Consider the following 40744-nt stretch of genomic DNA (forward strand, 5'->3'; position numbering starts at 1 on the left):
ATATCTAGACAATGTTGTGTTCGATTGGTTTGCATAACTCACTCCTGTTATTAAAAAGAAATGAGCTTAGCGAATATAAAATAAATGTTTAGGTGTGGTTTAGCCGACGGTTACTGATATTTAGTTATTCATATATTTTCATGAGAATCCAAGTACAGTTTTGTAGTAAACTTACTCCCATAAACGGAAAGTACAAAAGCATAGTTTTACTTTTAGTACCCACATTAGTACCCATAGGCTGCGGCCTTTAATTAAAGGTCATATAAATCAAATGAGTAGAGCAGGAATACAGTGGTTCCCTGGGCACATGAATAAAGCCCGAAATGAAATTAAAGAAATAATGCCACAAATGGATGTGATCATTGAAGTGCTTGACGCACGCATTCCTTATAGTAGCGAAAATCCAATGGTGACAACGCTTCGTGAAGGCAAACCGGTCATCAAAATTTTAAATAAGGCTGATTTAGCCGATCCTAAAATGACTCAAGTATGGAGAGACTACTTTGAGCAAGAAAGTGGTGTTAAAGCCATTGCGTTTGGTCATGATAAAGCAGCTGAAGTGCACCGTATTAATGAGCTTTGTAAAAAGTTAGTGCCGCATAAAGTGGGTGCCGATAAGCAAATTAAAGCCATGATCATGGGTATTCCAAACGTGGGTAAATCTACATTAATTAATGTATTAGCTGGTCGTATAGTGGCAAAAACGGGTAATGAACCTGCGGTTACCAAGGCGCAGCAGCGCATTAAGCTTGAAGACGGCATTATGCTATACGATACGCCTGGCATGCTTTGGCCAAAAGTAGAGAACGAGAATTCAGGTTATCGTTTAGGTGCAACGGGTGCAATACGCGACACTGCACTTGAGTACGAAGAAGTTGCTAGTTACACCGCTGAATATCTATTGCATGCTTATCCTGAACTACTAAAAGCGCGCTATAAGTTAAACGAATTGCCAGAAAGCGATTGGGAATTTGTGGAAATGGCGGGTAAAAAGCGTGGTTGTATTCGTGGTGGTAATCAAATAGACACGTATAAAATGTCTGAAATACTCATTAACGAACTTCGAGATGGCATTATTGGTCGCATTACCATGGAAACACCAGCCATGCGTGAAGAAGAAGAAATAATGGTTGCCGGATTACGCGCCGCTGCAGAAGCTAAAAAAGCTGCTAAAGAAGAAGAGAAAAAACAGCGCCGTGCACGCGCACGAAAAAACCGCCGTTAAATTGTGAGCTTATGTGAGTATGTTGCTCACTAAATTTCAGACATAAAAAAAGCCCGTAAGGGCTTTTTTAGTTTCATATCTACCGTCACCGATATGAGCAATGTAGCAAGTAAAATAGTAGGGCGGTTACTTACCATCAACATCAAGGGGCGTTGCGGTTAATAACAAGTAACCATAGCTGTTAACGTGCGCCACACGTTGTTTCAGGGTCGAGAAACAAGTTATTCATTCCGTTACAAAGCTGTATGTTCTGCCTTGTTGATAGTGATTATCAATTAGATCTAAGTATCTGTCAACACTCAAATGCAAATAATTATCATTATCTTGGAGCGCATTTTTTATTCTCTTTTAAATCGGTATGTTAGCGTTAAATAACTACTCTTTTTTATTTTCACTTAAGCGTAAATTTATTTTATCAACTAGCACTTCATCGAGCTTATTAAACCTGCTAACAATAAGTAAAAAATCACTTCCATCTGTTTTTATTACTTTAATAGTGGTGTTATCTAGTTCAGTTTTACCGTATGAGGTTTCTATTTTATCAATGTCATTAAAGTGACTAAGGTCTGACTCAAGCTTTCCAGCATCGTTTTTATAGTAGCTAAAAATATAATTATCAGTTATTCCGTTTCCATCGTCTCGATAGTCAAACATGGCATCACTATAAAAATAGAGAACGTCTTCATTTTCTGGTGTTAGGCGGTTACGTTTTAAAAAGTGAGTTTGATAAGCCCATAACTTTTCGCCTTTTATTATAGCGCTACCAGGTAAAATATTAGCTTCTTGAAGTACACCGAAGAGTAATATTGGCGAAAGCGCCAGAGACATAAAGCACTGTCTGACTCGCCAGTAAGAATTGTAATGCAAAGCTTTTTGGTTGGTGTTTGCGTGCTCTATGTAACTCACTAATGGAAGCCATAGAAAAGGCATAACCAGCAATGCGATAGTGGCGTATTCTTCCATGCGGTAAACCAATGTGGTTGCAAGTACTAATAAAAATAAAACAGCAGCCCCCCAGCTTGGGATTATTTTACTTTTACTTGATTGCAATTCACTGTGTTGCTTCAGTGCTTGATAAAGGGGGTAATACCATAAAATGGCGAAAATACCGCGAGCAATAGGCATTATATTGGCATTGCTGTGCTGATTTATAGCTTTAAAGTTACGGTAGCACCAATAGTTAATATAAATACCTAAGCTTAAAATGCTGTAAATAATAAACTTGCTGACCGATACAGCGTAAAATGGGGTATTTTCAAAAGTAGGTCGCTTTGCCGACTCGAGTCGCCAGTCTGCAATAAAGAAAATGAATAATAAAAGGTAACCGGCAAGTGCGTATTTAAGCCAGTTACCTCCAAGGTTATCGAGTATGTCGGCCGTTGTTTGAGGCGCCTCAGTTGTGTTTGCGTACTTTAAAATTGAGTAGTGCGTGGCTGAAATAAGTTTGTTTCGTTGCGCTAGGTAGTCGCTGATTTTATCAGCGGGAATATGGTCTTTCTTTGCGTAAAAGTGATAGCTTAGCGTTAAAATATTATCATTAAAGCTAACGGATGTTTTTAAATAAAAGTAGTCGTTATCAATCTCGTCTTGGCTATTGTCAAACGCCCAGTTTTTTTCAGTAAAATGAAGTTTTATGCTGGTGTCGATTATATTGGGGTATTCAAAATAAAGTGGGTCTTTGCGATTAGTTTGCTTTGGCTCGTAAACACTGTTTTGTATTTCAGAGGCGTAAAAATCAGCTTCATATCCGTCACTGGTTTTTTCCCAAAATTGGCTAATAAGGTACGACTCGCTAGTGATAAACTGACCTGTTTGTTGGTCCTCACTTACCGCCATGGGTTTATCGATTTTGAGCTCGTCAAAAAAACCTTGGTAGTATTCAAGGTATGATTTTGCAACGCTGTCTAGCCCGTTGCGCGCTAAATTACTTCTGCGATTAATAGCCTGAAACTCGGCATAAGAATATTCGGTAGTAAATAGGACCGGTTCTTTTACTGTTTTAGGAATATAAAATTGATCGTTTACTATTACCGTTTTATGCACAGGAGTTTGTGCCATAGGCGTTAATGTATTTTCGCCATTTTTTATAATAAGCGCATATCCGTAATCGGGCTGCGCTAAATAGGGAAGTGTCCCTCGTTGATAACTAATGGTTGGATCCAGCCAATAGCGTTTGCCTTTGTACTCAAGAGTTACAATTACGTGGTTAAAAACGCTTGCTGTGGCCGGTAGTTCTATTAAGCGCTTAGTTTCTTCTGTATCTACAAGAGCAGGGTATGCTTCTATTTTCATCGCTTCTAATAATGAAATGAGTAGAGTTGTTTTATCTTTACAGTCACCATACCGTAGTGATAGCGTTTCTGAGGCAGGCGTTGGCTGATGAGAATTGGTGCCCATTTCTAAACCTAAATAGCGTATTTCGTCTTGGCTAAAGCGTAATGCTGCGGCAATCCTATCGGATGTATTGGTATGCTGTGCCTGTATAGATTGCGCTATGGCGTTAATACTACTAGGTGTTTCGATTGCTGACTCATAAAGTGGTAATGCCCAATTAACAACTTCGTCCCAACTATTATATTCAGAGAGATAAACTTGCATGTATGGGTTGTACCAGGTGGGTGTTTCAGAGTCTTGCGTGAGTAAAGGGGCTTCGAACTCTGATATAGAGTAGTCCGTACCGTATTGGTTTTCAGTCTGTTTTGTTTCGGCAGTGCCATTTATGGTTTTTATATTAAGAGGTGTTTTTTTACCCCATAAAACACGCATATACTGTTGCACTACGGGCACTGACCACCTTAGTGTGCGCCGAGTACTAAATTTATTGGCATAGATAGGATTACTGCCGGTAACACTGTAGCTATAATCGAGCATATCTCCGCTTCGCATATCGTCAACAATGATATTTAAAGAAAGCCTTCCGTTATAAATTTTATCAGCTAAATCAGGCTCGCTCTGGATAACAGATAACCTTGCAGTTGAAAGCTTATCTATGTGCTTACCATCTCTAATTATGGAGAGTGTGTGCAATGTTAGGGTCTGATAGCTTGGGTCAAAATTGAGGCTTAACTGGCTTATATAGTCAACGCCACTTTGATTAAGTGCTTGCATTACTAGGCGTGTGTATCGTTGTTGTTTTTGACGTTCAGGAACATAAGTCTGGTTGTCGAGTAATAGGTAAAGTGTGCCATCGCGCACTTTTGCCATATCACTTTTTTGGGGCTGTTTTACGTCATGTAGGGTGACCCAATTACCAGGTGCATCTATTTTATATTGCGTAGCATAAGCTGGTGCATTACATAGAAATAAAACACATGTTAGTAGCCAATAAAGAGGGTAAAGAAATGTCCGTTTCATTTTTAATTCTTATTATTTGTTATTAATGCATACCACTTATAGGTTTATATAGTGGCCTATTTTTAATCGATATTATCATACAGATTGAATCGTGAAGAGCTTTAGTAATGCGTTATTTTTAAATACTCGCCTGCTTTAACTGTAATTAAATAAACCTTTCTTCAATGTGTTTATGGGAGAATTTATGACTATTTATTTATACCTTAAAGGGCGCAGCTGCAGTAAAAATTATTAAACATAACAATATGCTCGATATCAATAAGGCCTTTTAAGTTACCGATACAAAATTAAAAAGCATTATTTAAAATGCAGTGTTTATGAAATAAAGCCTAACGTTTTTATTGGTTTATATAATAAACAGCGTGTTGTACCGTTAATATATTCTCTTTGTAAAAAAAATATAGTGAATTGATTGCATTTTAAGCGACTTCTATGGTGATGTTCGCTTTAAGTAATGCTATACTCCCGCCGAATAATTTATCGACTTTATTAAGAGTAAAATAATGGCAGATTTATCGAAGTACAGAAACATTGGTATTTTCGCGCACGTTGATGCGGGTAAAACCACTACTACTGAGCGTATCCTGAAGCTTACAGGTACTATCCACAAAACAGGTGAGGTTCATGATGGTGAATCTACTACCGATTTCATGGATCAAGAAGCTGAGCGCGGTATTACTATCCAGTCTGCGGCAGTAAGCTGTTTCTGGAAAGATCACCGTTTCAACGTTATCGATACTCCTGGACACGTTGACTTCACAGTTGAAGTTTACCGTTCACTTAAAGTATTAGATGGCGGTGTTGGTGTATTCTGTGGTTCTGGTGGTGTTGAGCCACAATCAGAAACTAACTGGCGTTACGCGAACGAATCAGAAGTTGCACGTATTATTTTCGTAAACAAATTAGACCGTATGGGTGCTGATTTTTACCGTGTAACTGAGCAAGTACGTAAAGTACTTGGTGCTGTACCATTAATCATGACTTTACCAATCGGTATTGAAGATGATTTTGTTGGTGTTGTAGACGTTCTTACTAAAAAAGCATACGTTTGGGATGACACTGGTCTTCCTGAAAACTACGAAATCACAGATGTTCCTGCAGACATGGTAGAAAAAACTGAAGAATACCATGAAATGCTTATCGAAACTGCTGTAGAGCAAGACGATGATCTAATGGAAGCGTACATGGAAGGTGAAGTACCTTCTGTTGAAGATATTAAGCGTTGTATCCGTAAAGGTACTCGTGACCTTGCGTTCTTCCCAACGTTCTGTGGCTCTGCATTTAAAAACAAAGGTGTTCAACTAGTACTTGATGCTGTTGTTGATTACTTACCGGCTCCTACAGAAGTTGATCCTCAACCTCTTATGGATGAAGAAGGTAATGAAAACGGCGAGTTTGCAATTGTTTCTGCAGACGAACCTTTCAAAGCGCTTGCATTCAAAATCATGGATGACCGCTTTGGTGCATTAACATTCGTACGTATCTACTCTGGTAAGCTTAACAAGGGTGACACTATCCTTAATGCGTTTACTGGTAAAACAGAACGTGTTGGCCGCATGGTAGAAATGCAAGCTGACGAGCGTAAAGAGCTTACTTCAGCGCAAGCGGGCGATATCATCGCTATCGTTGGTATGAAGAACGTGCAAACTGGTCACACTCTTTGTGATCCTAAGCACCCAGTAACACTTGAACCAATGGTATTCCCAACTCCAGTAATCTCGATTGCTGTACAGCCTAAAGATAAAGGCGGTAATGAGAAAATGGGTGTTGCTATCGGTAAAATGGTTGCAGAAGATCCATCTTTCCAAGTTGAGACTGATGAAGATTCAGGCGAAACTATCCTTAAAGGTATGGGTGAGCTTCACTTAGATATCAAAGTAGATATCCTTAAGCGTACTTACGGTGTAGACCTTATTGTTGGTCAACCACAGGTTGCTTACCGTGAAACTATCACTCGTGAAATCGAAGATAGCTACACGCATAAGAAACAATCTGGTGGTTCTGGTCAGTTCGGTAAAATTGATTACCGCATCAAGCCAGGCGAAGTGGGTTCAGGCTTCACGTTCACATCATCAGTTGTTGGTGGTAACGTACCTAAAGAATTCTGGCCTGCAGTTGAGAAAGGCTTTAAATCAATGATGCAAGAGGGTGTGCTAGCTGGCTTCCCTGTACTTGACGTTGAAGTAGAACTTTTCGACGGTGGCTTCCACGCCGTGGATTCATCTGCAATCGCATTCGAAATCGCTGCTAAAGGCGCTTTCCGTCAATCGATCCCTAAAGCGGGCGCACAACTTCTTGAGCCAATCATGAAAGTTGACGTGTTCACGCCAGAAGATCACGTTGGTGACGTAATCGGTGACCTTAACCGTCGTCGTGGTATGCTAAGCGACCAAGAAGCTGGTTTAACTGGCGTTCGCATTAAAGCTGACGTTCCGTTATCAGAAATGTTTGGTTACATCGGTTCACTACGTACAATGACATCAGGTCGTGGTCAGTTCTCTATGGAGTTCTCACACTACGCACCTTGTCCAGCTAACGTATCTGAAACGGTAATCGCTGCAGAAAAAGAGAAAAAAGCTGCTAAGTAATTAGCCTTTTAAACTCTAAAAAAACCCGCACATGTTGCGGGTTTTTTATTGGTTAAAATTTTTTCTAGCTTCTGTGAAATCTATAGTTAGCATATATTTTAAGCATAAAAAAAGGAGCGCTAAGCGCTCCTTTTTAGTGTGATGCACGGTTAATTAAACTTTCTAATTAACTTTGCTTTGAGGTTTTTGATTTTTAGCTTACGAACACGATGAAAACGTTGTACTGGCATTGTTGTTAATTGCTCTGCTGGTAGTGCTGGCAAAGCTTCAGGGTATTGTCCTTTGCTTGGTACTGATACTGTTTGTAAATGTACTTTAAGTGCAGCGAGTGTTTTGCTGTTATCGACTTCACTAGGGCATATAAATATACCTAGTTTTCTGAGCGCTACACCAAACTTAATACTACTCGAGTAACGAACAATGGGAGCTGCAAGTATCAGCCCTAATAAAATAGGTGATAACCACCAGAAAAATACAGGGGTAAAGTAATAAGCAACCCCGCCCCAAACAACTGCAACTACGGTTGAAAATAGTGTATAGCCAAAGGCTTCTTTCCACGACACCATGCGGCCTTCTCGCGGTTGAGCATCCCACGTTACTTTTTTACCTAAAAATACACATACTACAAAGTAAGCATGAAAAACCATCATCAGCGGTGCCACAATAACGGCAAACAAAGTTTCAATAATTGAACCAGCTATGAGTTTAATTGACCCACCAAAACGCTTATTTCTGTGGACTAGGGTAACAATGACCCCCATTAACTTAGGCATTAATAAAATAATAATGGTTAAATAAAGTAATGAGTCAATTAAATCTGTTTTAGCTATTTGCCATGTAGGAAATAACTGATAAGCACGATTAAAATAGACATCACTGTTTAATGCGCGGGTAACGGCATCAATAGTACTTAATGCGAGCATTGATAGCCAAATAAGCGACGATATATATGCTGTTGCACCCAGTAAAAAATGAAACTTACTCATAAGCTTTAATTTATTTGATGACAATAAACCAAGGTGTTGAATATTGCCTTGTACCCAGCGCCTATCACGAATTGCGTAGTCTAATATATTGCTTGGAACTTCTTCATAGCTACCTTCAATTTCAGATAACAACAATACATCCCAATCTGCTGAGTGAAGTAAAGAAGCTTCAACAAAGTCGTGGCTGAGAATTTCACCACCAAAGGGGGCATTCCCTTTTAACGTAGGTAAGCCACAACATTTAATGAAGGCATCGACCCTTATAATTGCGTTATGTCCCCAGTAGTTAGCTTGATCGGTTTGCCAAAAAGCAGAGCCAGTAGCTAGCATGGGGCTGTAGAGTACCGATGCGAATTGTAAAAAGCGACCAAAAAAAGTATCTTGGCGAACCGGAATAGGGATTGTCTGAATAAGACCTGCTTGTGGGTTATTTAGCATGCTAGTTGTTAGCTCAAGCATACACTTGCCAGTCATTATACTGTCTGCATCGAGTACAATCATATGATCGTATTTACTACCCCAGCGTTCACAAAAATCCGTTAGGTTGCCTACTTTGCGGTGTTTATTGTCTTCACGGCGGCGATAAAAAATATGTTTGGCAGTATCTCCTAAGCGCTCGCACATTGCGTGCCATGCATTGAGTTCATTCTCGGCTATCTGCGGGTCTTGTGTATCGCTTAGTAAGTAAAAATCAAAGTGTTCGAGCTGTCCTGTCTCTTTAAGCGACGCTAGACTTACTTCAAAACCAGCAATTACACGGTGGGTGTCTTCGTTGTAAATAGGCATTACAACCGCTGTTTTTTGCTTAGCAATAGCTTGGGCGTGGATCGCGATTGGTTTTATGCGCTTTAAGGTAAGTGGATCGATACGAAATAGCTGTAATACAAACCCTATTGTGCCACTACAAAATGCCGTCACTATCCATGCAAATGTAATAGAAAATAAGACAAGCAGTGCATACTCAAGCAACGTCATGCCGTTTGAGTTAAGTATGTCGAACATGATTGATATGCCATAGCCTGATATGAATATAGCGGCAATTGCAAAAAGCCATACACGAGCTGTTTTAAATGGCATTGTCGTTCCCTTTTTTTGCTTACTTGATGTCATTTGGATACCAAACATAGCTCCATACCTCACTAATGTCTTTGTCACGTAGTTTTAACGATAAGCGCATATCGACGGGGTTGTCGTCTTGTGGTGCAATTTTAAAAGCAACACGCCAGCCGTACCCTTCAGGCAGCTTTTGAACGGATACATCACTTACTTCACCCGTAGTAAGCTGAATATCTGCATTTAACTTAAGTTGTTCAGAGAGAGCATTTAGAGCAGGGCCTGAAAAATCAACAGTGAATTGACGATGACTTTGTGGTGGCGGGTTATCTTCACCGGGCAATGCCGCGCTGCCGATACGAGTACGAACTACATGTGCTTTTTCATGTTTGTTTAAACTGCTATTAAACGTACTCATTTTGTAGCTAAGTTTTAATGAATCACCTGCTTTGAAGGGGGTTTCTGGTACCCAGTAGCTAACAATGTTGTCGTTTGTTTCGGTATCTGTTGGAATTTCTACTAGCTCAACACGGCCATTGCCCCATTCACCCTGAGGTTCAATCCACAGGCTTGGGCGATCATGGTAATGTGCTTCTATATCAAAATAGTTATTAAAGTCACGGTCGCGCTGCGCAAGCCCAAAACCTTTCGGGTTTTCGTACGCAAATGACGTAACGCTTAGTTGCGATGGATTATTCAGTGGGCGCCATACCCACTTGTCATCCTGTGATTGAGTTAACAAACCATCAGAGTCATGCACCTCGGGACGATAATCATCAAAAAATTTTGTGCTATTTTCACCATGATAAAACATGCTTGTTAGTGGTGCGATGCCTAACTTTTTCACGTCTTTACGGGCAAATATTTGCATGTCTATTTTAACGGTTGTGTTGGTAGTAGGGTCAATATTAAATTTATAAGCGCCAGATACTGATGGGCTATCAAGTAATGCAAACAGTACAATGTTAGTTTGTTCTGCTGTCGGTTTTACTAGCCAAAACTCTTTAAACATAGGGAACTCTTCGCCAGATGCAAGCGCTGTATCAATTGCTAATCCGCGAGCTGAAAGGCCATAAACTTGATTTGGACCTACAACACGAAAATAAGAAGCACCTTGAAACACCATAATCTCATCTTTATAAGTATTAGTATTTAAAGGGTAGTGAAGCCTAAAACCTGCATGGCCAAGCTGTGTATTGGTTGTGCTTTTAGTTAACTCATCTTTTAGCGGTGCAGCCGTTCCATCGTAATTATAAAAGTCAGTATTAAAGGGAAGTCTGCTGTGTTTTGAGTCGCTATCAACAGTATTTATTGTCACCGGTGTTTTGTATAAAAAACCAGGATGAAATAGCTGTAATTCATACAAACCATCATCTTTCCAAACAGCTTGATCTTGCTTAAAACGAATGGAGCGGTAATCCTGATAATTAATGTTATTTAGTGCATCAAGTTCAATATTGTTTGGCGCCTTATAGTCTTCACTGGCTAATTTTTTTGCACGTGCGCTGATAACATCAAATAAACTACTTTGTGAAATAGAGGCTTTGGTGGTACTTGCTAATGCTTGGTTACTAACTGCAAATGTTGAAAGTGCAATAAATAAACCCAAAATCGATTTAGTATGAGACTGCCATCGTGTTGTTAATTTGATAAGTTGCTTCATTTTTTCTTCCTTTATGAAAACGGCTAGGTCACATTTAAAAGTGATTTTTTTACTTAATGGGTAAGCCTAAATTAATCTATGAATTTGATGTTAAGTACTGAAGTTACGAGGTTTGTAAAGTTACATTTAATAAAAAATGAACTACCTAACGCAAAAGATATTAAGGGGGGATAGCTGAAGCTTGTCTGAATTATTTTTACAGAGGAATAAAAAAAGCCGCGAATGCGGCTTTTTATTTTTTACTTTAAGCTAATTATTTCTTTTTAAAGCGACGCACTATAGAAAGTGGTGCTAAAAGAAGAGATAACCAAAGCAATGAGCCAGCATCGTTATCATCATCTGAACGCAAGTTATTTACCTTCACAGCAACTTTTTCAGCTTTTGATACATTACCAACGCTATCTTCAACTTGTACAGTAAACGTAATGCGGTTTTCAAATTCATAATCAATTTCACCAGCAACAATTAGCTGACCTTGATCATTAATTGACACACTATCGTTTTCAGACACGATAAATTTAACAACAGGTGAATCTTCAGGGTTAGGATCTGAGTAATCAAGCATGCCAATAACAGTACCTACAGCGCTGTTTTCATCAATAGAGAATACTTGATCTGGGGCAACCACAGGAGTCTGTTCTTCTGGTGTAAGCACAACTTCAGATTTGATATCAACAATCACAGGGTCATGATCAGACGCGCGGTATGCACTTTCTGAGTAAAGAGTAGACTGATGCCCTTCGCTCTTAAACTCTACATTGTAATCAAGTACGATAGGCTCATCGGCATTAATGTGCCAATCTTTAGCAGCCACTACTTTACTAAGTAAAGACTCAGTCGCCACTGCATGGTCAAGGCTACCAGCGCGGCCTGAGAAGCTGTAAGAGTAAGCTAATGTATTACCATCAAGCTCAGCAACAACATTTTTGTAGCCTTTTTCGTCAAATTTGCGAATTGGATCTTCCATCGCGTAGGCGTTCATATCACCCACTAAGATAATATCTTCGTCGTCTACACCTGTTGGTTTGCTGTCTAACCAATCAGCAAATGCGCTTGCACCTTCTGTACGGATTTCATTCCAACATGCTTGACCATCGTTTTGATCTTCATTAGCGCCACTTGCACTACCACAACCGCCTTTTGATTTTAAGTGCGCTACAGCAACAGTAAATACTTCTTGCGACTCTAACGATTTAAAGCTTTGTGCGATAGGTGTACGGTTGCTGAAATCAAATGGTGCTGCGGTAGTAATAGCAGCAGACCCTACTTCTTCAACTTTGTTTGCGCGGTAAATAAGTGCTGTTGTAATTGCGTCAGTACCTACTTGGTTAACATTAAAGTCTACAAAAGCATATTCGTTAGCACTGTCAGCATCATTTAGTGCGTTTACTAAACTTGCAATTGCACTAAACTCACCAAAGCCATCGTTTTCAATTTCCATTAAACCAACAACGTCAGCTTGCATTGCGCTAATTGCACTTACTAACTTAGCTTCTTGGCGAACCAACTCTTCAAGTGAGTCAGCACCGCGGCTGGTTGGGAAACCAGCGCCTTGGCCGTCACCGTTGAAGTAGTTTAGAGCGTTAAAGCTTGCAACACGTAAGTCTGCTTCAGGATTTAGTTCCGGTGCGTCTTCACGTGGATTAGTTGCAATAAACTGCGGTGCAACTGTTGGGTGAATACGGTATGTGCTAAAGCTATACGCTAATGCGCCTGTTACGCTGTTCACACTATCGCCTGTACGTAATGTGTTTTCTGCTGATAAACCTGGGGTCGGGTAAGCAGTAGGATCTGAGTTTTGAACAGTTGAACCGTCATCAACTAAGATTTTTTTAGTTAAGTTTTCTACTTCAACTGCGTTAGCTGCATCGCCAGGCATAGCAACTTGTGTGCCTTGGTATAAACGTTCTGTTGCAAGCTCAACTTCACCGTAACGGCCTAAACCAAAGTTATTTGTTACAACTAACTCTTGGTCTAAAGTAACCAGCATTCCTTCAAAGGCTTCTAAATCATCTTGGCTTGCTAAAGGTAAAGAAATTTTAGTGGCACTTACTGATTGACCCGTTGCACATACCGCAACTTGAACAACATCAGATATTTGCGTTGAATCGAAGTATTCATCAACTGTACCTTGAACACGTACGTGATCGCCAACGTTTACATCTGTATCTGCAAAGTAAACAAATACACCTTCAGAAGTTAGTGGGTTTGTATCTTCATCAGCGGCAAGAGAGGTTACAAAGAAACCTTTAAGTTCATCATCGCCTTGGAAGTCGGCAGTAACAATACCTTCTAGTTCTACTAGTGTGTCAACGAGTGGGCTTTCGTTTCCTTCGCCTTGAATAGCACTAATTAGCGTTTTGTCTGCAGCACATACAATTGGGTCAATTGGATCTGGTTCAGGTTCTGTTCCGCCACCATTACCCGCGTGAGAACCGAGACCGTCAAAGGTATCAATATCAAACTGTTCCCACTCTTCACTTGGTAAAAACTCAGCAGTTGAATCGGTGCGACCTGACGTTATGCTTAGCTTACGGCGTAACGTTTTGTTTTGTGTTTGTGCCGTAGCATCGGACCAAAATGACCCAGGATCAACCCCCACTTGGCCAAAGCTATCAACAATCACGCCGTCTTTAGTTAAAACAAGGGCATCATCACCGTTGTAGTAAGTCACAGTGCTAGTTGTATCTGCAATGTCCAGTATGTCGGCTGTTGCACCCGGATTTGAAATTATGTAGGTAGTATTAGCGGCTAATGTACCTGTTAAATCAATCGAGTTACCAACTGAACTGCTACCATTTGAATAAAGTCCTAAAACATAGCCTTCAAGAGAAATCTCGGTATCAGCATTATTATAAAGTTCAATGGCTTTATTATTACTGCTACCTTCAATATATTCAGAAATGATTAGATCAGCGGACGCTGGTGCACTTATGCTTGCAATAACAAGCGCCAGTGGCGTTATTTTTGTTTTTAACATTTTTTATTATTCCCGTGTATTTAAATCCCAAAATGGGACACCAGTTTAGAGAATCTAAATGACAAAAATAATACAATTATGTTAATGAATGTAAACGAAAAGGCGGTTTTACCGCCTTTTTATCAATTACTTACTTTTTAGTGAGGTATTGCGCGGCTTGCTTAGCGAAATAGGTTAATATGCCATCAGCCCCTGCGCGCTTAAAAGCGAGTAAAGACTCCATAATTGTGGATTCTTCGCTCAGCCAACCGTTATCAATCGCTGCTTTGTGCATTGCGTATTCTCCGCTAACCTGATATGCGAAAGTAGGTACACCAAATTCGTCTTTAACGCGGCGTACAATATCAAGGTAGGGCATACCGGGTTTAACCATCACCATGTCGGCACCTTCTTGTAAATCAAGCGCGACTTCTCTAATTGCTTCATCTGAGTTGGCAGGATCCATTTGATAGGTTTTCTTATCGGCCCCTTTTAAGTTACCTGCAGAGCCTACAGCATCTCTAAAAGGCCCGTAGTAGCTAGACGCATATTTAGCTGAGTAAGCCATAATACGTGTATGAATATGGCCATCTGCTTCCAGTGCTTCGCGAATAGCGCCAATACGACCATCCATCATGTCAGATGGCGCAACTACATCTGCGCCTGCCTCGGCGTGCGAAAGCGCCTGCTTAACAAGAATTTCAGTGGTTATATCATTAATTACATAACCTTTATCATCAATAATGCCGTCTTGACCGTGAGTAGTAAATGGGTCAAGGGCTACATCGGTAATAACCCCAAGCTCAGGAAAAGCTTCTTTTAAAGCGCGCACAGTACGTTGTGCTAAGCCATCTTCATTGAAGGCTTCTTCAGCCATCAGTGATTTTTTGTCACCAGGAGTTACCGGAAAAATAGCCACGGCAGGTACACCTATATCTACAAGCTCTTTTGCTTCTTCAAGCAAAAAATCAATCGATAAACGTTCAATTCCAGGCATTGATTCGATGACTTCTCGGCGATTCTTACCTTCTAGTACAAAAACAGGGTAAATAAGGTCATTTACACTAAGTTGGTTTTCGGCCATTAGACGACGAGAAAAGTCATCGCGGCGCATTCTGCGCATACGAGTATATGGGAAAAGGTCTAGTCCAGATTGGGCCATATTACTATGCTCCTATTGTATAGTTTCAAAATTAACAACTTGGTTACGACCTTGTTGCTTAGCGCTATAAAGTGCTTTATCTGCGCATTCAGTGAATAACTCAGGGGTATTTATATCATCAGCGATAAATGTATATACACCGGCACTAATCGTAAATTTAATCTCAGCACCTGCAACAATGACTGGGTTTTGGTATATATCTAGTCGTATTTGCTCTGCTATATCAAAGGCGCCTTGGTTTGCAGTGTTAGGGAGTAAAATTACAAACTCCTCACCGCCATAGCGAGCGACCTCATCCAGCGGTCGTTTCAAAAAGCGTTTAATAATATCAGCAGTTGCTTTTATCACGTTATCACCGCTTAAGTGTCCGTAGGTATCGTTAATTGTTTTAAAGTGATCGATATCAATCATAATAATACTTAGCGGTGTTTGCTCTCTTCGAGAACGACGAAGTTCCATTACCAGCTTCTTATCAAAAAAGCGGCGATTTTTAGCGCCTGTTAGTGCATCTTCTGTATTGAGCTGTTCAAGCTCTCTGTTTTTTTCTTCAAGTTCTCTAAGTGTTACTTGTAGTTCAAACGTTCGCTCGTCCACTTGTGATTCAAGCTCGTACTGAGCTTCTTCTTGAAGTGCGAGTCGCTCTTTTAACAGTGTATCTTGAGCCGTACTTTCTGCAATCACAGTTTGTTGTTCGATTATCTGCTCATCTCGTTCAGTTATAAATTGCTTCATAACTGCATAACATAAGCAAAATGTACAACTAAAAAAGAACACCGATACAATGACCAACCCCATAGGTTCAAAGGTGTACCATCCCATCACGGTTATAATAAAATAAACCGTTACTGCATTAAAAAAGCCTAAAGCTAGTAATAATGCATTTATAGATTTTGAAGGGTGGGAGCGAGAAGATAAGTAGGTTGTTAAAAAGTATAGGCTTAAAACAAGAGGGGTCGCTATTAGGCAATATGCAGTGACCAACCAGTTAGGAAGTAGCCAAATAAATAATAGAGAGGCAGCCAGCAATTTTGTTATTAATTTTTGCACACGTATAATTTTTTGAGCGTGAGGCTTGCACATTTGTTGTTGAAGAGGGAAAAACAACAGCGCAATTAAAATAAGTAATATTGGCATTATTACTTGTTGGATTGTGGGAATATTTGGGTGCAAGTAACGAAATCCAAAGCCGCCAAGGTACGCTAAAAAAAGCCCTAGCGTGAAAGTGATCGCTCCCGCTAGTGCAAAATAGCGCTTTCGAGTAAATCCATACAAAAGTATACAGCTTAATGCCAATGCTGCTAAAAAGCCGACCATTAATCCATAAACTAAGTTAAAACCCTCTTTTTGAGTTAAATAAACATCTTGTTGCCATAAACTGATAGGGATACGTAAACCTGATGGGTTACTAACTTTGAGAATAACCCGAGTGGAGGAGCTTGCTGGAAGCGTTAATTTAGTTAACAAAAACTCACTCTTTATAGTACGTTCGTCAAGTGAGAATGAATCACCTAGCCGCATTTCTGACAGTATTTGTGCATTTCTCAAGTGAAACAGCTGAACTTCATTTAAAAATGGATTGTCTATTAAAATTAATGGACTAAAGCGACTATTTAACGTGTTATTTATTTCAAACGTAACCCAAACAGGGCGGCTTTCTAGGCCAAAATTTAACAATTTGGTGTTAACCGAATGCCATTTATTAGGCTCAAGTTGTAAAGCTGTTTCTATCGATGAAGGCTCAAAAGAATAAGTAAGATTTGTAACGATATGGGATGAAAAATCTGAATTTATTACTACGGTAGACGCAAAGCTTTTAAAAGTGAAAAGCACTATAAGTAGGCAAATAGCAGCCTTTAAACTGTTCATTAACGGGCTTCTAAACCAAAAACAGCATAAAAGTTATCTGTTGTTTGCTTAGCCACACTCTTGGCATCTATTTGATATAGCTCAGCAAGTGTTTGGCAGACATGCGTTAATAGTGCTGGCTCATTTCTTCGCGACTTAGGCTTTGGTTTAACTGTGCGTGGAATTAAAAAAGGCGCATCAGTTTCTATAAGTAAGCGGTTTAAGGGAATGCTTGGGGCTAAAGCTTGCAATGCTTGTCCGCGTCTTTCATCACAAACCCACCCTGTGATACCAATGTATAGGCCTAATGCTAAATAACTTTTGAGTGCGTTTTCGTCTCCTGTAAAGCAGTGAAGCACACCGCGAACATTGAACTCCGTAAGAATATTGATCATGTCATCACTCGCATCACGCTCATGCAAATAAACCGGTAAATTTAACTTTTCGGCTAGTGCAAGTTGGCGTCTCAATACGCTACGTTGAACATTTCGAGGCGAAAAATCACGGTTATAATCAAGCCCGCATTCACCAATAGCAACAACCTGAGGTTGAGTGGCAAGCAATGTTAATTGGTCTTCTAATGAATCAGTTGCTGTTTTGGCATCATGTGGATGAATACCGGCGGTTGAAAACAAGTGATAGCTTTTAGCAAGTGCTAAAGATTGCTCACTTGATGAGATGTCGCAACCAATAAGCAGCATTTTTTCAACACCCGCGCTTTGAGCGCGGGAGATGACATCTGAATGCTCATCATCAAACTGGTGGTTTGTTAAGTTAACGCCAGCATCAACCAGTGTGTAAGGCATTACTTAGTTCGTTTAACGCGAATAGAACGGTTTTGACCATCTTTACGTAATAAAAATGAGTTAAATACACCGCGGGTAATGGTTACAGTATCAGACTCCTTCAAACGCATGCTATCAGAACCAATTTGGCGCCATTTTTGGTTGTTATCTAAAGTGATGATCAGCTCGCCATAGGGGGCTTTGTCAACAGATGTGACCGCTGCTTTTATTTCACTGTCTTTTTCTGTGTGATTTTCTTTGTGCTCTAGACCGAAGTCTTCTTTTGGCGCTTCAACTGCAACAACAGGGACATTGGTGGCTGTTGTTGGCGCTGTCACTTTTTGGGTTACTGTAGATTGTGTAAGTGGTTTACCCGCCATTGTATTGTCGTAACACAACAGACGGTTAAAGTCATTTTCGATAAAGCTACACGCTTTTAGCGTTTGAGTATTAATGTCTGACTGCGCAGAAAATGCAGGTGCGCTCAATATAACCAGTAGTGAGAGTATTTGTTTTTTCATTTTATTCCTCAACTTCTTCTCGTGGTTTAGCGGTGTAAAATTTCGCTAAAATTAAACCTAATTCAAACAAAAGCAACATCGGAAATGCTAATAATGTCTGCGATAAAACATCGGGCGGCGTTAAAAACATCGCCACAACAAAAACACCCACCACAATATAAGGGCGCTTTTCTTTTAAGCTCGTTGTTGTCGTTGCACCACTCCAGCACAAAAGCATAATAGCAACTGGAATTTCAAATGCGACGCCAAACGCGAAAAACAGCTTTAATACAAACCCTAAATAACTACTTATATCTGGCGCTAGGGTCATCATTTCAGGCCCCGTATTGGTGAAAAAACCTAAAATAATGGGTAGCACTACAAAATAGCAAAATGCGATACCGCCATAAAATAGTAAAATACTGGAAGCAAGAATAGGCATCAGCATTTTCTTTTCATGCTGATATAATCCCGGCGCTATGAACCCCCAAATTTGATGCAATATCCAAGGTATAGACGCAAATAATGCAACAAATAAAGTCAGCTTAAATGGGGCAAAGAAGGGGGCAGTGACATCGGTTGCAATCATGGTTGCAGTGCTTGGCAAATGAGAGACTAACGGCTGTGCAACAAACGCGTATATATCGTTTGCAAAATACACTATTGCAATAAAAATAACTAAAATACTCAACAGTGATTTTATAAGCCTGTCACGCAGCTCTATTAAATGAGCTACAAACCCCGATTTTACTTCCTCAACCATTTTTATTTATACCATTTAGTAAGTTGACCATAGAAAGGTAAATTAAATTCACTTTTTTTCATCAATTTGTTGGTTAGGTTCTGATTCTTGTGGCTGTTTTTTATAGCTGTGAGTCACTGATTCTGCAGCCTGTTTTAGCTCACTTAATGAGCTTTGTAATTCAGGGCTTAAGTCTTGTAGGTTTTGTTGCTCAGCTTTTTTTAGGTTTTCGTGGAGCTCGTGTACGCGCAATTCTTCACTCACTTCAGCTTTAACTGAGTTAGCAAGAGATTTAACAGTTTTGATCCAGCGACTAACCGTTCTTATTGCAACGGGTAAACGTTCAGGCCCTAATACAACAAGCCCTACAATAAAAACAACAACTAGCTCCCACATGCCCATGTTAATTAAGCCTTATCGGTGTCTTTTGTTTTTTCAGTATCAGTCGTCGTTTTTTGTGACGTTTGAATTTGTTCAGGGGAGTCTGTTTCAGTTGGTTTTTCATCCGACATTGCTTTTTTAAACCCCTTAACAGCACCGCCTAAGTCACCCCCCATGCCGCGTAATTTTTTAGTACCAAAAAGAAGTACAATGATTGCCAAAACAATCAATAATTGCCAAATACTAATGCCGCCCAATCCCATGGTTCTCTCCAAATAATAAAATAATAAAATGATTAAATGTATATTTTAAATACTAATTATACGCCCTAAACCGTAAATAGCACTTTGTTTATGTGTGTCGCCATGCCGCAATAAAACACGCGGCGGAACAGGTTGCTGTAACGCCCGCAGCAATTAAATCATGTTGCAAATAACACAGTGCAGACACTACCAAAGTAGCACTCCCCAACAAGCTAAGCACTAACGCTTTATGAGAAGCTGGCTTTACAACTGCGTGGGTGCGCACTGGGCGCTTTAAGTTTTGATAAATCAAGTCAGGTAACTCAGGCATTTTTTCTGCCCAGAATGGTAGGTTTGCATACATTTGTTTTAAGACAGATAACGGCCCTACTTGTTCTTTAACCCACTGCTCTAAGAAGGGTTTAGCCGTTTTCCATAAATCTAGTTGAGGATAAAGCTGTCTTCCCAGCCCTTCAACATAGAGTAATGTTTTTTGAAGTAGTACTAATTGTGGTTGCACCTGCATATTAAATCGACGCGCGGTGTTAAATAAATTTACCAGTACATGCCCAAATGATATTTCAGCAAGTGGCTTATTAAAAATAGGTTCGCAAACAGTGCGAATAGCAAATTCAAACTCTTCGATACTGGTATCTTCAGGAACCCAGCCAGAGTCAACATGCAGTTGGGCTACTTGGCGATAGTCGCGATTAAAAAAGGCGATAAAGTTTTCTGCTAAATAGCGCTTATCTTCTTTGCTTAAGGTACCAACAATACCGCAATCAATACCAATATATTTAGGGTTTTCGGGATGCTCGCGAGATACAAAAATATTACCGGGATGCATGTCTGCATGAAAAAAACTATCTCTGAATACTTGTGTAAAAAACACTTCTACTCCACGTTCTGCAAGCAATTTCATATTTGTATTTTGCGCTATTAACGACTCGGTATCTGACACGGGTATACCGTAAATACGCTCCATCACTAACACGTTGCTTCGGCTGTAATCACTGTAAACAGTAGGGATATAGAGTGCATCTGAATCATCAAAATTACGTTTTAATTGAATGCCATTGGCACCTTCACGCATTAGGTCTAATTCATCAAGCAGTGTTTTTTTATACTCTTTTACTACTTCAACAGGGCGCAAGCGTTTTGATTCGTTATGAACATTAGCAAGCACCTGAGCAAGCTTTTCCATTAATGCTAAGTCTGCATTTATTTGTTCATGGATGTTTGGGCGAATTACTTTAATAACAACATCTTGCTCAATATTATCGTTGTCAACTAGTGTTGCAGTATGCACTTGTGCTATTGATGCAGATGCCAATGGCGTTTGTGAAAATTCACTAAACAGCTCGCTAATGTCATTAATATCGAGTGCATTTTCTATAATTTGTTGCGCCAATTCACCTTCAAAAGGCTGAACTTGGTCTTGCAAAAAGGCAAGCTCTTGCGCGATATCGTGAGGAAGTAGATCGCGACGTGTTGACAGCATTTGGCCAAATTTAATCCATACAGGTCCTAGCTCTTGTAATGCTAAACGTAAGCGCAGTCCTGCAGGTTTTTCTTTATGCTGATTTCGTAGCCAAAATAAACACCCCCTGGCAATTTTTGCAAACCAAGGTGTTTTACTTTTAGGCACTAATTCGTCTAAACCATAGCTAAGTAATGTTTTAGTGATGTAATACAATCGTGAAGAAGACACAAAAAGTCCTTAGCGTGTTTTGGCGCTTAATAAAGTGTTTATACGCTGCTCTATGGCGGCAACTTGGCCTTTTAGCTCTCGGTTTTGTTGTTTAAATTGTGCAAGCTCTAAAGGGTGAATCGTAATAGCTAGCTCGTCTTGAAATAAGCTTGTCAACGTGGTGCTTAGTTGCGCGTTAATTTTGCTACCATGGCGCTTTAGCGACATAAAATGCAAATAAAGTTGTTGAGCTGGCGCATCGCCAATATAGCTTGATAGCTGTTCGGGCCAATCTATGTCTAACCCCGAAAATGCACCGCTATATGCTTGCGCTATATTCAAGTCGCCTTGTAAATCGAGTTTATCTTGACGAATTAGCTGTGTAAGCATGGCTGGGTTTTTAAGAGCAACAAGCGTGTCTATATCGGCGCTGATCATGCAATCGCTATAATCGCTGTTGTCAGCGGCATAAAGGTGTAATTTTTCGTCAGCAAAAACAACGTGTATGGTTTGTTGCCAGTCTCTAACTTCAACAAGTAAACGCTGTTGTTTTACCGTGTTTAGCTTTTGGGCAACGTTAGGGTCGAGTTTAAGTGCTTGATTTAAAATGCGCTCAACAAGCGAAAGTACAAAGTTAGGTAGCATCAAAAAGGTCGATGTATCTGTATTATCACTGTTTTTTTCAGATGCTTGATCAAGCGCCATGACTCTGTGCCTTAATATTTAAAACCACGGTGAAGGGCAACAATTCCGCCTGTTAGGTTTTGATACGTTGTTTGTTCAAACCCAGCTTCATCCATCATAGCTTTAAGCGTATCTTGGTCTGGGTGCATACGAATTGACTCTGCTAAATATTGATAAGATTCACTGTCGTTAGCAACTAGCTTGCCCATTGTTGGCAATAAATTGAACGAGTAAAAATCATACGCTTTGCTAAGTGCTTCGTGTTTTGGCTTAGAAAACTCTAATACTAACAAACGACCACCTGGCTTTAGTATGCGATACATTGAGCGCAGCGCCTTGTCTTTGTCGGTTACATTACGTAAACCGAAGGCGATGGTGATCACATCAAAGCTGTTATCTGGAAATGGCAGCATTTCAGCATTCATTTGTACGTAGTCAATATTGCCTACAAGGCCTAAATTATGAAGCTTTTCACGACCTACTTTGAGCATAGATGAGTTAATATCGCCCAAAACCACTTGGCCAGTTTCACCGACCAGTTGACTAAATTTTGCAGTTAAATCGCCTGTACCACCGGCTAAGTCAAGAACATGATGGCCTTTACGCACGCCTGAACTGGCTATAGTTTGACGTTTCCATAAACGGTGGACACCAAAAGACATTAAATCATTCATTACATCGTACTTAGCCGCAACAGAGTGAAATACATCTGCAACCATTGATGCTTTTTCGTTTTCAGCAACGGTTTTGTAGCCAAAGTGCGTGGTCTTTTCTGGGGTCTCGTTCATGATTAATCTCTATCGTGGCAATAAGCACTAGTGTACTTTATTGTGCACCGAAGGTGCAATTTGAATATGATTTATCAGGTGTTTTATTGGCCGGCGGTAAAACTACTTTGGCCAAGAGAGCGGGCTTTAAATGCCGCATGGGACGCTTTTTTAGCCAGTTGGTTAAAGTCTTCTTTTTGCTGATGCTGAGCGATTCCAAGCGATAAGTTAATGCTGGGCAGTTTTGCGCCACTTTTTGAGCTTACAAAACGCAGTTTTTCTACACCTTTACGAACTTTTTCAGCAATGAGAATCGCTGTTTCAGGGTCAATGCCAGCTAATAAAACAGTGAACTGATCTTTAGCGGTACGCCCCGGTAAACCACTTTGCATTACATACTTTTGAACTTGTTTAGCCACTTTATTTAAAATCACTTCACCAATAATATCGCCAAAGTTATCAACAAAATGCGCTAAATTATCTATTTGAATGGCAATGGCACAAATAGACTTGTCTTGAGTCGCCCATAATTCAGTTTGTTGGGTTAAGTAATGGCGTTTAAATAAGCCAGTTTGACTATCTATAATGTGTTGCTTACGAAGTTGAGAAAGTTGTTTTTGTGTTCTTTCGTGTAGTTTTTTTGCTCTCGTTAGCTCTTGCTTAAACTTTTTATGTTGAGCGAGTAACTCAGCAGTTTGCTTATCAAGTTTGTTAAGTGCTTGGCGGCTTTGTTCTATATTGTTTTCGTCAAGCGAATGAACACATTCACTCACTTGATCTGCAAAGCGACTGATTTGTTTTTCTGTATTTTGCGCATTGTTAGACAATGAAGTAATAACGCCGTCTACGTTTTGAATCATCGACACTTGCGTATTGTGTCCGACATTTAAAAATTCAAAGTAAAGTTGCTCTATTAATACGCCATCAATGTTTTCATCGGTGGAAATAGCGCGATCTAATGCTTTATTTAATTTTAAATTTGCTTGGCTAACGTAGGTGTAAACAACTTGAAAGTTCAGGGGCGTTGGCGGCAATGCATAGCGTTCTAAGAACATACACACTTGAGTCATTTTCTCTTGAGCAATAGCCATGGAATCATGGAACATCATTATTTAATACCAACTAAGTACGCATCAATGCTTAATTTATAATTTCATTCCATGAGTCGATTGTGCGTCCAAGCTTTTTTATTATTTTTTACTACTGTATTCGTTATAACTGCTATTAAAAAGCAAAAATAGGGCCAAGGGAACTTAAATTTTACTTTAGTCGCTTAATAGCTGCTTTTCTCATCAATTAGGCTTGTTTTTAACTCATTTAATAGGATTGATCGTTTAATAAATACTTTTTAAAACTGTACTTTTAGAGTCGATTTTCATTTAAAACTTCATCTTACAGTGGTTGTTTTAGTATTAAGGTAAAGGCACGTTATAAAGTGAGGCTATTGCAAATGCGCCTGATAGCGCAGTGTAATAGCTATATGCTATATCATAGCTTGCCCTTTTATTGAATAAGCTTTAAGCCTGGTAGGGCGTTATGATCAACGATACTTGTCTCATTTACTTGCTATTTACTGAGTCTGCGATAGCTTTGTGAAATTCATTATCTGACTAAATTTTATTATGACGAATAATTTATTACTTAAGCCAATCCGCAATACACTTATCAGCATGACGCTTTTATGTACTTTAAGTGCCTGTCAAACCACAAACTATAACGCCGATAGTCAGTTTACAGCGGTTGCAGATAGCATTGTTGATTACCGACAAAGTTCCAGCCCTTACGGCAACATTGAGGGTGTTAATGGTTATTTGTTAGCGAATCTATCGCCTGAGTTTTTAGAGCAGCAATACAATAAAAAAACTCAGTTCTTGGCTGAGCTAGACGCCTTAGATGCAGCGTCCCTGAGTGATGAAAACCAAATAAACTTCAGTATTATTCGCGCTCAAGTACAAAACAGCGTTGACGAATATGTATTTAATGCTCATTACATGCCGCTAACTTCTGAGTACGGTTTTCATTCTGGCTTATCGTATATTGTAAACAGCAGCCAATATAAAACACTGCAAAATTATCAAACCTATTTAGCACGTTTGGCTCAGGTCCCTCGCTTTTTTGAACAAAATATTTATTGGATGAAAAAAGGTCTTGAAACAGGTTTAACGCAGCCTAAAGCCGTGCTTGAAGGGTACGAAGAATCAATATCAGCCTATATAGTTGAGGATGTTACAACGTCTGAATATTATAAACCTTTTTTAAAAAATAACGCAGGCTTGCCAGAGAGTGAGTTTAAATCACTTCAGCAGCAGGCGCAGTCTGTAATAAAAGATAAAGTAATTGAATCATATAAAAATTATTTAGCTTTTTTTACACAGGAGTATCGCCCCGGTGCGCGCACTTCGATAGGTATTTCAAATACGCCAAACGGCGAATCGTTTTATAAAAATAGAGCTAAATATTACACCACTACCGAGATGACCCCTAAAGAGATACACGAGCTGGGGTTAAAAGAAGTTGCACGCATTCGCGGCGAAATGGAAGCCATTATAAAAGAAGTTGAGTTTGAGGGAACATTTGCAGAGTTCATTCACTTTTTACGAACCGATCCGCAATTTTATGCAACCACACCGGAGGAGCTACTTAAAGAGGCAGCATATATAGCAAAAAAAATGGACGCACAACTGCCTAAGCTGTTTCATACCTTGCCTCGTAAACCGTATGGTGTTGCGCCGGTACCCGCGAGCATAGCGCCCAAATACACAACGGGTCGCTACTCAGGGTCAAATAGAGATGATGAGGCGGGCTATTATTGGGTGAATACGTACGCACTTGATAAACGCCCACTGTATGTATTAGAAGCGCTCACTTTGCACGAAGCGGTACCGGGTCATCATTTACAAATATCATTAAATGCAGAATTAGAAACCTTGCCACGTTATCGTCGAGATGCGTATTTATCGGCATTCGGTGAAGGTTGGGGGCTTTATTCTGAGTACTTAGGCATTGAAGCGGGCTTTTATCAAAGTCCATATAGCCGATTTGGTCGTTTAACTTACGAAATGTGGCGAGCTGCTCGTTTAGTGGTAGACACCGGTATGCACATGTATGGTTGGAGCAGAGAGCGCGCTATGCAGTTTATGAGCGAAAATACAGCGTTGTCGTTACACAATGTGAAAACCGAAACCGATCGCTATATAACTTGGCCTGGCCAAGCACTGTCATACAAAATTGGCGAGCTTACGATTAAACGTTTACGTAAAGAGGCTGAGCAAGCACTTGGGCAAAGCTTCGATATTAGGGAGTTCCACCATCAGGTATTACGCCATGGCTCTGTCCCTTTATCAGTTTTAGAGGCGCAAGTACGTTTATATATTAATGAAGAGTTAGCCAAACAGAAGAGTTAACTTACAGATGGTTAATTCTTGAATGCATAAAAGTGTTATGTCATTTTGGATATAGCACTTTTTTATTTTTACAGCAGCGGATCACCAATGAACAACTTTATAATGTTTAGTATTGACGTATTTGCGAGTCTATTTATTGTTTTTTTAGGCTTATTAGTTTTAATTGTGGCTGTTTTTTATATCCGCGATGTTACACAAACAAAGCATGCAATTAGACGAAATTACCCTGTAATTGGACGCTTTAGGTATTTTTTTGAACGTCAAGGCGAGTTTTTTAGACAATACTTTTTTGCCCTCGACAGGGAAGAAATGCCTTTTAATCGTGCCGAACGTAGTTGGGTTTATCGCGCTGCAAAAAATGTAGACCGTACCGCGGCATTTGGATCTACACAAAGCTTAGAGGTCACAGGTACAGTAATGTTTATGAACTGCGCCTTCCCTACGCTTGATGAAGAAGCGCTTGCGCCAAGTGAAGTAACGCTTGGTCCCTATTGCCAAACACCTTATTCAACCAATTCTTTATTTAACGTATCGGGAATGAGCTTTGGTGCGCTATCTAAGCCCGCTGTGCGTGCTCTTTCTAAAGGGGCAAAGCTCGCTGGCTGTTGGATGAACACGGGTGAGGGGGGCTTGAGCCCTTATCATCTTGAAGGGGGGGCCGATTTAGTTTTTCAAATTGGTACTGCTAAATACGGGGTACGCGATGAAAATGGCCAGCTCAGTATCGAAAAACTCAAACAGATTGCAGCACACGAGCAGGTTAAAATGTTTGAGCTTAAAATGAGTCAAGGTGCTAAACCCGGTAAGGGAGGCATGCTTCCTGGGCGCAAAGTGAATGCTGAAATAGCAAAAATACGCGGTATTCCTGAGGGCGAAGATTCTATTAGTCCCAATGGGCACCCTGAAATTAAAAACCCCAGTGATATTCTCGATATGATTGCGACGGTACGAAATACCACAGGTAAACCAACCGGCTTTAAGGCTGTTATTGGTGCGTATGGCTGGTTAGAAACCTTATTTGCTGAAATAAATCACCGTGGTATTGAGTCGGCTCCTGATTTTATTACCATTGATAGTGCTGACGGTGGAACCGGCGCTGCTCCTCAGCCCTTAATGGATTCTGTGGGATTACCACTTCGTGAAAGTTTACCGCTAGTAGTCAATATGCTTGAAAAACACGGACTGCGTGATCGCGTTAAAATCATTGTTTCGGGTAAGCTTATTGTGCCTTCTAAGGTTGCTTGGGCGTTAGCGCTTGGGGCCGATTTTGTTGTGTCGGCTCGCGGACATATGTTTGCATTAGGGTGTATTCAAGCAATGCAATGTAACAAAGATTCTTGCCCAACCGGTATTACTACTCATAACGAACGCTTGCAGCGCGGTTTAAACGTTGCGGATAAAGCGCAGCGAGTGGCTAACTACAATAAGTATATTCACTATGGCGCGGGGCTTATTGCTCACTCATGCGGTGTAACAAGTGCACGAGAGCTTAAACGCGAACATGTGCGTATAGTTCAAGAAAGTGGCCTTTCGGAGCCATTAGATAAAATTTACGAAAATTATAAGTAGGTTAAAATAAACAGATGTAATAGGTGCGTGTTTATTTTGAGTGGTTCCAAAAATGAAGTAAGGAAAGCGTGTGTTCAATAGTAAATTACCTGACGTTGGTGTGAGTATATTTAGCCAAATGAGTGAGCTGGCGAATCAGTTCTCTGCAATTAACCTTTCGCAGGGGTTTCCTGAGTTCGACACACCAAACTTTTTAAAAAGTCAGATTACTCATTATGTTCAACATGGTGTTAATCAATATTCTCCTTCAAGTGGTGTACCTAAATTACAGCAGCAAATTGCAAGTTTAATACAAAAAAAATACGCTACAGAGCTTAATGCTGCAAAGCAAATAACCATCACATCGGGGGCAACCGAAGCTCTTTTTGTTGCCATTCAAACAATAGTTCGCCCAAACGACGAAGTCATCGTATTTGACCCAGCTTATGACGCTTATAAACCCGCGATTGAGCTTGCAGGCGGGAGGTCCGTACATATGGCATTAAAGGCCCCCGACTATACGATTAACTGGCGTACGGTAGAGCAAAAAATTACAAAGCACACCCGCGCTATTGTTATAAATACGCCTCATAATCCAACCGCTAAAGTGATAACTCAGCAAGACATTACAGAGCTTAAAAGGTTGGTTGGTACTTACAAGCTATATATTGTAAGCGATGAGGTATATGAGCATATTACACTTGATGAGCAACCACATTTAAGTGTATTACGAGATAAAGAACTGTTAGCTCAAAGTTTTGTTATTTCGAGCTTTGGTAAAACATTTCATTGTACAGGTTGGAAAATGGGTTATTGCATTGCCCCTGAACATTTAGCGAGCGAGTTTAGAAAAATTCATCAATATGTGACCTTTTCTAGCTTCACACCTGCTCAGCATGCATTGGCCGACATGTTAGAACAACAAAGCGAGCATGTAGATTCGCTCAGTGATTTTTATCAACAAAAGCGCGATTTACTTATACGTCATTTACTCGGCAGTCGATTTACAGTTTTACCAAGCCAAGGAACCTACTTTTTATTGCTAGATTATAGTGATGTATCTGATTTAAACGATGTTGAATTTTGCCATTGGCTAGTTGAGCAAGCAGGTGTTGCGGCAATACCTTTAAGTGTTTTTTATCAAACGCCACCGGGTGATAAAGTTATCCGCTTATGTTTTGCAAAAAATAATGAAACCCTAAAAGAGGCAGCCCATATTTTATGTCAACTTTAACGCTTACATTGGTGCAAAGCTCTCTTCACTGGCTTGATAAAAGCGCTAATTTAGCGATGCTTGATAAGCAGCTAGAGGCGCTAACAGAAAAGCCTGACCTTATTTTATTACCTGAAACATTTGCCACTGGCTTTGCTATAAACCTTGACTGCGCGGAGCCAGAAAATGGCTTGGTGCTTACGTGGTTAAAACAACAAGCAAAAAAACATAATGCAGTGATTGCTGGATCGGTGCTGGTGGCGCAAGGTAATAAAAAAGCCAACCGCTTTTATTGGGTAAAAGCATGTGGTGAAGTGAGCTATTACGATAAACGCCATCTATTTCGCTTAGGAAATGAGGGAGACTATGTACTAGCAGGAAGTGAGCGAAAAGTGTTTGAAATTAATGGCTTTAAACTATTACCGCAGGTGTGCTACGACCTGCGTTTTCCGGTGTTTCAGCGCAATAAAAATGACTACGACATAATGGTAAATGTAGCAAATTGGCCAGCGGTGCGACGCCCCGTTTGGGATACATTATTGGCAGCTCGTGCAATAGAGAATTTATGTTATGTGGTAGGGGTTAACCGTATAGGCGACGATGGCAATGGTGTTGCTCACAATGGTGGCACTGCAGTTTATAATTTTAAGGGAGAGGCATTAGCTAAGGCGGCCGATAACACAGAGCAGTTAGTAACAGTGACACTTGAAAAAAAACATTTAGAGACCTTTAAAGCGGCTTTCCCTGCTTATTTAGATGCTGATACGTTTACTCTGACTTAAATCATCTTCACATAGCACTAAACATATTAAGTGTTAAAATAGACGCTATTACATTGATTGGCGGCTAATTAGCAATATGAACACTTTAATCACTCCTGTTATTTTAGCTGGTGGTATTGGCTCTAGGTTGTGGCCTTTGTCGCGCCAAGCAATGCCTAAGCAATTTTTGCCACTATTGAATAATGAAAACTCATTATTGCAAAATACATTAAATCGCGTCTCTGGGGCTGAGTTTTCACAGCCAATTTTAGTGTGTAATGAACAGCACCGATTTATTGCTAAAGAGCAAAGTAGTGCAGCTAAAGTGTTTGGGTTGATACTAGAGCCTACAGGTAAAAATACGGCTCCTGCTATTGCACTTGCTGCCCATTACGCAATTCAAAGTGGGCTTAAAGGTCCTATGTTGGTGATGCCTGCTGATCATCATATAAAGGATTTTTCTCCGCTAACATCACAAATAAACGATGCTGTAACACTGGCAGAGCAAGGAAAGTTGGTTACTTTTTCAATTACACCTTCAATGGCCCACACTGGGTTTGGGTATATAAAGCAAGGCAGTAAAATTTCAGGCTCAAACTGTTTTGAAGTGGCCGAGTTTAAAGAAAAGCCAAACCTAGCTACGGCGCAAAAATACTTAGTTGAAGGCGGTTATAGTTGGAATAGCGGCATGTTTTTATTTACGCCACGTGCTTATTTAAATGAGCTTGAACGTTTTGCGCCAAAAATAGCGCACAGCGTGAAGGTGGCTTCTCATTTTTCACATGACTTAGGTTTTACTAGGCCCGATAGTGAACCGCTTGAGTTTTGCCCAAGTGACTCAATTGATTATGCTATTTTAGAGCGTAGTAACAATGTTGCTGTTATGCCTGTAGCACTTAAATGGAATGATGTGGGCAGCTTTAGTGCGCTTGCTAGCCTGAGCAAAAAAGATAGTTATGGCAACAACAAAAGCGAAAACCATACGGCACAAAACAGTACCAATAATTTTGTTATTAGCGAACACGACCATAGTATCGCTACGCTTGGTGTAAGTGATTTAGCCATTATTCACACCCACGACGCCACACTGGTTGCCGATAAAAATAAGCTCGATGGCTTACCTTTATTACTTAAACAATTAGCACTGAGCCAAAGCGATAAACTCAACCACCATCAGGTTGTGTATCGTCCATGGGGTAGCTATCGCACATTAGTTGAGGGCGCTGGTTTTAAAGTAAAAAAAATAACTGTAAATACTGGCGCTAAGCTCTCAACGCAGCGCCATCAGCACCGTGCAGAGCATTGGGTTATTGTATCTGGGGTGGCAGATGTGCGTATTGACGACCAAGTATTAATGCTCACCCAAGATCAATCTTGTTATATTGCCGCTAAACAACTACATAGCTTAGCGAATAACCAGCAAGTGCCGTTAATTGTTATTGAGGTACAAACGGGTGCCATACTTGATGAAAATGACATTGAGCGATTTAATGATATATACGGAAGGTATTAAGCTGCTTTACTTTTAAAAGTAAACCGCCTTAGCCTAATTCACTACGCACAAACTTTAAGTATTTCTCAAGGCTGCGTTGCCACAGGTCAAGTGCCTCATCAAGCATGCCATTATGAGGCTTATTGTCGAGTAGGCGGCGCTCAATTTTTTTAAGTTCCATGCCGTAACGATTAAACCCTAATTGCAATGCAGTACTTGCTTGGCGGTGTAAAAGTTTAATGCACTGTTCAGGATGCTGGTCTATTAAGTCTTGGCAGCGTATCAGCTTATTACGAGCAGAGAGTACAAACTCATTATAAATAGACGATACCTCATCCTCACTAAACGAGCTGGCGAGTGTTTCAATAGCTGTCTTATCGTACAGAGTATCTATAAGTTCTACTGCAATATTAGTGGTTTGATTTGATTGAGAATCGCTTAATGCCTGGCGCAGTTTTTGGTGTTTAATTGGCTTACCAACAATGTCCTTTATACCCAACGCTAAATACTCTTTAACTTCATCAGGGCTTAAACTCGCAGTAAAGGCGAGTACAGGTGTACGCTGGTTTTTGTGATCAAGGCGTTTAAGGCGTTTAAGAACTTCTTGACCTGTTAAATCGGGTAGATTCATATCAAGTAAGACGACGTCAAAATGATGAGCTTGCATTAACTCAATGGCACTTTTACCGTCTTTAGCGAGCTTAATTTTGTGTTCGTCGTCGGCCATAAACTCAATAGCAATTTTTTGGTTTAAGTCTAAATCTTCCACCAAAAGAACATCTAGCCCTGTTAAATAATCTTTTGTTTGATGGCGTTGCTCTACAAGGCTTAACTCACCCAGCGCAAAAGTAATCGTAAAGCTAAACACACTACCAGTGCCCAGTTGACTAGAAATTTCAAGGCGGCTACCGAGTTTTTCTAATAAGCGACTGGTAATTGCAAGTCCAAGACCGGTGCCGCCCTTTTCCTTGCCTGCACTACTTTGTACATAAGGCTCTGTTAAGTAGGCAATTTCTTCATTTTCGATACCTGGGCCTGAATCTTTAACACTCACTTTTATAGTGTGTTCTAGTTGTTTTTCTAAAACTAAATCAACTTGAATTTTTACTACGCCACGGTCAGTAAATTTAATAGCATTACCAACTAAGTTAATAATTATTTGTCGAAGCTTTTGCTGGTCACAGTAGTAGCATGCTTGTTCAGGAATATTACATATAAGCTCAAATTTAAGCTGTTTTTGTTCTGCTAATGGGCTGAGCAATAAACATAAGTTATTTAGCCATGTTTTAAATTCAATATCTTCTTCATAAAGGGCTTCGTCACTTTGGTCTAGACTCGCATATTCAAGTACTTTATCGACCAGTAGGTTTAGTGATTCGGCAGAATTAATAATTGCTTCGCAATAGGCTTTGCTATGCGTATCGCTTGTTTGGTTCATGACCAATTGTGCACTACCTAAAATACCATTGAGTGGTGTACGTATTTCGTGACTAATAGTCGATAAAAATAGCCCTCGTATTTCTAAATCTTTCTGCGCTTTATCGGCGAGCGTATTGAGGTGATGCTCTCGGCGTTCATTACATAACAGTGCCATACCAGCGGCATAGAACATAGGTGCAATGATGCCATTTAAGAATAATACAGTGCTAAACCAACTGCTTGAGACGAGATCTTTTTGCTCAATTTCATTCATAAAAATTGAACGCGCAATAAAGGCTAACACCACGAGTGTTAAAATTGTAATGTATACAATACTGCCGTTGGGGTAAGGTTTACGAGCGTACTTTATAAATATAAACAGTAAAAAAAAGGCTTCTGAAATATGTTGTAGGTCGGATGCGATAACACGACCAGCTAAAGAAGGATCAAAAAAACTATAATAACCAAATACCATTGCACTAAATGCGGTCACTGAACAAAGAAGCTTAAATCCAGGTCCGCGATAATCTAAAAATTGACTAATAGCAAAACAGTGCACAATAGAGGCTGCAAACATTAAGCTACACGCTGCATTTATAACAAGTAAGTTATGTGAGCTACTTACAAGCGAAAATGCAACGACAGCACATAGCATCAATACTGGATAAAAAATGTATATCAGTGTCCCTGGGGTTTGCTTATTGGTTCGCCAAGTTAAAATATTCAAAAAAGTCATGACGACAATAACGGCTATGCTGGCAAAATATAAAGTGTATGAGTCAAGCATGGGTTTTCCAGCAGGTGATTTTGATTAGATTAATTAAAAATTATAAACTTAACAAGCGCTTATATTAAATACAAAAACAGACACCTAAGTGTCTGTTTTTGTATTTCAGTCGAAGTCAGCGTTTAGCGAATTTCGTCTGGTATATTTTGCTGTGCCCACGACAAAAGCTCAATACGGTTACGACACTTGGTCTTTCTAAATGCGCTGTATAAATGAGTTTTTACAGTGTGTGGGCTAATGCTAAGTTCTTCAGCAATTTCTTTGTTTTTAGAACCGTTACTCATTAATGAAATAATCGCTTTTTCTCGCTTAGTAAGTTTGACAGGTTCAATATCGCCCTCTGTAAGCTTGTGAAGTGCGTCTTTATTAAACTGCAACATGCGATTTAATGCATTACACATGATGTCGCGACGATACCAAAGCTGATCTTCTAATAAGAGTCGAATACCTTTCATTAGCACATCTGCATTATCGGTCGTGTAAAATACACCACGAATACCGCTGAGTAGTGCTCGATTAGCAAGCTCTGGGTTTTCATCTAAGTTAAATAATATGATATCGCACTTAACACGAAGGTTTACTAGTTGTTCTTTTAATTTTCCCCACGCGTCATTGCTAGATGTTTCAATAAAAAGTAAGCGAGTCCCTTCAGGTGTATCCAATATATTAGTACCTGTTGTTACGTCTAGTCCTTGCGTTTTTAGCAATGGCTCTAATACGTTAATACCAATAGTATTAATTGGATCTTTATCTAATAACAAAAAGGCAGAACTGCTCATGTTTTTATACTCTTTTATAAAGCTGACTGATTAAGTTTATCACGATTCCCACACCTTTAGTATTAGAAAACCGCTATCGTACTTAAAAACAAGTACAATTTTATGATTATTTAAACATAAAATGTTGCAAATAAGTAATTGTTTTTTAATTTATAGGAACACATGCTTTTACATAGCATGTAGTAACTGAGCTTAATTAAGCGATTTCTTTTTTATTATCTTGATAAGGAGGCCACCCCATTTGCTTACCGGCAAGCATGTGAAGATGGATATGATAGACGGTTTGTCCGCCATGATCGTTGCAGTTCATAACAACACGGTAGCCGTCATCACTAAAGTTATGTTCTTTTGCAAGCTTAGCGGCCACCACATACAAGTTACCTACTAAATGTGCGTTATCATCATTTATATGATTTATGGTAGGAATTGCAATTTTTGGGATAATTAACACATGAAAAGGAGCTTGAGGGTTTATATCTTCAAACGCGAGAGTATTTTCGTCCTCGTAAATTATGTTTGCTGGGATCTCGCGGTTGATTATTTTTGTAAAGATAGTCTCTTGGCTCATTGTGTGTTCCTTATCAAGTGGTATGAAATTTAGATTCACTAATGACAAATTTTCAAAGCAGTGTCAAACTCAAATCAACCAAAGGAGTTAATATGCGTAAATCAGTGTTAATGAGCAGTGTAGCTGCATTGCTATTTAGTGTATCGAGTATGGCAGAAAATATTCACTTTCCTGAAGAGTTTGTGCCGTTGCAAGTCGGTGAGCGAATAATAGAAAGCTCTTTGTTTAGCCGTGTAGAAGATTTAGAGCTAGCGCCGGGGTCGTATCGGCTAAAGCTCAAGTATACCGACTTATACGATGAAGATTACGATATGCATGAGGTGGTTGAGTCAGAGCCTTTTTGGGTTGATATTACAATTGAGGCGGGTACAGATTATACCTTGGTATTTAATCGTGCTGAAAATGCAGTAGCGGCTAAAGTATTTGCTCAATCGCCCATGGTAAGTTTAAAAGCAAAAGGCAGTGCGTTAGCTGCGCCTTTGAGTGTTGTCTCTAATAATCAACTTGCTAGCGAAGCGACTGTTAGAACTATGCGAGAAGCACCAGCGGGTCCAGAAAAGCCAAGTAGGCCAATTAAACCTATTGCGCCTATTACAGGCAAAGGCATGCCAAGTGCGGCGCAAATGCTCGACTTTTGGTGGCAGCAAGCAACAGTTGCTGAGCGCAAAGCTTTTTTAGAAAAAGTAACAAACTAAGCTATTTAAAATAAGCATTAAAAAAGGGCCAAATTAGGCCCTTTTAGTTGTTACTTTACATTATTTATTATTCAAATAATGCGTCAATAGTGCCTTGTGCTAGTGGGTGGTATCCGGGACGTGCTTTTAAGTAAACACTCTGCGCCCAGTCTTTCTTACCGTTAGTGATAAGTGATTTGTACAGCGGCACAATTAGCTTACGACGACCAATACCTGATAAATGCGCATCAAGTGCAGGGTAAATTGGCTGATAACCGTTGCCTACTGCTAGCATATACCATGCAAATGCACGTTCTGAGTTGGTTGACTGCGTTAAGTTAAACTCGTCATCTAACTCAGTCATTTTTTCAATGCTTAAATCGCGTGGTAAGTTATTTAAAAAGTGCAACCACTCGTGTACTGTCCAGTTTGCTGTAGGTAACTGAGCAGCAGTTTTTGCGCCTTGTAACCAGGCTGTGGTTGCAGTATCAACCTTATCGAACGCATCAGAGGTAGGGTTAGGGGCATCTGTTGGTAAACCTGGCTCAAAAATCCACTCGTTCACTTTATCCATGCTAACAATACCTGGGTACCTGTTAATTAAATTAGCTTCAATATAGGTAACAAATTGTGCAGTCGTTAACGATTTAAAAGCAAACTCGTCAAAATAAGTTTTTACGAAAGGGTCAAACTTGTCACGACCAAACTTGTTTTCCAAGTAAATTAAGAATAATTGACCTTTAGTGTATGGTACCGAGCTAAACGCATCGTCTGGATCACGACCATTAAGCTTTAAGTTAAGGCGTGTGTCTGGCGCGTCAATGGTTTTAAGCTGTGCGCGAAGACCTGCTGCATCGAGTGCTTGCTCCATAACGGCACGGTCGCGGCCAAACACTTCTTCCATAATACGGTTTTCAACGTATGAGGTAAAACCTTCGTTTAACCATAAATCTTCCCACGTCGCATTAGTCACTAAGTTACCAGACCAAGAGTGAGCAAGCTCATGCGCAATAAGGTTAACTAAGCTTTTATCGCCTGCAACAACGGTAGGGGTAATAAACGATAAACGTGGATTTTCCATGCCACCAAACGGAAAGCTTGGCGGAAGCATGAGTAAGTCGTAACGGCCCCAAGCATAGTCGCCATACATGGCATTGGTTTTATCGATCATGGCTTGCGTGTCGTTAAATTCGGCAACAGAGGCTTCTAAAATTTCAGGCTCTGCAAATATACCCGTCTGATGAGACATTGCTTTAAATTCTAGGTTACCTGCACCAATGGCAATTAGGTATGGCGAAATAGCTTGCGGCATTTCAAAATGGTAGTCGCCATCTTTATAAAGCGCGTCTTTGTTGTCTGCGCTCATAACCGCACGAATATCTTTAGGTGTGGTAATTCGTGCAGAGTAGGTTACACGCATTGCTGGAGTGTCTTGTACGGGTAACCAACTACGGGCATGAATCGCTTGCGATTGGCTATACATAAACGGGTGCGTTTTACTGGCAGTTTGCGTAGGTGTTAACCATTGTAGACCAGATGCTTCTGGGCGACTGTTATAATAAATACGCACTATTTTAGCTTGGCTTTTAAATTCAATAGTAAGCTTTGAGCCTTTAACATCATCACGATTCGCTAAAGTGAATTTAGCTTTGTGCCAGCTGCCTGTTTGTGTTTGATACATTACTTTATCAATGTCTAAGTCGCGGGTATCAAGCACTAGTTTTTTGCTTTTGCTGTTATTCCATTTAAGCGTATGCTCAACAAAGCCTTCTAATTGCTTGTCGTCAAAATCGACATCTAAATCAAGGCTAAGGTGAGTTGTAACAACATCGTCAAGATTGGCGTATGAGTTTTGATCAACCGCATTCGCCATTGCTTGCGAACACATACCTGCCATAGCGAGGCTTAAAAAGAGAGGTTTAATTTTCATAATTACCCTGAACACAAATAAAAAGTGCAGGTTTTATATCACGATTGGCTGGGTGGGTTGAGCAATTTTTACAATCTGATGCGCATTTTGCGACGATGAGGTAAACTATTACGATTAGTTAACGGTTTATCTTGAGAGCTTTGTGGCGTACGCATTACACCCTTTACACACCTTTGCATTACATAATCAATGCCAAAATTTAGTTAAAATTACTCACCTTGAGCAACTTTATACTCAAAGCTTTTCGTCACCATTTTGTTTGTTGGGGGAGGGGAGTAATACCATTTTTTTAAACGACTACCACGGTACAGTTATTAAAATGGCCACCAAAGGGATTACTATTACACCCCGTGAAACCGATACTTTAATAAGCGTTGCCGCTGGTGAAAATTGGCACGCGTTAGTAAGTTATTTGCTTGATAAAAACTTACCAGGGCTTGAAAACTTAGCACTTATACCTGGTACAGTTGGGGCGTCACCTGTACAAAATATTGGAGCCTACGGTGTTGAGCTTTCTAAGTTTGTAGAGTCGGTTGAGTACTTTGACATACACAGCAAGAAACTTGTTTGTTTGACTAACGCGCAATGTGAGTTTGGCTACCGCGACTCTGTATTTAAACATGGACTAAAAAATAAAGCCGTTATCACACGGGTATTACTAGCATTGCCAAAGCAATGGCAACCTGTACTGAGTTATGGGCCATTAAAACAGCTAACAAACGTGACACCACGCGCCGTATTTGAACACGTTATTCAAACTCGTAATAGTAAACTGCCAGATCCATACACGTTACCAAATGCGGGCAGTTTTTTTAAAAACCCGATAATTACCAATCAACAGTTAACAACGTTGTTAAAGCAGTTTCCTGATGCGCCTTATTACGCCTATGGGCAAAGTGAGCATAAGGTAGCTGCGGGTTGGCTAATCGATAACGCAAATCTTAAAGGTTATCGCGTAGCGGGTATTGAGGTTCATAGACAACAAGCACTGGTATTGGTTAATCATGGTAACAGCGAAGGCGAAGACTTGATTGCTATGATCACGCATATTCAGCATGTTGTGTATTCGCGTTACAACATACTGCTTGAGCATGAAGTACGGTTAATAAACACAACCGATGAATGCTACATACAAGGAGACGTTACACAGTGAAAGCACCCGATGGCAATAAACTCGCTATATTGAAAGCGTTAAATCAACCCGGTTTTGTATCTGGTCAAGCGCTAGGTGAGCAACTCGGTATTAGTCGCGCGGCAGTGAGCAAACACATAAATAGCTTACAAGTTATGGGCTTAGATATTTTTAAAGTAACAGGTAAAGGCTATAGCTTAAATAACCACGCTGGGCTTTTAAATCAAACCAAAATACAGCAGTATTTTAATCAATTAACTAGCCAGTTAAAGTCACAGTCAGTGAACGTAGAAGTACATCCTTTAATTGACTCAACCAATTCCGAACTTATGAGGCGGATACAAGCTAAAACAGCGCTTGAGTCGGGTACCGTGATTGTGGCTGAAATGCAGCAGGCTGGCCGAGGACGACGAGGCCGTGTTTGGCAGTCACCGTTTGGTGCAAACCTTTATTACAGCTACTTTTGGCGTTTAGATGATGGCCTTCAAGCAGCTATGGGGGTGTCGATTGCGGTCGGATTAGCGGTATACGATACAATTAAAGCGCTTTACGACATAGAGTTAGAGCTTAAGTGGCCAAATGATATTTACCTAAATAAACAAAAACTTGCTGGTGTACTTGTTGAGCTAGATGGGCAGCCGCAAGGGCCGTGTCAGTTAGTGTTAGGAATTGGTATTAATTTGCAAATGCCACAGAGCTTTAGTCAACACATAGATCAAGCATGGACAGATCTAAGCCAGCATACCCAGCAGCTAGATAAAAACGAGCTGGTGGCATCACTCACCTACCACTTAGAGCACCGGTTAGATCAGTATCGTAAAAGTGGGTTACACACAATGCACGAGCAATGGAATTCGCTTAATGCATTTGCGGGTGAGTGCGTAGAGTTAAATACAGGCCATAGAAGTTGGTGGGGAATATGCGAAGGAATTGACCCTCAAGGTGGGATTCGTATTCGCCAAGACGGCGAGGTAAAAAGCTATTATGGCGGTGAAATATCACTGAGAAAGGCACAGCTATGAGATTACTCATTGATGTAGGTAACACATCTTTAAAAGCAGTTCTTTGGCACAATCAGCAGGCACAACCAGCAGATTTAAATAATTTACCCTGGCTGCAAATAACAGAAGTTGTATACGCTTGTGTAGGGCGAAGTGACTTACTTAATAAATTATTAGCCCAAGCTGCTAAGCATGATATAGCATGTTATGAAGCAACGGTGACTAAAACACTTCAAGGATTAAGCTGCGCATACGAGCAAGTAAATAACCTAGGCATAGACAGATGGCTTGCACTTATTGCTGGTTTTACATTGCACCCTAACCAAGCATGTATAGTGGTTGATGCTGGTACCGCCACAACGATTGATGTGTTAACCAGTGAAGGCCACCATTTAGGTGGATGGATTTTACCTGGGCTCGATTTAATGACGTCATCGCTGACACAAAACACCCAACGAGTATTTGACGACGAAAAAACCCCCTTTGAGAATCAATTAGGGAAAAATACACCTAACGGTTTAAAAAATGGTGCGTTGGTTGCGACCATCGGGGCGGTGGAACAAGCTAAATTACACTTAGGCGTGCAAAATAGCACAAAAACAGTACAAATTGTTTTTGCTGGTGGTTATGGCGCACTGTTACAGCAACAATTTGAAGGTAGTATTTTTGATTCTTTATTAGTAATGAAAGGTTTAAATTTTTGGCGAGATTTAAGCAAAACAAGCTAAAAATAGAAAAATCAGCGACTTTTGCATGAATATTGAACATTTAACCAATAAAATCGCATTTTTTTTAATTTTATTGTTGCATCCCAATAAACCTTACTCTAATATCTCGCCCCGTACTAAAGCAGTGCCGACTTAGCTCAGCTGGTAGAGCAACTGACTTGTAATCAGTAGGTCAACCGTTCGACTCGGTTAGTCGGCACCACTTTCCTTTTACCGAAAGTGAATTAGTAGAGAATTATCGTGGAGGGGTTCCCGAGCGGCCAAAGGGATCAGACTGTAAATCTGACGGCTCAGCCTTCGCTGGTTCGAATCCAGCTCCCTCCACCACTTTATTCTTGACGGTTAGAGGTAGATTAAGAACAGATTCCTAACGCGGGCATCGTATAATGGCTATTACCTCAGCCTTCCAAGCTGATGATGCGGGTTCGATTCCCGCTGCCCGCTCCAGTTCTTGTGTTGCTGATATAGCTCAGTTGGTAGAGCGCACCCTTGGTAAGGGTGAGGTCGGCAGTTCGACTCTGCCTATCAGCACCAGTCTTAAGAATCTTCTTGATTACTTCCTTTATCTGTCAGAAAATACTATTTGAAAAAATTAACTTAATCTACCTTCGGTGGATTATTTTCATATGTAATCTAGATACACAAAACTGATAGGTTCCGTCATGGCAAAAGAAAAGTTTGA

The 40744-nt window shown here is 40.1% G+C and carries 30 protein-coding genes and 4 tRNA genes; 15 read left to right on the forward strand and 19 right to left on the reverse strand.

What is annotated here, in order from left to right:
• Positions 1–271: 271 nt before the first annotated feature.
• On the forward strand, positions 272–1225 hold the full coding sequence (gene ylqF, locus CWB65_RS03395) for a ribosome biogenesis GTPase YlqF (RefSeq protein ID WP_008127168.1): 954 nt from the start codon (positions 272–274) through the stop codon (positions 1223–1225).
• Between the two features lie 375 nt (positions 1226–1600).
• Here ylqF and CWB65_RS03400 read toward each other — a convergent pair whose 3' ends face one another.
• Positions 1601–4579 (reverse strand): DUF3857 domain-containing transglutaminase family protein, encoded by a 2979-nt coding sequence (locus CWB65_RS03400; RefSeq protein ID WP_138739882.1) that lies wholly within the window; start codon positions 4577–4579, stop codon positions 1601–1603.
• A gap of 503 nt (positions 4580–5082) precedes the next feature.
• Between CWB65_RS03400 and fusA the strand changes: the two genes are divergently transcribed.
• Positions 5083–7167 (forward strand): elongation factor G, encoded by a 2085-nt coding sequence (gene fusA, locus CWB65_RS03405; protein WP_138739883.1) that lies wholly within the window; start codon positions 5083–5085, stop codon positions 7165–7167.
• A 149-nt stretch (positions 7168–7316) separates the two neighbouring features.
• Here fusA and mdoH read toward each other — a convergent pair whose 3' ends face one another.
• The 14 genes from mdoH to CWB65_RS03475 form a co-directional block, all read right to left on the reverse strand.
• Complete coding sequence (mdoH, locus tag CWB65_RS03410; protein ID WP_033024986.1) at positions 7317–9278, reverse strand: glucans biosynthesis glucosyltransferase MdoH; 1962 nt, start codon at positions 9276–9278, stop codon at positions 7317–7319.
• Entirely contained in the window at positions 9250–10869 is a 1620-nt protein-coding gene (locus tag CWB65_RS03415; protein ID WP_008127165.1) for an OpgD/OpgG family glucan biosynthesis protein, read from the reverse strand. Before CWB65_RS03415 ends, mdoH begins: the two co-directional genes overlap by 29 nt.
• A 253-nt stretch (positions 10870–11122) precedes the next feature.
• Entirely contained in the window at positions 11123–13849 is a 2727-nt protein-coding gene (locus CWB65_RS03420) for an ExeM/NucH family extracellular endonuclease (protein WP_008127164.1), read from the reverse strand.
• 130 nt (positions 13850–13979) lie between these two features.
• Positions 13980–14990: a porphobilinogen synthase gene (hemB, locus tag CWB65_RS03425; protein WP_008127161.1), complete on the reverse strand. Its 1011-nt coding sequence runs from the start codon at positions 14988–14990 to the stop codon at positions 13980–13982.
• A gap of 12 nt (positions 14991–15002) precedes the next feature.
• Entirely contained in the window at positions 15003–16856 is a 1854-nt protein-coding gene (locus tag CWB65_RS03430) for a sensor domain-containing diguanylate cyclase (protein ID WP_008127158.1), read from the reverse strand.
• Positions 16856–17641 carry a TatD family hydrolase gene (locus tag CWB65_RS03435; protein ID WP_008127156.1) on the reverse strand — a complete coding sequence of 262 codons (786 nt, stop codon included), beginning with the start codon at positions 17639–17641 and terminating at the stop codon, positions 16856–16858. Before CWB65_RS03435 ends, CWB65_RS03430 begins: the two co-directional genes overlap by 1 nt.
• Positions 17641–18141: a hypothetical protein gene (locus CWB65_RS03440; protein ID WP_008127154.1), complete on the reverse strand. Its 501-nt coding sequence runs from the start codon at positions 18139–18141 to the stop codon at positions 17641–17643. The genes CWB65_RS03435 and CWB65_RS03440 overlap by 1 nt, the downstream gene beginning before the upstream one ends.
• Position 18142: 1 nt before the next feature.
• The gene (gene tatC, locus CWB65_RS03445) at positions 18143–18883 is read right to left on the reverse strand and encodes a twin-arginine translocase subunit TatC (RefSeq protein ID WP_006793859.1); all 741 of its coding nucleotides are present in this window, start codon (positions 18881–18883) and stop codon (positions 18143–18145) included.
• 48 nt (positions 18884–18931) lie between these two features.
• Complete coding sequence (gene tatB / locus CWB65_RS03450) at positions 18932–19264, reverse strand: Sec-independent protein translocase protein TatB (protein WP_006793860.1); 333 nt, start codon at positions 19262–19264, stop codon at positions 18932–18934.
• Positions 19265–19269: 5 nt separating this feature from the next.
• Entirely contained in the window at positions 19270–19506 is a 237-nt protein-coding gene (tatA, locus tag CWB65_RS03455; protein WP_008127151.1) for a Sec-independent protein translocase subunit TatA, read from the reverse strand.
• A gap of 88 nt (positions 19507–19594) precedes the next feature.
• Positions 19595–21196 carry a ubiquinone biosynthesis regulatory protein kinase UbiB gene (gene ubiB / locus CWB65_RS03460; RefSeq protein WP_008127149.1) on the reverse strand — a complete coding sequence of 534 codons (1602 nt, stop codon included), beginning with the start codon at positions 21194–21196 and terminating at the stop codon, positions 19595–19597.
• A gap of 9 nt (positions 21197–21205) precedes the next feature.
• Positions 21206–21880, reverse strand: a complete 675-nt coding sequence (locus CWB65_RS03465) for a ubiquinone biosynthesis accessory factor UbiJ (RefSeq protein ID WP_039038481.1) — start codon at positions 21878–21880, stop codon at positions 21206–21208.
• Between the two features lie 11 nt (positions 21881–21891).
• Positions 21892–22647, reverse strand: a complete 756-nt coding sequence (ubiE, locus tag CWB65_RS03470; RefSeq protein ID WP_006793864.1) for a bifunctional demethylmenaquinone methyltransferase/2-methoxy-6-polyprenyl-1,4-benzoquinol methylase UbiE — start codon at positions 22645–22647, stop codon at positions 21892–21894.
• An 83-nt stretch (positions 22648–22730) separates the two neighbouring features.
• Entirely contained in the window at positions 22731–23717 is a 987-nt protein-coding gene (locus CWB65_RS03475) for a GGDEF domain-containing protein (protein ID WP_138739890.1), read from the reverse strand.
• Positions 23718–24248: 531 nt separating this feature from the next.
• Between CWB65_RS03475 and CWB65_RS03480 the strand changes: the two genes are divergently transcribed.
• The 5 genes from CWB65_RS03480 to CWB65_RS03500 all read left to right on the forward strand — a co-directional run bounded on the left by CWB65_RS03480 (position 24249) and on the right by CWB65_RS03500 (position 31065).
• Positions 24249–26030: a DUF885 domain-containing protein gene (locus tag CWB65_RS03480; protein WP_138739884.1), complete on the forward strand. Its 1782-nt coding sequence runs from the start codon at positions 24249–24251 to the stop codon at positions 26028–26030.
• Positions 26031–26117: 87 nt separating this feature from the next.
• Positions 26118–27599 (forward strand): FMN-binding glutamate synthase family protein, encoded by a 1482-nt coding sequence (locus tag CWB65_RS03485; protein ID WP_006793867.1) that lies wholly within the window; start codon positions 26118–26120, stop codon positions 27597–27599.
• Positions 27600–27669: 70 nt separating this feature from the next.
• A complete protein-coding gene (locus CWB65_RS03490) occupies positions 27670–28812 on the forward strand; it encodes a methionine aminotransferase (RefSeq protein ID WP_138739885.1) in 1143 nt (380 codons plus the stop codon).
• Entirely contained in the window at positions 28800–29573 is a 774-nt protein-coding gene (locus tag CWB65_RS03495; protein WP_138739886.1) for an amidohydrolase, read from the forward strand. Before CWB65_RS03490 ends, CWB65_RS03495 begins: the two co-directional genes overlap by 13 nt.
• A gap of 76 nt (positions 29574–29649) precedes the next feature.
• Positions 29650–31065 carry a mannose-1-phosphate guanylyltransferase/mannose-6-phosphate isomerase gene (locus CWB65_RS03500; protein ID WP_138739887.1) on the forward strand — a complete coding sequence of 472 codons (1416 nt, stop codon included), beginning with the start codon at positions 29650–29652 and terminating at the stop codon, positions 31063–31065.
• Positions 31066–31093: 28 nt separating this feature from the next.
• Here CWB65_RS03500 and CWB65_RS03505 read toward each other — a convergent pair whose 3' ends face one another.
• The 3 genes from CWB65_RS03505 to CWB65_RS03515 all read right to left on the reverse strand — a co-directional run bounded on the left by CWB65_RS03505 (position 31094) and on the right by CWB65_RS03515 (position 34597).
• Positions 31094–33250 carry an ATP-binding protein gene (locus CWB65_RS03505; protein ID WP_138739888.1) on the reverse strand — a complete coding sequence of 719 codons (2157 nt, stop codon included), beginning with the start codon at positions 33248–33250 and terminating at the stop codon, positions 31094–31096.
• 122 nt (positions 33251–33372) lie between these two features.
• Entirely contained in the window at positions 33373–34029 is a 657-nt protein-coding gene (locus CWB65_RS03510) for a helix-turn-helix transcriptional regulator (RefSeq protein WP_008132268.1), read from the reverse strand.
• Between the two features lie 196 nt (positions 34030–34225).
• Positions 34226–34597 carry a histidine triad nucleotide-binding protein gene (locus tag CWB65_RS03515; protein ID WP_006793873.1) on the reverse strand — a complete coding sequence of 124 codons (372 nt, stop codon included), beginning with the start codon at positions 34595–34597 and terminating at the stop codon, positions 34226–34228.
• A 92-nt stretch (positions 34598–34689) separates the two neighbouring features.
• On the opposite strand from CWB65_RS03515, the gene CWB65_RS03520 reads away from it, so the two are divergent.
• Entirely contained in the window at positions 34690–35292 is a 603-nt protein-coding gene (locus CWB65_RS03520) for a DUF2057 domain-containing protein (protein ID WP_008132267.1), read from the forward strand.
• A 67-nt stretch (positions 35293–35359) separates the two neighbouring features.
• On the opposite strand, the gene CWB65_RS03525 is transcribed toward CWB65_RS03520, so the two are convergent.
• On the reverse strand, positions 35360–37201 hold the full coding sequence (locus CWB65_RS03525; protein ID WP_008132263.1) for a M1 family metallopeptidase: 1842 nt from the start codon (positions 37199–37201) through the stop codon (positions 35360–35362).
• A gap of 142 nt (positions 37202–37343) precedes the next feature.
• Between CWB65_RS03525 and murB the strand changes: the two genes are divergently transcribed.
• The 7 genes from murB (at position 37344) to CWB65_RS03560 (ending at position 40596) form a co-directional block, all read left to right on the forward strand.
• Entirely contained in the window at positions 37344–38354 is a 1011-nt protein-coding gene (murB, locus tag CWB65_RS03530) for a UDP-N-acetylmuramate dehydrogenase (protein WP_008132262.1), read from the forward strand.
• Positions 38351–39355 carry a bifunctional biotin--[acetyl-CoA-carboxylase] ligase/biotin operon repressor BirA gene (birA, locus tag CWB65_RS03535; protein ID WP_008132261.1) on the forward strand — a complete coding sequence of 335 codons (1005 nt, stop codon included), beginning with the start codon at positions 38351–38353 and terminating at the stop codon, positions 39353–39355. Before murB ends, birA begins: the two co-directional genes overlap by 4 nt.
• On the forward strand, positions 39352–40062 hold the full coding sequence (locus CWB65_RS03540; RefSeq protein WP_138739889.1) for a type III pantothenate kinase: 711 nt from the start codon (positions 39352–39354) through the stop codon (positions 40060–40062). Before birA ends, CWB65_RS03540 begins: the two co-directional genes overlap by 4 nt.
• Before the next feature lie 126 nt (positions 40063–40188).
• Positions 40189–40264: transfer RNA gene (locus CWB65_RS03545), tRNA-Thr, on the forward strand.
• Between the two features lie 40 nt (positions 40265–40304).
• Positions 40305–40389: transfer RNA gene (locus tag CWB65_RS03550), tRNA-Tyr, on the forward strand.
• A 45-nt stretch (positions 40390–40434) separates the two neighbouring features.
• A tRNA-Gly gene (locus tag CWB65_RS03555) sits at positions 40435–40509 on the forward strand.
• Between the two features lie 11 nt (positions 40510–40520).
• Positions 40521–40596, forward strand: a tRNA-Thr gene (locus CWB65_RS03560).
• The last annotated feature ends 148 nt before the right edge of the window (positions 40597–40744 follow it).

The sequence above is a fragment of the Pseudoalteromonas sp. S554 genome, from assembly GCF_005930865.1.
Lineage (GTDB): Bacteria > Pseudomonadota > Gammaproteobacteria > Enterobacterales > Alteromonadaceae > Pseudoalteromonas > Pseudoalteromonas marina.

Excerpts from the sequence above, each read along its gene's own strand:
- tatA (WP_008127151.1), bottom strand. The coding sequence starts at position 19,506 with ATGGGATTGGGCGGCATTAGTATTTGGCAATTATTGATTGTTTTGGCA.
- CWB65_RS03480 (WP_138739884.1), top strand. The coding sequence starts at position 24,249 with ATGACGAATAATTTATTACTTAAGCCAATCCGCAATACACTTATCAGC.
- tatC (WP_006793859.1), bottom strand. The coding sequence starts at position 18,883 with ATGGTTGAGGAAGTAAAATCGGGGTTTGTAGCTCATTTAATAGAGCTG.
- CWB65_RS03415 (WP_008127165.1), bottom strand. The coding sequence starts at position 10,869 with ATGAAGCAACTTATCAAATTAACAACACGATGGCAGTCTCATACTAAA.
- CWB65_RS03525 (WP_008132263.1), bottom strand. The coding sequence starts at position 37,201 with ATGAAAATTAAACCTCTCTTTTTAAGCCTCGCTATGGCAGGTATGTGT.
- CWB65_RS03435 (WP_008127156.1), bottom strand. The coding sequence starts at position 17,641 with ATGCCTTACACACTGGTTGATGCTGGCGTTAACTTAACAAACCACCAG.
- CWB65_RS03430 (WP_008127158.1), bottom strand. The coding sequence starts at position 16,856 with ATGAACAGTTTAAAGGCTGCTATTTGCCTACTTATAGTGCTTTTCACT.
- CWB65_RS03475 (WP_138739890.1), bottom strand. The coding sequence starts at position 23,717 with ATGGCTATTGCTCAAGAGAAAATGACTCAAGTGTGTATGTTCTTAGAA.
- CWB65_RS03520 (WP_008132267.1), top strand. The coding sequence starts at position 34,690 with ATGCGTAAATCAGTGTTAATGAGCAGTGTAGCTGCATTGCTATTTAGT.
- CWB65_RS03420 (WP_008127164.1), bottom strand. The coding sequence starts at position 13,849 with ATGTTAAAAACAAAAATAACGCCACTGGCGCTTGTTATTGCAAGCATA.
- CWB65_RS03505 (WP_138739888.1), bottom strand. The coding sequence starts at position 33,250 with ATGCTTGACTCATACACTTTATATTTTGCCAGCATAGCCGTTATTGTC.
- tatB (WP_006793860.1), bottom strand. The coding sequence starts at position 19,264 with ATGGGCATGTGGGAGCTAGTTGTTGTTTTTATTGTAGGGCTTGTTGTA.
- mdoH (WP_033024986.1), bottom strand. The coding sequence starts at position 9,278 with ATGTTTGGTATCCAAATGACATCAAGTAAGCAAAAAAAGGGAACGACA.
- CWB65_RS03400 (WP_138739882.1), bottom strand. The coding sequence starts at position 4,579 with ATGAAACGGACATTTCTTTACCCTCTTTATTGGCTACTAACATGTGTT.
- CWB65_RS03465 (WP_039038481.1), bottom strand. The coding sequence starts at position 21,880 with ATGGCGCTTGATCAAGCATCTGAAAAAAACAGTGATAATACAGATACA.
- fusA (WP_138739883.1), top strand. The coding sequence starts at position 5,083 with ATGGCAGATTTATCGAAGTACAGAAACATTGGTATTTTCGCGCACGTT.
- hemB (WP_008127161.1), bottom strand. The coding sequence starts at position 14,990 with ATGGCCCAATCTGGACTAGACCTTTTCCCATATACTCGTATGCGCAGA.
- CWB65_RS03540 (WP_138739889.1), top strand. The coding sequence starts at position 39,352 with ATGAGATTACTCATTGATGTAGGTAACACATCTTTAAAAGCAGTTCTT.
- CWB65_RS03495 (WP_138739886.1), top strand. The coding sequence starts at position 28,800 with ATGTCAACTTTAACGCTTACATTGGTGCAAAGCTCTCTTCACTGGCTT.
- CWB65_RS03440 (WP_008127154.1), bottom strand. The coding sequence starts at position 18,141 with ATGAAAAAACAAATACTCTCACTACTGGTTATATTGAGCGCACCTGCA.
- ubiE (WP_006793864.1), bottom strand. The coding sequence starts at position 22,647 with ATGAACGAGACCCCAGAAAAGACCACGCACTTTGGCTACAAAACCGTT.
- CWB65_RS03485 (WP_006793867.1), top strand. The coding sequence starts at position 26,118 with ATGAACAACTTTATAATGTTTAGTATTGACGTATTTGCGAGTCTATTT.
- CWB65_RS03510 (WP_008132268.1), bottom strand. The coding sequence starts at position 34,029 with ATGAGCAGTTCTGCCTTTTTGTTATTAGATAAAGATCCAATTAATACT.
- CWB65_RS03515 (WP_006793873.1), bottom strand. The coding sequence starts at position 34,597 with ATGAGCCAAGAGACTATCTTTACAAAAATAATCAACCGCGAGATCCCA.
- CWB65_RS03500 (WP_138739887.1), top strand. The coding sequence starts at position 29,650 with ATGAACACTTTAATCACTCCTGTTATTTTAGCTGGTGGTATTGGCTCT.
- ylqF (WP_008127168.1), top strand. The coding sequence starts at position 272 with ATGAGTAGAGCAGGAATACAGTGGTTCCCTGGGCACATGAATAAAGCC.